This window comes from Fulvimarina thalattae, from assembly GCF_040239565.1.
Classification (GTDB): Bacteria; Pseudomonadota; Alphaproteobacteria; order Rhizobiales; family Rhizobiaceae; genus Fulvimarina.
Genome location: NZ_JBEHWS010000006.1, coordinates 170259 through 227929 on the forward strand (window position 1 = coordinate 170259; position 57671 = coordinate 227929).

The window sequence follows — 57671 nt, forward strand, 5'->3', positions numbered from 1 at the left end:
GCCCGGCTTGCCCTCGATATAGGCGAATGTCTTCTCGTCCGGCGCGAAGAGCCCAGCCCGCGCCCCGGCCTCGATCGACATGTTTGAGATCGTCATGCGGCCCTCCATAGAGAGAGCGCGCATCGCCTCGCCGGCATATTCGACGACGTGGCCGGTGCCGCCGGCCGTTCCGATCTTTCCGATCGTCGTCAGCATCAGATCCTTGGCCGTCACCCCGAAGGCCAGCTTGCCGGAAACGGAAATCCGCATGTTCTTGGAGCGCTTGGTGAGCAGCGTCTGGGTCGCCAGCACGTGCTCGACCTCGGACGTGCCAATACCGAAGGCGAGCGCTCCAAAAGCGCCGTGGGTCGCCGTATGGCTGTCGCCACAGACGATCGTCATGCCGGGCTGGGTTAGACCCTGCTCGGGTCCGATCACGTGGACGATGCCCTGCCGTCGGTCTGTCTGGTTGAAATAGGTGACGCCGAAGGCCTCGGTGTTTTTCGCCATCAGTCGCAGCTGCTCGCGGGAATCGGGCTCGGCGAGATCGTCGCGGCGGCCGGCGAAGGTCGGGACGTTGTGGTCCGCGACGCCAAGCGTCGCTTCGGTGCGGCGGACCGGGCGACCGGCATCGCGCAGGCCCTCGAATGCCTGCGGACTGGTGACCTCGATGACGAAATGCTGGTCGATATAAAGGATCGTCAGCCCGTTCGCCTGAGCGGCGACCACGTGACTGTCCCAGATCTTGTCGTAGAGGGTTTTTGCCATTTGCCGTTTCCATCCCGCATGTCTGCGCTGCCCGTGCGCGATTGCGGTTCTATCCCAAATTCGTACGATCAGTCATCCACGGGCTCTGTCCCGAGGATCCAGTCCAGAATCCGTTAGATAGGGATAATCGATCGCCGATTTCAGGCGAGATGTCTCCGGCAACTCTGGACCATCGGGACGGAGCCCGAGGATGACGGAAGGCGAAACCGCGAAGCCTCAGTAATACTGGCCGTGGCGGTAGTCCCAGCTGAGAAAGTGGTCCGAAAGCAGCGACATGATCTTGTCGTTGTCGAGGCCTTTTCGGATGACGATCGGCGCCGGAGAGACCATGCGCTCGCCCTTTTGCTCGGGAACGAGCGTCCCCTTCTCGTCGACCATCGAGACCATCACGCCCTGCTCGTAGCGCGAGCCCTCGTCCTTGTCCGGCTGGATCGAAGCGACGTAGTCGTTCGCCGAGATGATGAGATCGGCTTCCGCCTCGATGCGATCGCCTATGCCTTCGACGAGGCCGCGATTGCCCTTGCCGGACGGGTTGGCCGAGGAGGCGAAGGCGAGCTTGCCATGATCGCGCCAGAGCGCTTCGGCGAGCTGTTCCGAGGGCGTGCCGAAGCGGATGACGAAACAGCTGGTCTCACGACCGTCCATCACGAAGTCTCGGCTACCGTCGTCCGGAATCTTCGAGATCGCGTCCTTCTTCCACGGCAGGATGCAGCCGAGCAGGATATTGCGGTCCCAGTGGGCCTGATAGAAGGCCTCGATCTCCGGGTTCATCTCGGCGAGGCTCTTCAGCTCCTCCATGGAACCGCAGAGGACGACGCCCGGTTTGTTGCGCTTTCGCACCTTGGCGTCGAACTTGCGCTCGAGGCCGGCCTTGTCGGACACCATGATGATGTAGCCGACCTTGGTCGGCGAAACGATCATGCCACCGCCGCGGGTGAGGATGTCCAGCCCGTCTTTCTGCAGGTCTCCGGTCCAGGCGACGGTCTTTTCGTTGGCGGCCATGTCCACTCCATCAAAGGTCTCGTTGCGCGGGAAAACTCATACGCAGCGCCGGGCGGCGATGCGGCGGCTTCCCCTGCGAAAAATCGACAATGGAGGCCGCAATAGGCGGAGTGGCGCCTTTTTGAAAGAGAAAAAACGCCGAAACAAGATGTGGAGTCCTTCTGAGGTCGTCAGCTTTCGACGCGCGCGTAGATATCCTCATGCCGGACGATATCGTCCTCGCCCAGATAGGAGCCGGTCTGCACCTCGATCAGCTCCAGATCGATCTTGCCCGGATTCTCAAGCCGGTGGACGCTGCCAAGCGGAATATAGGTGCTCTCGTTCTCCGAAAGCTTGAACTGCTTCTCGTCGATCGTCACCAGCGCAAGGCCGCGCACCACGATCCAGTGCTCGGCGCGGTGGTGGTGATGCTGCAGTGACAGCCGGCCGCCCGGCTTCACGACGATCCGCTTCACCTGATGGCGATCGCCCTTGTCGAGAGAGCGATAATTGCCCCAGGGCCGGAAGCTCTGAAGATGCTCTTCCGTAAGCACCGGGCTCGCTCCCCTCACCTTCTCGACGAGGCTTTTCATCAGGTCGCCCTTCGAGCGATCGGCGACGAAGACAGCGTCCTCTGTCACCGCGACAACCAGATTTTCGACACCTGAAAGCGCCACGAAGGCGCCGCTCGACCAGACGACATTGTCTTTGGCACCCACCGAGACGCAGGTTCCGTGGACGGAATTGCCGTCGCCGTCCCGATCCAGGATTGGCGCGAGGGCATCCCAGTCGCCGATATCCGACCAGTCGAAGCCGGCGGTCGCGACCGCGATCGCCTTTGAGCGCTCCATGACGGCGTAGTCGATCGAGCGCTTGGCGGCCTGACGGAAGGCTTCGGGATCGAGGCGTACGAAATCGAGGTCCCGGACGGCCGCCTCAACCGAGCGGTGGACGGCCGAAACCGTTTCAGCATCGCTTGCCTCGTATTCAGAAATCAAGAGATCGGCCCGGCAGAGGAAATTGCCGGAATTCCAGAGATAGCCTTTTTCGAGATAGGTTTGGGCGGTCGCGAAATCCGGCTTTTCTACGAACCGCTTCGCCTTGCGCACCTCGACGTCGCCTGCCTCTGGCATTGCTTCGCCGGGCTCGATATAACCATAGCCGGTAGCCGGCTTTTCCGGCGCGATGCCGAAGGTCACAATATGGCTGTGACGTGCGACATCCGCCGCGCCCGCGACGGTATGCCGAAACCCTTCAACGTCATCGATCCTGTGATCGGCGGCAAGGGCCAGGATCAGTGCTTCCGGTGAAACCTCGTTCGCCACGAAGAGCGCGGCCGCCGCGAGCCCCGGCCCCGAATCGCGCGCCTCCGGTTCGAGCACGATCGTCACATCGATCCCGATATCCTCGGCCTGTTCGGCGGCGAGGAACCGATGATCGGTATTGGCGATCACCAACGGCTTGCCGAAGCCCTCGGCATTGACGCGAATCAGAGTCGCCTGAAAGGGAGAAAGTTCGCCGAAAAGCGGCAGAAACTGCTTCGGCCGTGTGCGCCTGGAGGCGGGCCAGAGCCGCGTTCCCGACCCGCCGCACAGAATGACGGGCACGATGGTTGCGTTCGGATCGCCTGCGGCCATGAGTGCCTCCTATCCGGACGCGGTGCGAGCATCCGCTCACAGAGGAGAAGTCCGCGCGTCCGGTCGACTATTATTTTCAAGCCCCATTACCACAGGAAAGGGTTTGGAACAGGTTACGGCGGTCACCCGCGCAAGCGCTCGCGATCCGCTGACGCTGCGATCGGCTCGTCAAAGCTTCGCCGCGGATCTGGAAGCGCGCCCTCTTTCATCGAAACACGCTGGTGAAGATGCACCATGAAAGAGGCGGCAAACAGCGGTGTCAGGATGTTGAGGATCGGCACGCTGAGGAAGGCGGCGATGACAAGACCGGCGAAGAACACGGTCGAACTGTTCCGCTGACGCAATTCGCGCGCATCCTCGCCGATCCGGTAACGCATCGCGGCAAATTCGAAATATTCCCGGCCTAGCAGATAGCCGTTGACCAGGAAGAACGCGACGAGATTGATTCCCGGCACGAGAAGCAGCGCCAAGGCGACAAGGTTCCCGAGGATGACGACGCCAAAGAACTTCACCGACAGGATCATGCCCGGGACAAGCGGCATCGCCCGCCCGTTCGGAGCACCCGGATAGGACTGTGTCTCTACCACCTCAGCGACATCGTCGAGGAAAAGACCGGCGATGATCGCGCTGATCGGCCCGATGAGGAAGGCGAGAAGAACCGCCAGCATAAGCCCGAGAAGCCACGAGGCGACCGTCCCGGCCTGATCGACCCAGTTCGGCAAATCGGGAAAGAGATCGACGAGAAGCGGCAGCGCGAAGCTCTCGAAGACGAGGCTGATCGCAAACCACAGCGCCACCAGGACCACGGCCGCGAGCCCCAGCATCTTCCAGAGCGCCGCGCGAAAGGGCTCTGAAAAGATGTCCGAAAAGGCGAGCCGAGCGCTCGTGAAGATCATTGTGGACCCTCCCACTGAATTTGAAGGATGATTACGCCGAGAGATACGGAATGAAACCCTTGTATTCGCCGCCAAAAGCGGCGCTCGTTCGGCGTATTGTTTCAGACATCAGCATAACGTCTTTTAGAAACGTAGAACGCTGGACATATCTGGAAACTCACAGCTCTGGCTTTGACCTGATGGAGCGAGGCAGAGACTTTCGGCGGTTTCGAATTTTAGTGTCAGCCGCGCCGTAGGACGCGCAGGCCGAACAAGCTCGCAGAAGCGATCTGCAACAATCCATAGCGATGAAAGCGATGGAAGAGCTTTTTAACGGCGTGTCGCTGACGGCACGAGCAGCGATCTCATGTCCGCATGTTCATCCTTCAAACTGATCTCACCGCTATGACCTGCCGACGGCGCTAAGATGGCTCTCCAAAAAACGGGTGGTTCACCGATCCCCACCGTGACTATCTCCTGGCCAGAGGAGATTCATGCCATGCTGGACACCATGAAACCTACCAAAGATATGCCGGCCAACGTGATGAAGACCGAGAGCGATCTCGGCGGAGGAAGCTTAGCTTCAGATTGCTCTATCGCCGCCCAAGGAGCGGACTACGACATCGTCAAACGCGCCATCGAACGGGTTTCGCTCGATTTCCGTGAGCAGCCGACGCTCTCCGAGCTCGCACGCCGGCTGGATGTCGATGAGACGCGGCTCTCCGCGACTTTCCGGCGTTGGTGCGGTCTCTCGCCGAAGGCCTTTTTGCAAGCGGTCACCCTCGATCATGCACGGCGTTTGCTGGGCGAGGGTTTACCGCTTCTCGATGCGGCCTATGAGGTCGGCCTGTCCGGTCCCTCCCGTCTTCACGATCTCTTCGTCAAACACGAGGCGCAGTCGCCCGGTGCCTACAAGACGAAGGGGGAAGGGCTCGAACTCTCGTACGGATACCACGGCACACCGTTCGGGACGTCCATTGTCGTTGCTACGGAACGCGGGCTTGCGGGCATCGGCTTTGCCGAGAAGAGCGCCGACGGGCGTGAGGAAGCGCTCGCCGATATGCGCAGACGTTGGCCCAAGGCGACGTTCTCCGAAATGCCAGAGCACACACGTGCCCTCGCGGATCGGGTGTTCAATCCCAATGCCTGGCGCTCGGACAAGCCGCTTCGCATCGTTCTGATCGGCACGGATTTCGAAGTGCGCGTCTGGGAGGCTTTGACGGAAATTCCATTCGGTCAGGCAACGACATATTCGAGCGTAGCCGAGCGGATCGGCGCGCCGAAAGCGGCGCGGGCAGTCGGCGCGGCCGTGGGGCGCAATCCGATCTCCTTCGTCGTCCCCTGCCACCGGGTGGTGGGCAAGAGCGGCGCACTCACCGGCTACCACTGGGGGATCACGCGCAAGCGGGCCATGCTGGGCTGGGAGAGCGGCGTGCTCGCGCGGGAATAGGCGAACAGAACCTGAGCTCTCAGCCGCGCCCGCGATAAGTCGGCACGCCCTGATCGGGCAAGAAGACGCCTTCCGGCGCCGGCCCGGTCTGCCAGAAGACATCGATCGGGATGCCGCCGCGCGGATACCAGTAGCCGCCGATCCGCAACCAACGCGGCTGGGTAGCCTCGACGATGCGTTTAGCCACCATCACCGTGCAGCTTTCGTGAAAGGCGCCATGGTTGCGGAAGCTCGTCAGGAACAGCTTCAGCGACTTCGATTCGACGAGGCGCTTCTCGGGCACGTAGTCGATCACGAGATGGGCGAAATCCGGCTGGCCTGTCACCGGACAGAGGGAGGTGAATTCCGGGCAGGTAAACCGAACGACCGTCGGTGTCGCGTCACCGGTGTCGAAGGGCACGGTCTCAAGGACAGCCTCCTCCGGCGTTTGCGGTGTATCCGTGTGGCGGCCGAGCTGGGAGAGGTCGCTGGTATCGGTCATCGCTTTGGATCGAACTTTCGGTTTTCCAGGCGGTAAATCTGATAGCTATTCCTACGTCCTGCCGTGGCTTTCAAGGAGCGATCTCCGCCTCACAGCCGGCTTCCGCTAGCATTGAGGCCGAGCATCGAGAGGCTGGAAACGGTCGAACGCCTTGCTTTCGCCGTTCGCCGACGATTAGTGCACAGACGACCGGCTTTCCGAATCTGGAGAAAAAGACCATGCGCGCAACTATGCTTGGCCTCACCGCAGCCCTGATGCTTTCAGCCTGTTCGACGCCTTCACCGGAGGTGCGGAGCGCGAACTGGGAGAACAACGCCTATCTCCTCAACGAGCCCGCGACGAACTACTGATACCACGCATATCTTTCGGCTTCAGTGCGCCGGTTCGGCCTTCTTGCCACGGATCGAATGATAGATCGGCGCGATGATCTTGCCGACGATCGGGATCAGGATGAGGCCGGCGACGAGGCCGATCAGGCCCGATCCGATGGCAAAGACGAGCCAGTGCAGGAAGCCTTCCAGCGCGCCCGTCCCATGAGCGAGCGATTCGGCAAGTCCCTCTATGAAATGTTCGGGGCCTGCGAAGCCGAAATCGGCCAGGCTGTGGACGAGAATTCCGCCGCCGACCCACACCATGGCAGCCGTGCCGACGACGCTGAGAAGCGTCATGAAGTACGGCATGGCGATCACGATACCGCGCCCGATTGACTGCACGATACTGCCGGCCTTCGATTTCGCCATGGCAAGTCCGATATCGTCCATCTTCACGATGATCGCGACGGCACCATAGACGGCGACCGTAACGCCGACCGCTACGATGGCAAGCACCGCCACGCGGGTCCAGAAGCCGCCGTCATCGGGAAGTCCGGCCAGCGTGATCGCCATGATCTCCGCCGACAGGATGAAGTCCGTGGAAATCGCGCTCTTGACCTTCTGGTCCTCCAGCTTCTGGGCGTCTTCTGGCTTTGCGCCGGTCTTCTTCTCGTGACCGTGCGCCTTGTGGGGCACGACCCATTCGAAAATCTTCTCCGCGCCCTCGTAGCAGAGGTAGAAGCCGCCCAGCATGAGGAGTGGCGTAATCGCCCAAGGCGCGAACTCGGCAAGAATCAGCGCGACTGGCAGAAGGAAGAGAAGCTTGTTCTTCAAAGAGCCGAGCGTGATGCGCCAGATAATAGGCAGCTCCCGCTCCGGTTTGAAACCGGTGACGTAACGCGGCGCGACGGCTGCATCGTCGATGACGACGCCGGCTGCCTTCGATCCGGCCTTGGCGGCCTGGGCGCCGACATCGTCGAGTGAGGAGGCTGCGACCTTGGCGATGGCCGAAACGTCGTCGAGAAGGGCGATCAGTCCGACACTCAAGGGGCGTCTCCGTTTATAGCTCTGTGCTCGCCGGCTTCATTAGTAACCGGCTTGGAATTGTTTGAAGGGTTTATAGGGGCGATGATCCGTTCGGCGAAGGATTGCCAACGATGAAGTGCGTCATCCCTCCAGATGTTCGGAAGCATGTCGATCCGCAATACCGAAAGAATATGGAAACAAAAACAGAACAAACTGGCTGCGTGGTGGATGAAACGACCCGTCATCGAAATCGCGCTTGATGTTGTTGCCGGGACGCGATTGAAACGAGCCGAACCTGCCGAGGAGGAAGCCCCATGCGCGAGATCGTGTTCGATACCGAAACGACCGGCCTCGACAACACGGTCGACCGAGTGATCGAGATCGGCGGCGTCGAGCTCTGGAATCATATTCCAACCGGCAAGACCTACCACCAGTACATCCGCCCGGCCGGCCGCAAGGTCGATCCGGCGGCGTTCGACGTCCACGGCATTTCGGACGAATTCCTGGTCGACAAGCCACTTTTCGAAGAGGTCGCCGACGAGTTCGTGGCGTTCTTCTCCGATGCCAAGCTGATCGCGCACAATGCGAATTTCGACATCGGCTTCCTGAACGCCGAACTCAAGCGTCTCGATCAGCCGCCGATCGAGCCCTCGCTCGTCATCGATACGCTGGCGATGGCGCGGCGCAAGTTTCCGATGGCGCCCGCAAGCCTCGACGCGCTCTGCTCGCGCTTTTCGGTCGACACGTCGAAGCGCGAGAAGCACGGCGCGCTGCTCGATTCGGAGCTGCTGGCCGACGTCTACATCGAGCTGATCGGCGGCCGCCAGTCTTCGCTCGGCCTGACGGTGGAGGCAGACGACACCTATGCCGGCGGCGAGTCGGGCGGTCCGATTGCTGTCAAAGCCCGTGAGACGCCACTCGCACCAAGGCTGAGTGAAGACGAGAGGGAGCGCCACACAGCCTTCGTCGAAAGCCTCGGCGAAGAGGCGCTCTGGTGGCGGTATCTGCCACGCGAGTCGACCACAAGCGCCGCGGCGGAATAGGCTCGACTAAGCTCGCCATATCCTTTCGGAGTGTGACAGGACCAAATGAGTGCCTCGAACCAAATGGCGCTTTGCTCAGGCTGCAACCGACGGAAATCGCAACCCCGATTTAGCGGGAAATGATTCGTCGCAACACACCAGTGACCGAGCCGTCCCTCAGTTTATCGAGGGTCAGCAAGCTCGTCAGTTCTGGACCCTCCACGTTAAGGAGGGACTTTTCGTCGAAGACGTCGATTGTTTCACAGGGCAAAACCCGGTCTGACCATGTGACAATCGCCTGCTGCTCTCGACAGCAAAGGGCGAACGGCCCTGGCGATGGAAAAGCCACGACGGCGAAGAAGCCCATGACCGGGTCAGCGAGTTTCTCAGAACGACCGGGATCAACGGCAGGGCTGACGCGCCCTGGCGCCAGCGCCCGCCCCTGCAGGAACGAGCACGGGCTTTGACACCCGCTTGCGCGCCATCTCCCGCGTCGTCACCGGAACGCCGCGATAGAGCTGCTTGACCGCGTCCACCACCACGACGCCGGCAAAGACCGGCCAGGCCCGGCGGCCGAAGCGTTCGAGTGGCAGGCTGGCGGAAAGCATGGAGCGCTTGCGGAAGGGTGGAAAGAAGAGCGCTTCGGAAAATGTCGCGGGCGTGAACATCGACGCGCGCAGCAGCCGCTGGAGCTGGCCCCGCGACCAGGGCCGGCCAGAGCCGAAGGGCGTATGCTCGAACCGCGCCCAGACGCCGCGCCGGTTCGGAGCGACGATGACGACCCGGCCTCCGGGCGCGAGGACCCGCCAGATTTCTTCGAGAAACGCCTCCGGGCTCTCGGCGAATTCCAGCGCATGGGTAACGAGGATGCGATCGATCGAGGCATCACCGAGCGGCAGGCTTTCAAGGCCGACCAGTGACGTCTGGGACGGACCTCCATGGGGCCAACACGCAGCGCCCTGCGGCGCGGGCATGAAGGCAAGCGCACGTTCGGCATCGCCGGCAAAGCGGTCGAGATAGGGCGTGCCGTAGCCGATCGAAACGAGGCGTTCATCCGAGATCGGCTGCCAGAGCGGCGTCAGGGCAAGACCGATCGCACGACTCGCCTGAAGCCCCAGGGGGCTGTGATAGAAGTCGCGCAGGTCGATGATGTCGGCGTTCGTCGTCAGACCTCGATGCCCTCCCGGCGCGTTGCAGCCCGCCATGCCTCCAACGATATAGGCCGGAGGCATGGCGGGCTGCAACGCGCCACTCATGAATTCGCTGGGGAGAGGCTCGAAGGCTTGGCGCCTCAGGTCTTTCGCTTATGTGGCCACTTACCACAGAAACAGACCGGGAGACGGGAAAGATGGCAGAGATCGAAATCCGCCAGTTCGGATGCCGGAGCGACAATTTCGGCGTTCTCGTCCGTCGCGGCGATACGACCATCGCGATCGACGCACCTGAAGAAAAGCCGATCCTCGACGCGCTTCAGGCCGAGGGATGGACACTCACTCATATTCTGACGACGCATCATCATACGGACCATGTCGCAGCAAACGAGGCTCTCAAGGAGAAGTTCGGCGCCACCATCATCGGACCGAAGGGCGAGGCTTCGAACATTCCCGGGATCGACGAGACGGCCGAGGGCGGCGACACACTCGATGTCGGTGGGATCGAGGCGCGGGTGATCTCCACGCCCGGCCATACGCTCGGCGAGATTTCCTATTACCTGCCCGAAGCGAAGGCCCTGTTTGCTGCCGATGCCCTCTTCTCCCTCGGTTGCGGGCGGCTCTTCGAGGGTGATCCGGCGATGATGTGGACGTCGCTCCAGCGTCTGCGCGAGTTGCCCGACGAGACGATGCTCTATTGCGGGCACGAATATACGGCGACGAACGCACGCTGCGCGCTGGCGCTCGATCCGGACAATCTTCTTCTCAAGGAGCGGGCAAGCGAGGTCGAGCATCTGCGGGCGGCCGGAAAACCGACAATTCCCGTCGAACTCGGCCGGGAAAAGAAGACCAACCCCTTCCTGCGGGCCGATGATCCGGATTTTCAGAGCGCCGTCGGCATGGCCGGCGCCGATCCGGTGGATGTCTTCGCCCATGCCCGCAAGACGCGCGACGGATACTGAGCGCCATGCACGCGGACGTTCAGGCGATTATCGAAACGCTCGGAATGGAGCGGCATCCCGAAGGTGGCTGGTTCCGGGAAACGTTCAGGGACGAAAATGTCGACGAGCACGGCCGCTCGCGCTCGACCGCGATCTACTATCTGCTGAAGGCAGGCGATACGTCCGAATGGCACCGCGTCACGGATGCGTCGGAAACCTGGCATTTCTACAGGGGCGCGCCGCTCGTTCTGACGGTGTCGCCGGACGGCCATGACGCCTCTGCCCACTATCTCGGCCCCGAGATCGAGCACGACCAGCGCCCGCAATTCGTGGTTCCGGCGAACTGGTGGCAGACGGCGACCAGTCTTGGCACCTATACGCTGGTCGGATGCACCGTCTCGCCGGCTTTCACCTTCGACAGTTTCGAGATGGCACCGAAGGATTGGCGGCCGACACCGCGCAAAGCATCTGGCCGATAGCTCCGATGAAAAGCGCGGATCGCATCAGCGAGCCCGCACTCTTTTTCCCAAGAAGTGCCGGCTGATCGTCAGGCCGGCGTGATCGGGAACGTCTCCTTGAAGACATTGCCTTCCGTATCGGTGGCCTTCACCTCGAAAGGCTTTTCCGTTTCGCCGGAATAGTTGAAGCGGAAATTCGGGTCTTCCGAAATCGAGATGCCACCGGTCATCGAGAACAGAGCCTCGCCGCCTCGTGTCACGTCGATCGTGTCGATGAAATGGGCCGGAATATAGAGAAGCGTCACCTGATCCTTCTGGAGGCCCGAATTGTTGGGATGGCGGATCTGGAGCTGGGCTTCGCGCTTGTCGGCCGAACCCTCGACTTCGCCGAAGGTGCGAAGCTTCATCTGACCCATCTGCCGGGCCGCGACTTCCGGGTCCTTGGCCGCCGGAGCCGCGCAGCCGCCCGCGGCCTTCACGAAGGCCTTGGTGACGAAAAGATTGCCCGCGCCGTCCTCCGCAACGACATGAACATCGGTATAGGCATTGACCCGTACCCGCGTGGAAAGCTCGGTAAGGCCGGCGCCTTCGGCAATGTCAAAGGTCGCAGCGACCGGCGATGGGTTCTCGTCGATGACGAGCGTCACCTTGCGGATATCCTTCTCCGGATCGAGGCTGATCGTCATCGGCACGACGGCCGGGTCTGCGGCGCGGCTCGGCGCATCGAGTGATACGACGTTCGTGTCGGCCTTCAGTTCCTTGTCACCGAAGAGATCGCTCTTCAGATAGCTCCAGGCCGAGTCGGCACTCTCGGCCGCCTGTTCGGGCGTCTGGGCGCTTTCCGCAAAGGCCTGAGCGGGAACTATGGCAAGCGTACCGGCGACGATCGCGGCCGTCGTCAGTTGAAGCAGATCGAGGTTTCTCGGAAGCATGCGGGTCTCCTCCCCTTCATGTTCAAGTGAACGCTCCGCGCTGGTCGGATCGTTTCGCCACGCAGAATATCATGCGTGATCATTTTCACTAATGTGACGCAGAGACGCTTCGCCAGCAAGGGTAAGGCCATCATACTACCGTGACCGACAACGACAGCAGAACGCCGCTTACTCCCATTCCAGTTCGGCGAACGCGGCCGTCGCGTTACGCCGGCGAAAACCCTCGGAGAGTTCGAAGGTCTCGGCCTCTTCCCGAGCAGCGGTTTCCGCGGTCTCCTGCAGTCGGTCGCCGTTTGCAATCGCCTCACGGACATCCTTCGCCAGAGCTTCGAGATAGACCGTCTGATGCTCCATCGCTTCCGGCCATGACGCATCAAGCGGGCCGTGCCCGGGAATAACGTGATCGGCTTCGATTTTTTGGAGGTCGGGAGTTTGCTCCATCCAGCCCCGAATGCTGCCATCGACGACCGGAATGTGATCCATGAAAACGAGATCGCCGGTAAAGAGCGTCTTTGTCTTTTTATCCCATACGGTCAGATCGTTATCCGTGTGAGCCGTCTTCCACGCGGTCAGAACGATCTCCCGATGACCGAGATCTATCGTCCGCGGTTCGCCGATCGCGACGCCTTCGTCCGGCCCGATGATCGTCAGCCTCTCGATTTCCTCCGCCCCAAGCTGTTCGGCCATCGAAGTCTTGTAGGAGTCCGCTCGGGCGGCAATCGCGGCACCGAGCTTCTCGTGCCCGAGAACTGTCGCGCCCGATTCGGCGAAAACCTGATTGCCGAAGACATGGTCGGGATGCATGTGGGTGTTGATCACGTAGCCGATTGGCTTGTCCGTGATGTCACGGATGGCAGCCAGCGCTCTCTCGCCGACGGCCACGCTGCCACTTGTATCGATCACGGCAACGGCCTCCTCCCCGACGATAAAGCCGAGATTGGCGATATCGCCCTGATTGTCCGGATCGGTTTCCGCAACTATGCCATGATGGGCATAAACCCCTGATGCGATTTCAGAATAGAACGCGCCTTCGTTCGGCTGCTGCGCCATGGCGATGGTAGACGCAGCGAAGAAGGCGAGCACCAGTGCAGCACGAGATGCGCGCTTGCAAAGCTGGACAAACCCGGCAGGAAAATGAATAGTGCGAGCGTCGACCATAGGAGGAATCTGGCCTGGTTTTGCATTTGGGCAATGTTCGACGCGAAAGCCCATGCATCTACGCAGTCGCAGGGCGTATGCGTCGTTTTGACCGCTCGGGCGTCTCGTTCGCACCTGCAAAAAACCGGCTCGTTTGAGCCTCTCCCTGCGCGCGTCTCTATTGACGAGGACTACGACTTAAGTCGCAGGCAATCGCCCCTCAGCCGCACGAATCCAACTATATTTCTGCTTGTTTATTGAGCAAAGCGGCGTTCTTCACAGAACAAGACTTGAACGAGATAGGCGCCATAAAGAACGGCTCACGGAGATTTGTCGAGACTGAACACAAGTCAGTCGATCGCTGCAGATCGACTGGTTAAAGAAGCGTTTAACTGCATCGCAACCGTATAATTGCTGCAGTGCAGCAGGAAAAAGTCCCGATTTCCGCTTGCATCGACGAATTTCCGCCTCTAGCATCGCGATCATGGTTTCCGGCTTCAAAAATTGCAGCGTGTTGGGAGCACAGCAATTTTTCGAAGGCCTCGGTAGGGCGAATGATCAACGGTGCCCACCAAGACCCCTAACGGCGGTCGTGACACGCTGCCGGAAACCGTCCCCATTCAACGCCGATATCGGCTTGGTTGACATCATCGGATCATTTTTCCGGTGAACGCGATCGGGCAGACCCGGCATTCTGTTCCTTTGGGAGGACAATTGATGCTCAAGACTTTCACAAAAGCTGCACTTGCTTCGGGCCTTATTCTGGCCGCCGGCGGTTATGCCAGCGCCAATGATGCTCTGCAGGAAGCGGCGAGCAACCCGGCGCAGTGGGCGATGCCGACCGGCGATTACGCCAACCAGCGCTATTCCGAACTCGACTCGATCAACAAAGAGAACGTCGGCGACATGGTTCCGGCCTGGTCGTTCTCGACCGGCGTTCTGCGCGGCCACGAGGGCAATCCGCTCGTCGTCGGCAACGTGATGTATGTTCACACGCCGTTCCCGAACATGGTCTACGCTCTCGACCTGAACGAAGACGGCCGCATCATGTGGAAGCATGAGCCCAAGCAGGACCCGAACGTCATTCCGGTGATGTGCTGCGACACGGTCAACCGTGGTGTTGCCTACGCACCCGCCGAAGGCGACAATCCGGCGATGGTGATCCTCCATCAGGCGGACACGAACGTCACGGCTCTCAATGCCGAGACCGGCGAGCAGATCTGGCAGACCCAGAACGGCGATCCTTCCAAGGGTGAGACCGGCACAGCCGCTCCGATGGTCTTCAAGGACAAGGTTCTCATCGGCATCTCCGGCGGCGAGTTCGGCGTGCGTGGTTCTGTCACGGCCTACAACCTGTCGGACGGCAGCCAGGCATGGCGCGCTTACTCGACCGGTCCCGACGACGAAATGTTGATGGACCCGCAGAACACGATGGCTCTCGGCGAGCCGGTGGGCGAGAATTCCTCGATCGACACGTGGGAAGGCGACCAGTGGCAGATCGGCGGCGGCACCACCTGGGGTTGGTTCTCCTACGATCCGGAACTGAACCTCATCTATTACGGCTCGGGCAACCCCTCGACCTGGAACCCGTCTCAGCGTCCGGGCGACAACAAGTGGTCGATGACCATCTTCGCACGTGATGCCGACAGCGGCATGGCGAAGTGGGTCTACCAGATGACGCCGCATGACGAGTGGGACTTCGATGGCGTCAACGAGATGATCCTCGCGGACATCCCGGTCGACGGCGAAGACCGCAAGGCTCTCGTCCACTTCGATCGTAACGGCTTCGCCTACACGATGGATCGTGAGACCGGTGAACTCCTGGTTGCCAAGAAGTATGATCCGGCCGTGAACTGGGCGACAGAAGTCGTGATGGACCCCGAGTCCGATCAGTATGGTCGTCCGCAGGTCGTTTCCGAGTACTCGACCGAGCAGAACGGCGAAGACGTGAACACCACCGGCATCTGCCCGGCGGCGCTTGGCACGAAGGATCAGCAGCCTGCGGCGTTCTCGCCGAAGACCGGTCTCTTCTACGTTCCGACCAACCACGTCTGCATGGACTACGAGCCGTTCCGCGTCGCCTACACGGCCGGTCAGCCTTACGTCGGTGCAACGCTGTCGATGTACCCGGCTCCGGACAGCCATGGCGGCATGGGCAACTTCATTGCCTGGGACGCAGGCAAGGGTGAGATCGTCTGGTCGGTTCCCGAGCAGTTCTCGGTCTGGTCCGGTGCGCTCGCAACGGCTGGCGACATCGTCTTCTACGGTACGCTCGAAGGCTACCTGAAGGCTGTTGACGTCGAGAGCGGCGAAGAGCTCTACAGCTACAAGACCCCGTCGGGCATCATCGGTAACGTGATGACCTACGAGAACGACGGCAAGCAGTATGTCGGCGTCCTGTCGGGCATTGGTGGCTGGGCCGGCATCGGTCTCGCGGCAGGCCTCACCGACCCGAACGCCGGTCTCGGCGCTGTCGGCGGCTACGCTGCATTGTCGAGCTACACGGCTCTCGGTGGTCAGCTGACGGTCTTCACGGTTCCGGATCAGACGGCTTCGGCTGCCTCTTCAGACAGCTCTTCCGAGGCTGAAGGCGAGCAGTCTTCCAACTAAGGTCCATCCGACCCGGATTTCCGACCCCTGCTCTGGCAGCCGGGGTCGGTTCTGTCCCGATGTCTTCGGAAAGGCCGCGTTCTTATCAGGGCGCGGCTTTTCGTCCAGACGGGCGGGAATTTCGTCCAGACGGGCGGGAATTTGTCCCGACTTACCGAAATAGCAGCGAGGCAGACTGTCCTCGAACAAAAACACAGTCCAAGTTCTCCCACACGACAACCAAGATCGATCGCGTTCGAGTATCGCGTAACAATCGAGGAAACGATGAACCACAATACGCTCGCCGGGCTCGCCGGCGCTCTTCTCCTGTCCACCGCGGGCTTCGCATTCGCGCAGGGTACGACGGTCTTGCCGGCGGGCCAGTCGGCTTCGAATATCCAGGTCGCTCAGAACGACGCCACCGGAACGACGCAGACCGAGGGCGGCGCAGCCGCAGCGGCGGCAACATCCGAAGACACCGAGCCGACGGCAGCAGAGGAGGCCGATTCGTCTGAAGACAGTGAAGCGGCAGCAGAGGAAGCGTCCGATTCCGCCGAAACCGAAGCAGCTCAGTCCAGTGACGGCGGAGAATCGTCCGGCGACGGCGAAGGGCAGATGCAGTCCGGCCTCGAAGTCGACGCGCATCCGTCGGCAGATACGGAAGCCGAAGGCAACGCGGTCTCCGAGACCAAGCCTGCCGATGCCGACCAGACGCCCGGACTCGCACTCGACTCTGCTGGAAACCCGGTCTACGCGCTCGCCGATGGCGGGGCGGACTGGTACACATGGCGCGGATACAAGAAATACGGCGCGAACTGCCTGCAGTGCCATGGTCCAGATGGCATGGGCTCGTCCTTCGCACCGAACCTCACCGAGTCGATCCAGGATCTGAGCTACTACGATTTCGCCGGCATTATCGTATCCGGCCAGCAGAATAAGTGGAGCTCCTCGGGCAACTCCATCATGCCGGCCTGGGGTGAGGATCCGAACGTGATGTGCTCGCTCGATGCGATCTATGTCTATCTGCGCGGCCGTACCGACGGCGTCGTCGGACGCGGCGAACCAAAGCGTCCGGAAAAGACCGACTTGACCAAGGCAGCTCAGGACCACGAATACAGCTGCCTGGGCTTCTGATCCATGGGCTTTCGCTCGACATTCAGAAAGGGTTGCGCGGGCGTCCTGACGCTCGCGCTCCCTATCCTCGTGCTTGGTGGTCTGGCCCAGGCGCAGGATCGCGAGTTTGGCGGCGAAATCGAACTCGTCGATCCGACTGTGCTGCGCGTCTGCGCCGACCCCGCCAACATGCCCTTCGCCAATGAGGCCGAAGAGGGCTTCGAGCAGGAGCTGGCCGAATTCCTGGCCGGCAAGCTCGGGCGCGAATCCGTCTCCTATACCTACTTCCCCCAAGCGACCGGCTTCGTCCGGATGACGCTCGGCTCCAATCTCTGCGACGTCATCATGAGCTATCCGCAGGGTGACGAGCTCGTTCAGAATACCAATGCCTACTACCGGACGGCATATTCGATCGTCGTTCCCGCCGATGGCGACCTCGCGGACATCCAGAAGCTGGAAGATCCCGAACTCCAAGACAAGCGGATCGGCATCGTCGCTGGAACGCCCCCGGCAACCTATCTCGCCAGAGCCGGCCTCATCGGTAAGGCAAAGCCCTATCAGCTGGTGGTCGATACCCGCGTCGAAAATTCGGCGAAATTGATGATGGAGGATCTCGATTCCGGCGAGATCGACGCTGCCGTTCTCTGGGGACCGATGGCGGGTTGGTATGCCAAACAGTCCGACAAAGATTACAACGTCGTGCCGCTCCTCAACGAAGGTCCGGGCCCGGCCATGGCCTTCCGGATCACCATGGGCGTCCGCGCGTCTGACCAGCAGTGGAAGCGTACGCTGAATGTCGCAATCCGCGACTATCAGGACGAAATCAACGAGATCCTGCTCTCCTACGGCGTGCCCCTGTTGACCGAGGACAATCAGCCCATCACCTCGGCCACGACGTCCAACGACACATCCGGTGCCGAGGAAGACGCCGCTAAACCCACCGGCACGAACTGAGCACAGCGAGATTTGAAGGGGCGATATCCGTGAGAAGAAGCCATCTTTTCTCGTTGATCGCCCCTTTTTTCGTCGCCGCGTGCCTGAGCAGTGTGGCGATGGCGGACCAGACCGCCGAGCAAGCCGGCAGCGAGGAGAGCTTCGAACTCTCCGTCGACACGGTTCCCGAACCGGACGGCTACAAGATGACGGAGTACCGCTCTCCCGTTCCCTCGACCCTTCAGGGCGGCACCGTCATCGACACGGCTGGGGCGAAGGCTCTTCACGACGAGGGCGTTCCCTTCATCGATGTTCTTCCTCGCCCGCCGAAGCCCAAAGGCCTGCCGGAAGGCACCTATTGGCGTCCGAAACCGCGCAACGACATTCCCGGCTCCGTCTGGCTGGTCGATACCGGCTACGGTGAACTCGCGCCGGTGATGAAGGCCTACCTCCTGGATGGGCTCGACGCCGCGGTCGGCGGCGACCGCTCCAAACCCATCGTCATCTATTGCGACCGCGACTGCTGGATGAGCTACAACGTGGCCAAGCGCGCGATCGAGAACGGGTTCACCGACGTCCACTGGTATCCCGACGGGATGCAGGGCTGGGCGGAAGCAGGCTATCCCTTGGAACGAACCGAGCCCAAAGACCGGCCGGACGAGTAGAACCGCCATTCCTCAGGTCAGGGCGCTTTTCCTCGCGCTCCCTTGCAAGGCCCGCCCAGAGAGGCGACGGACCAATCACACCAGATAGCGCAGCGCCACGAAGCCGCCGATCAGGAAGATCATGAACAGGGTGAAGAGCAGGCCCAGACGCTTCTCGATGAAGCTCTGGATCGGCGCGCCGTATTTGTGCAGCAACCAAGCGACGAGGAAGAACCGCGCGCCTCGGCCGACGATCGAGACAATGGTAAAGATCGCGATATTGAGGCCGGTGACGCCTGAAAAGATCGTCAGGACCTTATAGGGAAAGGGCGTCAGCGCTGCGAAGAGCACGGCCCAGCCTCCCCATTCGTTGTAGCGGACGGTTAGTTCTTCGAAGGAGCCCGCCTTTCCATAGAGTTCGAGGATCGGCCGCCCGATCACCTCGAAGAAGAAATAGCCGATCGCGTAACCGAGAAACGCGCCGAGCACGCTGGACACCGTGCAGATGAGCGCGATCCTCACCCATTTCGCGCGATTGGCGATGACCATTGGAATGAGCAGCGCATCGGGCGGGATCGGAAAGATCGAGCTCTCGATGAAGGAGACCGCCGCAAGAGCCCGCTCGGCATGTCGCGTCGCGGCAAGTGACATCACCCAGTCATAGAGGCGTCGCAGCATGTAAGTCGTCCTTGCGGGGGATGATCGTCATTTGGATTTCGGCCGGTTTGTAGGACCGAATGCTTTCCCGAGCACTACTGCTTTGGACGAGCGAGCGGAACCCGCATTGAAGGCCGGCGTCCCGATCGATCCGAAAGCGGCAGAGCACCCCGGCGCGGTTCGCCTATGCGACCGCCTTTCCGACTGTCGAATGTGGAAGTGCGCGCCCTAGCACCGACGCTCTCCGCCACGATGTTGACCCTCGCTACACCAGCGTTGTAGAAGCGGTTATCGGAGCGGCCCCGCCGTCCGTATTGCCCCTGTGGTGGAATTGGTAGACGCGCGCGACTCAAAATCGCGTTCCGAAAGGAGTGCTGGTTCGATCCCGGCCAGGGGCACCATTCCCGCTTTCAAGACACGATGCGACAGCCGAGCACGGCACGATGGCCTATGCCGTCGGGCTCACGCGAGATGCTGTCGACAATCATTCTGACCGACGGCATGCCACCGAATCTGCGATGGCGCCGTTGGCCTCACTGCCGCCCATCATGCAAGTCTCTTATGGCGTCTCCAGCAGCCGCTCCAGATAGCGGCGCTCTAGTTCGGGTGATAGCTGGTCGCCGAGGCGGTCGCGGATCTCCTCCAAAATTTCGCGGGCCCGCTGGGCGTCGATCTCGTCGGGCACGCCGACATCCTGGCCGAACTGAGGGCCCTGCGTCTGGCGCTGGCGGCCGAGCGGATCGCGGCCGGTCTGCTGCTGCTGTTGGCCCTGCATGCCGGGGCCGTTTTGCCCGCCGGGTCCCTCGCCGGGCTGCCCCTCGCCCTGCGCCTGCTGCATCTGGTTCATCATGTCCTGAGCGCCGCGGCGCATGGCCTCCATGGCGCGGCCCTGTTCGCCGACGGCCTTGCCGTCATTGCCCTCGCCCAGCGCACCTTCGGCGTCGCCCATGGCCTCACCGGCCTCACCGAGATCTTCGGAGGGTTCGAGCCCCTGCTGGCCAAGCTGTTCCTGAAGCTCGTCGAGCTGCTCCTGAAGCGCGCCCTGGCGCTTCTGCAGCTCCTCCATCATCTCGGCGAACTCTTCCGGGCTCAGCTCCTCGCCCTGCTGCTGTTCGCCGCCCTGCTGCGGCTGGCCGTTATCGCGCGGCTCGCCCGGCATGCGCTGCTGGTTCTGCTGCTGTTGCTGGCGGTACTGCCGACGGCCGAGATCGTAGGTCTCGTCCATCAGCCGCTGCTGCTCCTGCAACAGCTCACCCATACGATTCATCTGCTCCTGCATCTGACTCTGGCCTTGGCTCTGCTGCTGCTGGCCGGGGCGCATCGCCTGGAGCGAGTCCATCATCTGCTGGAGTTCGGAAAGAAGCTGCTGGGCCGCATCCTTGGAGCCCGACTTCGCCAGATCCTCGATCTGGTCGAGCATGCGGTCCAGATCCTGCTGGCGCAGCTCCTGCATTTCGCCCATTTGCTGCTGGTTTTGCGGCGGCTGGTTCTGCATGGCGCGGGCATATTCCTGCAGATATTCCTGCATGGCCTCGCGCAACTCCTGCATCAGCCGGTCGATCTCCTCGTCGGAGGCCCCGTTCTCCAATGCCTCGGACAGCTGCTCGCGGGCGTCACGCAGGCGCTGTTCGGCAAGCGAGAGATTGCCGTCCTCGATACCGAGAGCGATCTCCCAGAGGAAGTCCACCGCGCTGATCAGGCCCTCGTCGTCATAGGAAGCCGCGATGCGCGAGCGCGCGGCCTTAAGTGCCAGATAATCCGCCTTGTTCTCGATGAAGGTGTCGCCATGAAGCGTGATCGCATCGAGCATCTCCAGAACGCGGGGAACGGAGTTGGCATCGAGCGCAAGAATGCGCCGCTGCTCGACGACTGCCCGTGCGAGAGGATTGGAAAAGCGTCGTTCGGGCAGCGTCATCGCGGCGGCCTCGGACCGGCCGGTCTGCCCAGCCGCATCGGTCGCGGTCAGTGTCAATTCGACATCCGCGCCCGCATACGGGCTTTCAAGAAGATTGGCGGACGTACGGGCTTCGGAACCGTTCTGGCTGCGGCGCGGCAAAGCGAGCCGGATTTCGGGCGGCGCGACGAGCGGACGCGCATCGCTCGATATCTGATTGTCGACGACTGCGATCTCAGCCTTGGCGGACTTCACACCGTAATCGTCCTCGACCCGGTAGGCGAGTTCGAGTCCGCCGCCGCGATCGGCTTCCGAGGGCGGCGCGGTGAATTCAATCACCGGGTCCTCGTCGGGCGTCACTTCGATCGCCCAATCGCCGTAGCTCAGAAGCGTCGAGGATAAGCTCGCAGTACCGCTCTCCGTCAGGGCAAGTTCGTAAGACGCGGGGCCGGAGGGCTCGGTGTTGTTGGAGGCGCTGTTGGTCGCAGTGTTCGAAGCCTCTCCCTGTTTGGGCTGCTGAGGTCCTCCCTTCTCACTCGGCAGGACACGCATGACCTCCGATTCGTCCCGCGTAGGCGAGAACGAGAATTCGATACCGCTTGCATCGGATACGCGGACCGAGAGCGCCGAGCCCTCCGGCACGGTGATCGAGCCTTCGACCGGCTCACCCTCGACGCTCGGGCCGGCAAGGAAGATCGGAGCCCGTCCGGTATAGGCCGGCGGCGTCACCCAGGCGTCGACACGGCGCTCGGCTAGCTGGATCGTGTCGCGCGGAATGACGAAGGCATCGCCGATCCGCCCACCACCCGGGCCGAACGAATAGGCAAACCCCGTGACGAAGAGCAGGAGAACGATCGCACGCAGGCCATAAGGGTCGAGACGCTCCGTCTGGGTTCGCACCGACCCGCCGGAAAGATGGCGAAGCTTTTCCGCCATCCGCTTCTTGTGCTCGCGCCAAAGCGCAACAGCGAAGGGATCGGCGTCGGCCGACAAGCGATCGCCCTGCGCCCGCAGCGGCTGATGGGAAAGCCTGCTCGACGCCTCGATCCGGGCATCGGTTTCCCCGCTCGTCGGCCAGTGGATCGCGCGATTGCGATAGATCGCGTAGCCGGCTGCCATGAGGAACGCGAGAAGAACGACGGCGCGCAGCACGAACGGCATTGCCGCGAAGGCGCCAAACCAAGACAGAACGAGAAACAGCGCCAGAATACAGCTGAGGTACAGGACCAGCGGCCAGGCACGCTCCACCAACAGCGCGGCTTTGGCCAGCCTCCGTGTCGTCGCGATCTTGCCTGCCCAGCCCCCTGGGCGCTCGCGCCTGTTATCGGTCATGATGCCTCGAACCTGATCAAGCTCCCTTTTTATCAGCTTTTGAACAGGATGCGAGGCGTTTGACGGGACTGTGAAGCCATTTGAGAGACAAGGTTCTGCCCCCTCCCCGGCTACGCAAGAGCGCAAAGCGTTGTCTGCGCGATAGCGAGGCGCGACGATTAGCCCTCAAGCCATTCCGGCATGTGGTCGAGCCCAATGAGCTCGTCGATCGTCTGGCGCTCGCGAATGACGGCGTATTCATCGCCCTTCACCAGCGTTTCGGCGATGAGCGGACGCGAATTGTAGGTCGAGGACTGAACCGCACCGTAGGCTCCGGCCGAAGACAGGAAGACGAGATCTCCCTCCTCGACCTCCGGAATCTCCCGATCCTTGCCGAGGAAATCGCCGCTCTCGCAGATCGGGCCGACGATGTCGGCGGTGATGGTCTTCGCATTCGCTGACTGCTTGACCGGCTGGATCTCGTGCCAGGCATCGTAGAGTGTCGGGCGGATCAGATCGTTCATCGCGGCGTCGACGATGACGAAGGTCTTGCCCTCGTCCTTCTTCACATAGAGCACGCGAGCGACGAGAATGCCCGCATTGGCAACGATCATGCGGCCCGGCTCGAAGACGATCTTCGCATCGAGATCGCGCACATGCCGCTTGACGATCTCGGCATAGGCATGCGGCTCGGGCGGGGTCGCGTCAGCGTTCTTGTAGGGAACGCCCAGCCCGCCGCCGAGATCGATATGGCTGATCTCGTGGCCGGCCGCACGCAGCCGATGGACGAGCGCCGCCAGTCTGTCGAAGGCCTCGTCGAACGGCTTCAGATCGATGATTTGCGAGCCGATATGCATGTCGATGCCGGTGACCTTGATACCCGGCAGATCGCGGGCGCGGGCATAGATCGCCTCGGCACGGTCGTAGGCGATTCCGAACTTGTCGGACTTGCGGCCCGTGGAAATCTTGGCGTGGGTCTTGGCGTCGACATCCGGATTGATGCGGAAGGAGACATGTGCGGTCATCTCGGCATCCACCGCGCGGGCCGAGATCAGGTCGAGTTCGTTTTCCGATTCGATGTTGAAGCAGAAGATTCCGAGGGCGATCGCCATGTCGATTTCGGCGATTGTCTTGCCGACACCGGAAAACATGATCTTCTTCGGATCGATGCCCACCCGCATCGCACGCAGCAGCTCGCCGGCGGAAACGACGTCGGCCCCGGCGCCCCGGTCGGCGAGCGTCTTCAGCACTGCCTGGTTCGAATTCGCCTTCATCGCGTAGCAGACCAACGCGTCGATATCGGAAAACGCGCTGGAAAAGACGTCGTAGTGCCGAACGAGCGTCGCCGTCGAATAGCAGTAGAACGGCGTGCCGATATCGTTGGCGATACGCGTGACCGGAACACCCTCCGCATGGAGGAGCCCGTCCTTGAATTCGAAATGGTTCATGGGTTCAGGAACGCGATTGGCCCGGTCGTAAAGGGCTTGGTGGCAATCAGTGCGGTGCGAGCAGGCCGAACCGCTCGGATCAGTTCAGAAGGGGGTCGAGGAAGAAATTTTCGCCAGCGCCCGGCGTACGCGAGACCTCGGCCGCGCCGATCTGGTCGTCGTCGTCCATTCCGCTCGTTGCGATGCGCGGGCCCGACAACACGTCGACCTCGCGGTTACCACCGAGAATATCGGTATCGCCGCCGCGCTCCGGCTGCACAAAGCCTGCCGGCGCACCATCCGTGCCGGGCGCCTGCGGCAGGTTCTTGACGCCGCAGCCGGCGAGAAGCAAGGCGGTCATCGGCGCCGCGACAATCAGCGTCCGAATAAATCCGTTGCTCATCAAAATCTCCCAATCTCGTGCCCGGCGGGACCGGTATCCGGCATAATCAAGCTCTTCTTAACCGGAGCCGTACTGAAAATCATCGGGTTCCGGGCAACACTCGCGGCGCGAATGTCTTAGCCTGTACCTAATTCGAAAGGCTCAGCCTCTCGCGCCAGGCCGCGATAGCCGCGCGGACATTGTCCGGCGCCGTGCCGCCATAGCTCGTGCGGCTTGCGACGGAGGCTTCGACGGTGAGAACCGAATAGACGCCCTCCGTGATTGCGGCGTTGAGCCCCTTGAGATCGTCGAGCGGCAGATCGGCGAGACCGATCCCGCGCTCCTCGGCCATGGCAACGGCACGGCCCGTCACGTGATGAGCCTCGCGGAAGGGCAGGCCCGCCTCACGCACCAGCCAGTCGGCGAGATCGGTGGCAGTCGAGAAACCGTGGCCGGCGGCGGCGCGCATCGCTTGCGCGTCGACGACGAGATCGCGGATCATGCCGGTCGAGGCGGCAAGAGCCAGATGCAGCGAATCGATCGCGTCGAAGACCTGCTCCTTGTCCTCCTGCATGTCCTTGGAATAGGTCAGCGGCAGGCCCTTCATCACCGTCAGCAGCGAGATCAGCGCGCCGTTGATACGGCCGGGCTTGGCGCGGACCAGCTCCGCGGCATCCGGGTTCTTCTTCTGAGGCATGATGGAAGAGCCGGTGGAGAAAGCGTCCGACAGCTTGACGAAGCCGAATTGCGGCGTCGACCAGATGACGATCTCCTCGGCAAGCCGCGACAGGTGCGTCGCGCAGATCGCGGCGAAGGAGAGAAATTCCAGCGCGAAGTCGCGATCCGAGACCGTATCGAGGGAATTGCGCGTCGGCTCGCGGAAACCGAGCGCTTTTGCCGTCTGGTGGCGATCGATCGGAAATCCCGTGCCGGCAAGCGCGGCCGCACCCAGTGGACACTCGTCCATCCGTTCGATCGCGTCGCGGCAGCGCGAGAGATCGCGCGCGGCCATTTCGGCATAGGCGAGACAGTGATGGCCGTATGTGACCGGCTGGGCGACCTGGAGATGGGTAAAGCCCGGCATCACCGTGTCGGCATGCTCTTCGGCCTTGTCGAGAAGTGCTGCGATGAAATCCTTGAGACCCACCTCGAAGCGCTGAAGCGCCGACTTGACATGCAGCCGGAAATCGAGCGCGACCTGATCGTTGCGCGAGCGGGCTGTGTGCAGGCGTCCCGCGGCCGAACCGATCAGTTCGGCAAGGCGCGCCTCGATGTTCATGTGAATGTCTTCGCGCTGGCGCGAGAAGGTGAACTCGCCGGCGGCGATCTCGGCGCCGATCTTGTCCAGCCCCTCGGCGATCGCATCGCGATCTTCCGCGGTGATCACGCCCTTGTCAGCGAGCATCGTCGCATGGGCTTTCGATCCCGCGATATCCTCCTCATATAGACGCTTGTCGAAATCGATGGAGGCGTTGATCTCCTCCATGATGGCATCGGGACCGGAGGCGAAGCGTCCGCCCCACATTTCGTTGCTGGTCGTCTGGCTCATCGCATGCGCTTGGGAGTTCGAGGAAAGACAATGGCGGAAAAGCAACCGGGCTTGGGCAAGTCGGTCGGCCTCGCAATCGGAGGCGCCCTAGCGGCAGGCCTGATCGCTGGCGTCGGCGTCCTATACGTGACGGGCGGATACGAAAGCAATGCGCAGGTTGCTTCCACCTGTCAGGCGAATGAGAGCCTTGCGAACGCAATCGACGAAGCCGCGCAGGGCGAAGTCGCCGCAGTACAGCCAGTCGACACCCCGTTCGACGTGAAGACCATCGCCTTCAAGGATGCCGATGGTGCAGAGCGCAGCCTCGCCGATTTTTCCGGACAGGCCCTTCTCGTCAATCTCTGGGCGACATGGTGTGCGCCGTGCCGCGCCGAAATGCCGGCACTCGACGAACTGGAGCGACAGCGCGGCGGCGAGGACTTCGCGGTTATCCCCATCAATGTCGATACCGGCGATGAAGCCAAACCGAAGGGCTTTTACGAGGAGACCGGTCTGACCGACCTGCCGTATTTCCGCGACGAGACGATGGGCGTCTTCCAGAACCTGAAGAGCCAGGGCACCGCGTTCGGCCTGCCGGTCACGCTTCTCGTCGACGAAGAGGGTTGTGCCCGCGCCGCGGTCAACGGTCCGGCAGAATGGGCGAGCCCGGACGCCATTCGCCTGATCGACGCCATTCGTCAGCCGGACGCGATCTGATACTTGAGCAGAATACCTCATCGAAAGGCGCCGAGCCGTTCGGCTGACACGGATCACAGGCAAAGCTCTCCCGTCGAGAGCCCTGAGTGATCTCGATGGCTTCGTGTGGAGTCTGTCATCCGATTGGCACCGCTAACCCGGTTGACGTTCCTCGGCATGACCTGAGACACGGGGCGCGAATTCGCGCCCGGTCGGATGAGACCCTTTCCTGATCATGCATCGCGCGGGGGATGGCAACGCGCGCGGCATCGCCCGTGGCGCCGCTGGTCAGCGGCGGAGTTCAAAGGCCCTATCGAGGCCAGACATGCTGATTTTCGGGGTGCTGAAATAACAAGAGAGCCGCACGGCCTGGAGGGGGATACGCCGTTGCGACTCTCTTGCATTTTCTAACGAGCGCGGGTCCTGGAGAGGGGGAAGAGGACCGTTGCACTCTGAAGTATCGGCGGTAAAGCGGGGGACATGCTTTAGGGCCGAACCGACGTATCAGCGTCGTTGTGATAAAGATGCTACGGGAGACGCCTAAAATCAAGCGCGGTGCGCAATCCGATGCGTCACATCCGCGTGAGTTACAGGTACGCCCTACAGACCACGGAAAATATCCTTACACAAGCCCCTAAATTTAATAGGAATTCTTTTTGTATACAGACAACGGCCCGGATTCGGGATGGGTCGTTAGCCCGATAATATCCTCAAAATCAATCGAGGATCAGCGGCTTTTGGCAGTTATCCCCATCGCCGTAACGTTCGATAATAGCCGAGGACATGAGGAAAACCTCCGAAGGCGAGATATTCGCCATACCGAACGTATCGAACTGGTTCTTGTCGAGATCGACACGCGTGATCAGAACGACGCCGGAATGACGCTTGTCTTTTCGGATCGTCTTAAAGAGTTCGTCGACGGTTTCGCCCTCTCCCTCCAGGATCTGCGTGATGATGCGTCCGTCATAAGCGATCACGCCACGCACGCCGCGCTTCTCGTTGCGCCGGCTCGCATCCGCGACGAGTTCGCGGAAGGCATCCTTGCTGAGATCGTTGGCAATGCTGCTATATGTGATGTGACGCATCGATCGTCAAAAATCCGTTGCTTGCTGCGTGGGAAAACCGGTTCGGGTCGAAAGAGCGCCGGCAGGGTTCCAGTCTACAGAAGTTTGCCGCAGATCGTCAAAAAGCGCCTCTAAACCTTCCGGCACTCGCCCCGGTCCGTATCCTTGCCTAACTTCCCGTTCCTGAACGTCCGATTGACAGGACGGATATGCTGGTCGATTGCCGGAGGAGCATGAGTTGATGACAAGGGCACCACACATGACCGAAATGACGAAGGTGAACGACCTTGAGGTCGCCACGAACCTGAAAACATTCATCGACGAGGAGGCGCTTGCCGACACGGGCATCGCGCCCGATAAGTTCTGGTCGTCCTTCTCCTCCCTGCTGAACGATCTCGCGCCGAAGAACCGCGAACTGCTGCAAATCCGCGAGGACATGCAAGCCAAGATCGACGAATGGCATCGCGCCCAGCGTGGCAAGCAGATCGATGCAGACGAATACCAGGCCTTCCTGCGCGAGATCGGCTACATCGTGCCCGAGGGCAGCGACTTCGAGATCCAGACCGGAAATGTCGATCCAGAAATCGCCGTCGTACCGGGTCCGCAGCTCGTCGTTCCGATCATGAATGCCCGCTACCTATTAAACGCGGCCAATGCCCGCTGGGGCTCGCTCTACGACGCCCTCTACGGCACCGACGCCATGGGCGACGAACCCGAAGGCAAAGGCTACGACCGAGCCCGCGGCGCTCGCGTCGTCACATGGGCGAAGAGCTTTCTCGACGGCGTCGCGCCGCTCGACCGCATCTCCCATATCGACGTCGAGCAATACACCGTCTCCGACGGCACGCTGATCGCGAAATTCGGCGGCGACAAGTCCGCGCGGCTGAAGAACCCGCTCGCCTTTGTCGGCTATTCCGGCGATGCTGAAAAGCCATCCGCCATCATCCTCAAGCACAACGGCCTGCATGTGGAGATCAAGGTCGACGCCAAGCATACGGTCGGGAAGAACGACCGCGGGCATGTAGCCGACGTGCTCCTGGAATCGGCCGTCACGGCGATCTGCGACTGCGAAGATTCCGTCGCCGCCGTCGATGCCGAGGACAAGACGCTCGTCTACCGCAACTGGCTTGGCCTGATGAAGGGCAATCTTACCGAGAGCTTCGACAAGGGCGGCAAGACGGTCACCCGCGCGCTCAACCCGGATCGCCAGTATACCGCGCCGGATGGATCGACCATCACCGTGCCGGGCCGGGCGCTTCTGCTTGTCCGCAATGTCGGTCACCTGATGACCAATCCCGCCATCCGCCTCAAGGACGGCTCGGAGGCACCCGAAGGTCTGATGGACGCGATGATCACATCGTTGATCGCCATCCATGACCTTAAAAAGATGGGCGGCATGCGCAATTCGCGCTCCCGCTCGGTCTATATCGTCAAGCCGAAGATGCACGGGCCCGACGAGGTCGCCTTCACCGACGAGATCTTCACCCGCGTCGAGCAGGCTCTCGGTCTCGACCCGAATACGGTCAAGATCGGCATCATGGACGAGGAGCGCCGCACCACCGTCAACCTCAAGGAGTGCATCCGCGCCGCCCGTCACCGGGTGTTCTTCATCAATACCGGCTTCCTCGACCGCACCGGCGACGAAATCCATACCTCGATGGAAGCGGGCCCCATGGTCCGCAAGACCGTGATGAAGGATCGCACCTGGATCAAGGCCTACGAGGACTGGAACGTGGATGTGGGTCTTGCCTGCGGTTTCCGCGGCAAGGCGCAGATCGGCAAGGGCATGTGGGCGGCGCCCGCCAAGATGAACGACATGCTGAACCAGAAGGTCGGCCATCCCCAGGCCGGCGCAAACTGCGCCTGGGTGCCCTCCCCGACCGCGGCGACGCTCCATGCGACCCACTATCACAGGGTGGACGTTCTCGCCTGGCAGGAGTCGATCGCCGCCAAGGGCCGCCGTGCGATCCTCTACGACCTCCTCACGATCCCGCTCGCCAACCGCGCCAACTGGCCGGATCAGCAGATCAAGGACGAGGTCCGCAACAACGCGCAAGGGATACTCGGCTATGTCGTGCGCTGGATCGATCAGGGCGTCGGCTGCTCCACGGTGCCGGACATCAACGATGTCGGTCTGATGGAGGACCGTGCTACCTGCCGCATCTCCTCCCAGCACATCGCCAACTGGCTGCACAACGGCGTCGTCTCGGAAGACGAGGTGATGGCTGCGATGAAGGAAATGGCGAAAAAGGTCGACGAGCAGAACGCCGGCGATCCGGCATACGAGAAGATGGACGGCCGCTTCGAGGAATCGATCGCCTTCAAGGCAGCCTGCGACCTCGTCCTCAAGGGCCGCGTCCAGCCGTCCGGCTACACCGAGCCGATCCTCCATGCCCGCCGGCTGGAGAAGAAGGCCGAAAAGGCGGCCTGAGGTCGCCTGCATTTCGAAATCGTTGCGGCGTCGGCACCTCTTGGTCCGGCGCCGTTTTCACGAGATCGGCGACTTGGCGTCTCAATGGGCCCGGCCACCACCGGTCATTTTACCGAGACGGTCCTCGTCTTCGTCTCCACCACCTTGCCGTCCCGCTTCAGGTCGATCTCGAGCGTCCACTCTCCCGGTTCGGGCGACCGGCCTCGACCGACGAACTGCATGTAGGCGGCCTTGCGATGGGAAAGCGGCGGTGTCTCGGTCTCGGTATAGGTCGTTCCGTCAGGTGCGGTGATCTTGAAATGCAGGCGGTCGGCTTGCGAAAGATTCAGGAACCAGCCCCAGCCGACGGTCGCCCGGTCTCGCGAGGTCAGGTCTGCCGGCGGGCCCTTCAGCATCAAGCTCTCGTATTTCGGCGGGCTCCCCGTCATGCCAAGCCCCATCACATGAACGTTTGCCTTATCGAGGAAGTCGAGGGCGGCTTGCGACCAGAGCGGCTCCGCCGCCTCATGCGAACAGCCGCTGCCGATCAGCTTGCCGGTGAACGGATCCACGTCCTTTCCGTCTCGCCGGACCGTCAAGTGGAGATGGGGAAACGCCGCCATTCCCGATGAGCCGACCGCCCCGATCATCTGACCTTTCTTGACTTCGTCTCCGCCCGCGACTGCCAGCGAACCTTTGCGCATGTGGCAATACTGGGTTTCCAACCCATTCGCATGGTCAATGATCGCGCCATTGCCGCAATCCCTGCCCTTGAAGCGGGGCCATTCGGATTTGTCGCGGATCGGGCGATCCTCTTCACCGTCCCGGATCGCGCGCACGGTGCCGTCCGCGAGCGCAAGGACAGGCACATCGCGCACGATATCGGTCATGGAGGGAACGCGGATGTCGGTCCCGCTATGGCCGTCATAGGAGGCCTCCCCGCAAAACGGGTCTTCCACCTTCGGCCCCTCGTCCATGTCGGGATATTGCTGCAGAAAGCAGGTCTCGCCGGGCTTGCAATCGAGCGGAACGCCTAGCGCCGTCCCCTCCTCAGCCGAGGCCGGCCAGGCAAGACAGGCGGACGAGAGAGCGGCAAGAGCCATTGCCTTGAGGCGATGCAAATTCTAATCCTCCCGGCTGAACGACCTTCAAGAATCGTGTTTCATTCGACAGGGCACACCGTCTCGGGAGGCTCGTCCAGGGCGGTGAGGCTTCATTCCGCGGCGAATTGAAGCATTTCAGGAAATGAGATTCCAGCCCGGTTCACAATCGGAACGGACAAAAAACGGGGAAAATCAATGGCCACTCGCAAGCTCCTCCTCCTGCCGGGCGACGGCATCGGTCCTGAGATCGCGAAGGAAGCGGACAGGCTGATCGGCGTGTTGAACGAGGTCTCCTCCGCTGATTTCGAAACTGAGAGCGCCCTTGTCGGGGGTTCGGCCTATGACGATTGCGGCGAGGCCATCAGCGAGGCCACGATGGAGCTCGCCCTATCGGCGGATGCGATCCTCTTCGGCGCGGTCGGTGGCCCGAAGTGGGATGGCGTTCCCTACGACAAGCGCCCGGAAGCCGGCCTCCTTCGTCTCCGCAAGGACCTGGGACTCTTCGCCAATCTGAGACCCGCGATCTGCTATCCGGCGCTCGCCGACGCGTCTTCGCTGAAGCGGCACATCATCGAGGGCCTTGATATCCTGATCCTGCGCGAACTCACCGGCGGGGTCTATTTCGGCGAACCGAAGGAAATCATCGATCTCGGCAACGGGCAGAAGCGTGCAATCGATACGCAGGTCTACGAGACCTACGAAATCGAGCGCATCGCGCGCGCCGCCTTCGAACTTGCACGCACCCGCCGGGGCAAGGTCACCTCGATGGAAAAGCGCAACGTGATGAAGTCTGGCGTCTTCTGGAAGGAAGTCGTCACGCGCATCCATCGCGAGGAATTCCCGGACCTCACATTGGAGCATGAACTCGCCGATGCCGGCGGTATGAAGCTCGTGCGTGAGCCCAAGCAGTTCGACGTCATCGTCACGGACAACCTCTTCGGCGACATGCTCTCCGATATCGCGGCGATGCTGACCGGCTCGCTGGGAATGCTGCCCTCGGCTTCCCTCGGCAAGCCCGACGAAGCGACCGGCCGGCGCAAGGCGCTCTACGAGCCGGTGCACGGTTCGGCGCCGGACATCGCGGGCCAGGGCCTTGCCAATCCGATCGCCATGATCGCCTCGCTGGCCATGTGCCTGCGCTATTCCTTCGAGATGAACAGGGAAGCGGACGCGCTTGAAGCTGCGATCGCCGACACGCTCAACGACGGCATCCGCACCGGCGACATCATGGCGGAAGGGTGCCGGAAGGTTGGCACGAGCGATATGGGCGATGCGATCGCCGAGCGGTTCCGCACAAAGCTCGCCAGCTGAAAAGCCTGATATCCCAACGAAAGAAGGCCCGGCGCCATCAGGCTGCCGGGCCTTTCTGTTTCGGTAGCCGATGCGCCGGTCAGCTTTTTGCCGACGCCACCGCGCGCTTGGTGACGACCTTGACGAGATTGGCGCGATAGCTGGCAGAGCCGTGCATGTCGCCCATCATCTTGTCGGCCGAGATCGAGAGGCTGTCGAGCGCCGAGCCGTCGAAGTTGCGGCCGAGCGCGCTTTCGGCCTCGCTCCAGCGGAAAACGCCGTCATTGCCTGCTCCGGTCACGCCGACGCCGACCGAACCATCGGCACGCTTGGCGACGAAGACGCCGGCCATGGCATAGCGCGAGGCGGGATTGCGGAATTTCTCCCAGCCGGCCGCCTGCGGCGGTTCGAAGGAGACCGCCGTCACGATCTCGTTTTCTTCGAGCGCCGTCTCGAACATGCCGGTGAAGAAGTCGTCGGCCGACATCTCGCGGGTGTTGGTGTGGATCGTCGCGCCCATGGCGAGGAGCGCCGCCGGATAGTCCGCCGCCGGGTCGTGATTGGCGACCGAGCCGCCGATCGTGCCCATGTGGCGCACGGCCGGATCGCCGATCAGGCCGGCGAGATAGGAGAATGTCGGCGCGTGCTGCTTGACCGTCTCGTTCGCCTTGATCTCGGCATGGGTCGTGCCGCCGCCGATCTTCAGACGTCCGTTCTCGAAGCTGATGCCTTTGAGCTCGGAGACATGGCGCAGATCGATCAGCGAGGTCGGCATGGCGAGCCGCGCCTTCATGGTCGGGATCAGCGTCATGCCGCCCGACATCAGCTTGCCTTCGCCGTCGCTCTCGCCGAGCAGCTTGACCGCCTCGTCGACGCTCGTCGGGCGTTGATAGGATGTTTCGTACATTGAATGAGACCTCCCTTGGTGTTCCGGCCGGCTGCGCCGCTGCTTGTGGCGGCGATGGAGCTCTCGGCGCGGAACGCTGGTTCAAAACCGAAGCATGATCACGGCGGGCGTTTCAGCCCGCCGCTCGTCCATCATCAGTTGACGGCGTTGATCGCGTTCCAGACCTTTTCCGGGGTCGCCGGCATGGTCAGGTCGTTGTTGCCGATCGCATCGGTGATCGCGTTGATCACCGCCGGCGGCGCACCGATCGCACCGGCCTCGCCGCAGCCCTTGAGGCCGAGCGGATTGGTGGTGCAGGGCGTGACCAGAGTCTCGACCTTGAACATCGGCAGGTCCCAGGCGCGCGGCATGGCGTAGTCCATGTACGACGCCGTCACCAGCTGGCCGGTCTCGTCGTAGTTGACGCCTTCCAGAAGCGCCTGGCCGATGCCCTGCGCGAGACCGCCGTGCACCTGACCTTCGACGATCATCGGATTGATGACATTGCCGAAGTCGTCGGCCGCGACGAACTGGACGATCTCGGTTACGCCCGTCTCCGGGTCCACCTCGACCTCGCAGATGTAGCAGCCGGCCGGGAAGGTGAAGTTCTGCGGATCGTAGAACGCGCCTTCCTTGAGGCCGGGCTCCATGCCGTCCGGCAGGTTGTGGCCGGTATAGGCGCCGAGGCAAACCTCGTGCCATGCGAGCTTCTTGTCGGTGCCCGCCACCTTCACCTCGCCGTTCTCGATGACGATGTCGCCCTCGTCGGCCTCGAGCAGGTGGGCGCCGATCTTCTTGGCCTTGGCCTCGACCTTGTCGAGCGCCTTGGAGATCGCAGAGCAGCCGACCGCGCCGGAACGCGAGCCGTAGGTGCCCATTCCGAACTGCACCTTGTCCGTGTCGCCATGCACGATCTGGATGTTCTCGACGGGTACACCGAAACGCTGGGAAACCACCTGCGCGAACGTGGTCTCGTGGCCCTGTCCGTGGCTGTGCGAACCGGTGAGGATCTCGATCGTGCCGACCGGATTGACCCGGACCTCGGCCGATTCCCACAGGCCGACGCCGGCACCGAGCGAACCGACCGCCTTGGACGGTGCGATGCCGCAGGCCTCGATATAGCAGCTCATCCCGAGGCCGCGCAGCTTGCCGCGAGACTTGGCTTCCTGGCGCCGCGCCTCGAAGCCGGCAACGTCCGCCGTCTTCATGCCCGCTTCGAGGCAGGCCTCGAAGTCGCCGGTGTCGTAGTTCATGATGACAGGCGTCTGGTGCGGGAATTCGCGGATGAAGTTGATCCGGCGGAATTCGGCCGGCGACATGCCGAGCTCGCGGGCCGCCGTCTCCATCGTGCGCTCGATGAGATAGGTCGCTTCCGGACGGCCTGCGCCGCGATAGGCGTCGACGGGCGCAGTGTTCGTATAGACGCCCTTCACGTTCGCGTAGATCGCCGGGATGTTGTACTGGCCCGACAGCAGCGTCGCGTAGAGATAGGTGGGCGTCGCCGAGGAGAAGAGCGACATGTAGGCGCCGAGATTGGCGACCGTGTTGACCCTCAGGCCGAGGATCTTGTTGTCGCCGTCGAGAGCCATCTCGACGTCAGAGACGTGATCACGGCCGTGCGCGTCGGTGAGGAAGGCCTCGGTGCGGTCGGAGGTCCACTTCACCGGTACTTCGGTGCGCTTGGAAGCCCAGAGACAGACGATCTCTTCCGGATAGATGTAGATCTTCGCGCCGAAGCCGCCGCCCACATCCGGCGCGATGACGCGCAGCTTATGCTCGGGCGCGACGTTGTAGAACGCGCTCATGACGAGGCGGGCCACATGCGGGTTCTGCGAGGTGGTGTAGCAGGTGTAATGGTCTTCGGCCGGATTATAATGGCCGAGCGCGGCACGCGGCTCGATCGGGTTCGGCGACAGACGGTTGTTGATGATGTCGAGCTTGATGACCTTGGCCGGGCTTTCGAAGGCCTTGGCTGTCGCGTCGGCATCGCCGAGCTCCCAGTCGAAGCAGATATTGTTTTCCGCTTCAGGGTGAAGCTGCGGCGCCCCGTCCTTGATGGCGTCCGGGCCTTTGACGACCACGGGCAGCTCTTCATACTCGATCATTACGCCTTCCGCAGCGTCCCGGGCCTGAGCCTGGGTCTCGGCTATGACGATGCCGATCGGCTGGCCGACATAGCGCACGATGCCGTCGGCGAGCGCCGGATAGGCGCCCATCTTCATCGGCGAACCATCCTTGGAGGTCACCGCCCAGCCGCAGATGATATTGCCGATGCCGTCCGCCTTCAGCTGCTGGCCGTCGAGAAATTCGATGAAGCCGGGCATTTCCCTGGCCGCCGATGCGTCGATCGAAGAGATCTTCGCGTGGGCGTGCGGCGAGCGCACGAATGCGGCGTACTTCATGCCGGGAACCGACATGTCGTCGGTGTAGCGGCCCTTGCCGGTGATGAACCGGCGATCTTCCTTGCGCAGAACCTTTGCGCCGATACCTTCGACACCCATTGGTGTATCTCCCTAAGATCCGAAGCAGGAAAGCCGCGACGTTCTCGGAACGCGGCATTCGACTGAATGAGTTATGAAAACCACATCGCCGGACCCGGCGATGCCGGCCGATTACTCAGCCGCGACCTGCTGGGTCGCGCCCATCTTGGATGCGGCGTCGAGCGCGGCCTTGACGATGTTGTGATAGCCGGTGCAGCGGCAGATATTGCCGTCGAGTTCCTCGCGCACGGTCGCCTCGTCGAGGCTGGAGCCGTGCCGGTTGATCATGTCGGTGATGGTCATGATCATGCCGGGCGTGCAGAAGCCGCACTGGAGACCATGATGCTCCTTGAAAGCGGTCTGAACCGGGCTGAGGTCCTGACCTTTCGCGATGCCCTCGATCGTCGTCACCTCGGAGCCCGAAGCCTGAACGGCGAGCATCGTGCAGGACTTCACCGCCTTGCCGTCGAGATGGATCACGCAGGCACCGCATTGCGACGTATCGCAGCCCACATGCGTGCCAGTCAGGTGAAGATTGTCGCGAAGGAAATGCACCAGCAGCGTGCGGTCCTCGCACTCGCCGGACACCTTGCGCCCGTTCACCGTCATTGAAACTTGGCTCACTTATTCCTCCCATCGAAAATCGCTGGCGGGCCTCTCCCCGCCTCATTTCATCCCATCGCCGCCGCGATACCGGCGAGGCTGTCCGAGCGCGAGCGTGCCGTCTTTCTTAGAATCATGCAAGACAAGCCAATCGACCCGCGCAAAAGGCCCGATCGCGCGGCATCCTGCTTGGGGAACGGTGAGTTGGGTATTGGACCTTCGTGCAGCATGGAACCGTTCCAGCTTTCGACCGAAACGCTAAGCGACCCGGAGCCCCCATCGAAAAGTGGAGCGACCTCGGAAGACTGTCCTGTGACAGGTTCGGCACAAGTCTCGGGGGAAGCGGAGGCAACCGGGTCGAATCGCCGCAAGTTGATCCGGTCACCGGTTGTTATCTTTAACCAAATCGTTCTTTTTACCGGCCAGTATTGGACTCTGCCGGGACGGTAGCGACGAAGGTCGAAGCCGTTCGTATGACACATTATCGCCGTGGGGATACGGCTGATAATCGGCGGCCTGCGTTATGAGAGCGCTGAGGGGGTAATCGGGTTTTGGGGATTTGGCGTCGCCAGATCAGTCTTATGCTTGTCGCGACGATGGTTGCCGGTGCAATGGCGCCCAACGAAGCGAGGGCGTTCGAGCTGTTCGGCTTCAAGTTCTTCGAGAGTGAGGACGACAGCGAGTTCGACGTCATCAATCCGCTCGAATACTCGGTCCGCATCGAAGTGACCCCGACGCCGGATGGCGATCCGGACATTGCGAGCGTGATCGAGGACGCCTCGGTGCTCGCCGCAGACGAGGGCGAGCCGGTGGCCGGTTCGCTCGGCCTCATCGCCAAGGCCCGGACCGATCGCAAGCGTCTCGTAGCGGCTCTCTTCGAGAATGCACGCTACGACGGGCTCGTCTATATCTTCCTGAACGGTCAAAACATCTCCGACATCGAACCGGACACCAAGTTCAACGGGCCCGTTCCCGTGCTGATCCGCGTCCTGCCGGGGCCGAAATACCAGCTCGGCCAAGTGTCCGTGAACACCAACGGCGTTCCCGTCGATCCATCCGAATACGGGCTGGAGACAGGCGGCTCGGCTTCCTCGGTCGCCGTTCTCGAAGCCGAGTCGAATATCTACCGTGAGCTCAGGGAAGACGGCCGGCCTTTCGTCGCCGTTACCCGGCGCGACATCCTGGCGGACGCGGCGACCGATACGCTCGATTATCTGACCGATATCTCGCCCGGCCCGCGCGTTCCCTTCGGCGAGACCTGGGTCTCGGGGCCCGAAGAGGTCGATCCCGGCTTCGTCGCCTACATGTCCGGCATCTATGCCGGCGACGTGTTCTCGCCGGAAGAGCTTGAACAGGCCCGCCAACGCCTCGTCGATCTCGGCGTCTTCTCGTCCGTGGTCGTGAAGGAAGCCAAGGGGCAGGCGCTGGACGGCAGCCTGCCTGTACAGGTGACCGTCGCGGAACGCCAGAGTTTCGGCTTCTACGGCCTCGGAGCAACCTATTCGAACACACAAGGCGCCGGTTTCTCCGGCTATGTCGGCCACCGCAACCTCTTCGGCAGAGCCGAGAACATCCGCCTCGACGCCTCTATCTCGCGCATCGGCGCGACAGCCGTCTCGGGAACGGCGCGCGACCTCGACGGCGTCGACTTCGACACCTCGCTCGTCTTCAAGAAGCCCGGCGTCCTTGGTCCGGACTCGGTCTATATCGGTTCGATCGCGGCCGGGCGCGAACAGCCGCTCGCCTATGACCGGCTCTTTCTCAACGCCACCAGCGGCGTCGAATACGAAATCGACGACAATCAGAAGCTCAGTGTCAGCGTGAAGGGCGAATACGAGGAGATCACCGACTTCCTCGGCACGCGCGAATATCTGATCGGTTCGGTTCCGGCGATCTACACGTTCGACAATCGCGACAACGAGCTCAATCCGACGGAAGGCTTCTTTGCCCAGGCGCGGCTCGAACCCTCCTACGGCTTCAACACCTCGACCTTCTTCCTGAACTCGCGACTCGACGGCCGGACCTATTATTCGCCACTCGAAAGCGATCGCCTGGTGCTCGCCGGAAGGCTCGGCTACGGCACGGTCTTCGGCGCTGATCTTGAGGATGTGCCGAACGACCGTCGCTTCTATGCGGGCGGTGGTGGCTCGGTGCGCGGCTATGAGTTCCAGTCGATCAGCCCCTATTATCCGGCAAATGCCGGCCCCGGCCAGAACGCGATCTTCGAGGACACACCCAAAGGTGGGCTTTCGCTGTTCGAGGGATCGGCGGAAGCGCGCATCGGCGTCACCGAGAACATCCAGGTCGTGCCCTTCGTCGATTTCGGCGTCGCTTCGAAAGACCTCGTTCCGGACTTCGGCGACGTGAAGCTCGGCACCGGCGTCGGCGCCCGCTATCTCACGAATTTCGGTCCGATCCGCGTCGACGTCGCCGTGCCACTCGATCCGGGCCCGCGCGATGCGGACTTCCAGTTCTACGCAGGCATCGGACAGGCTTTCTAGGACATGACCGTTTTCGCCCGCTTCCTCTCGATCGCCGCCGGCCTTCTGGTCGCGGCCGCACTCCTCGCGCCGCGCCCGGCCGCAGCGCAGGACTTTCTCGCGGGCCAGATCGAGGGTCTCATCAATTCCGACACGATGAATGTCGAGATCGAGGGGCTGTCGGGCGCGCTTTCGGGCAATATCCGCATCGAAAGCGTCACCGTCTCCGACCCTGAAGGCGTGTTCCTGACGGCGAGCGATCTCGCAATGGACTGGTCGCCATTCTCGCTGGTGCGCTCCAACGTCAATATCGAGAACCTCACTGCGGGCCAGATCGTGCTTGAACGGCTGCCGGTCGGCCAACCGGCCGCGGCGGAGGACGAGGAGTCGGGTGGCTTCTCGCTGCCCTCGATCACCGCCGATATCGGCAATTTCGCCATTGAGGAATTCGTTCTCGGCGAGGCAATCGCGGGAACGCGTGCAAGGCTTTCGGCGAACGCCTCCCTGTCGCTTTCGGACGATCCGGTGAACCTTGCGGTCGAGGCTAATATCCAGCGGCTCGACCAGCCGGGCCAGATCGTCCTCAATCTCGGCTTTGCTCCCGACGAGAACCAGCTGACCGTCGATATCCAGGCGAACGAACCTCAGGGCGGTCTCGTCGCCAATCTGCTCGATATTCCCGATCGGCCCGCGGTCGAACTCAACGTCAACGGCTCGGGTCCGCTGTCGGACTTCATGGCCAACGGCGCGCTCAATGTCGGCGACGAACAGGCCGCTTCCCTGACGGCGCGAGTCAATGAGATCGACACCGGACGGCGTGTGAACGTCTCGCTCTCCGTCGCGGCGGCGCGGTTCGTGCCGGAAGAGTATGCCCGCTATGTCGAGGGCGGCGCGAATATCGACGCGCAGGTCGTCCTCAACAGTGACGGCACCTACCTCATCGATCAGGCGCAGGTCGCCTCCGATGTGATTCAGCTGAACGCTCAGGGCGCGGTCGATCCGGCAGGCGACGGCAACGATCTCGACGTCAGCCTTCAGTCCGCGGGACAGGGCGCGCTGGAGCTTAGTTTCGGCGACACCAATTTGACCATCGCCGAATTGAACGCGGCGATCGAGGGCGCGCTTTCCAATGCCCGGCTCGACGTCTCGGCCTCACTGCCTGACGGCGGTTATGGGGATTATCAGGGCAGAGGCGTCGAGGCGACGCTGCAAAGCCCCGGCTTCAACCTCACCGGACTTCAAGGCCCGGTCCAGATCGTTGCCACAGCCGAGGAGTTTGCCGCGCCCGAGGGTATTCAGGACCGCGTGCTGACCGCGCCGGTGCGCATTGAAGCAAACGGCGCGCTCACCGAAAACGGCCTGCGCTTCGATCCCTCGACGGCGACCACCGAGACGGCGCAATTGAATGTCCAGGGCAATGCCGCCCTCAACTTCTCGACCTTCGACCTGACGCTCGACTCCACATTCCGCACCTCGGCGATCTCCGCCGCACTGGTGCCGATCGCCGGCGAGGAGCTCGGGATCGACGGCAATGTCGTGCGGACCGACCGGGGCGGCTTCCGCATTTCGAACCTTGCCGTCGAGTCGACCGGACTGTCAGTCAACGGCAACGCCTCGCTCGACAGCGAGATGGTGTCCGCTGAAATCACCGGCCGCCTGAGCGAAGCCTCCAACGTCAATCCCGCTTTGGGCGGCACGGCAGAATTCGCGCTCGAAGCCGGCGGGCCGATCGACCTGCCCAATGTCGATCTGACGGTGGACGGCAACCAGCTCTCGATCAACGGGCAGGAGCTCGCCGATCTCGAAGTCCGCGCCCGCGCGACCCTCGCCCTCGACGCGCCCACGGGCACGGTTGAGATTTCCGGCACGCTCGATGGCTCACCGCTCGAAGGCCGCGCCGAACTGCGAACGCTGGAAAACGGCGAGCGCGAAATCGTCGATCTTCTCATTCGCCAGGGTGAGAATCGCGTTACCGGCGATCTCCGCCTCACGGAGAATTTCGCGCCGGTCGGCGCAATCGACGTCGCGATCGAGGATATCGGCCCGCTCGCGGCGCTGGGTGGTCTCACAGCTGCCGGTGACGTCAACGGTACGATCGGCCTCGATCTGGATGCCGATCAAACCCCGGTTGCGCGGCCGGATATCACCGCGACCAGCATCACGATCGCCGGCACGACGCTTCAGGGCGCCGATATCGACCTGGATGTCCTTGACTATCTCGGCACGCCCTTCGCAACGGGCTCCGTTACCGCCAATACGATCGACACCGGCGCAATCGCTGTCACCAATCTCGACGTTGCCCTCAGCCGCGAAGGCGAGTTCAACGCGCTTGCGGCAACAGCCGAGGCCAACGGCGTCCCGATCGATCTCGGCGCCCGCGCTCGCTTCGCACCGGAAGAGACATCCCTCGCGATCAACCGATTGATCGCGGACATTCCGGAAGCCCGCGTCGAACTCGAAGACACCGCCAGCGTCACCATCGCAGACGGCATCACCAGTCTCGACGGCTTCACGCTCACCGTCGGCGCTGGCTCCCTCAGTCTTCGCGGCAATGCCGGCGAAACCCTCGATCTTGACTTCGCCATGAGCGCCGTTCCGGCCGCGGTGGCAGCGCCCTTCGTCGAGGGCGTCGATCCGTCCGGTACGATATCCGGCACGGCGCAGGTGACGGGCGCATCCTCCAATCCGACCGCCAGCTTCGATCTTCTGGCAAGCGACCTGACAACGCAGCAACTCATCGCAACCGACGTTCCGCCGGTCGATCTGCGCGTCAGCGGCCGCTACGAAGACGCAACCTTGAGCCTATCGCAGGCGAACGCGACCTTCGGCGAGGGCTCGCTCAATGCCTCCGGCTCGATCGGAGAGACCTATGATCTGACGGTCAATCTCGACTCGCTCCCGGTCGGTCTCGCCAACGGCTTCGTCGAGGGTCTGAACGCCAGCGGCGATATCTCCGGCAACGCCCGCGTCACTGGCCCGCGCGACGATCCGAACGCCGGCTTCAATCTCACTGGCACCGGCATCACGACGCCGGAGATCGCGCGCGCCGATATCCAGCCGCTGACACTCGACGTCGCCGGCGAATATGCCGAGGGCACAGCCACAATCGAACGGGCCGAAGTCGCCGCCGGCCCGGCATCCCTCTTCGCTTCGGGCACCGTCGGAGAAACGCTCGATCTCGAAGCCCGGCTCGACCAGTTCCCGGTCGGCATCGCCAACGCCTTCGTCGAGAACCTCAGTGCCACCGGCACCCTGTCCGGCACGGCGGAAGCGAGCGGCCCGCTGGGTGACCCCAGCGCGACCTTCGACATCCAGGGCTCAGGGATAACGACCCGCGAGATCGTCCAGTCCGGCATCCAGCCGCTCAGCCTGCGTCTTGCCGGCTCTTATGACGAAGGAACCGCGACGATCCAGACCGGTGTCGTCAATGTCGGCGACGGCTCGCTCAACCTGTCGGGCACGGTCGGCCAGGACCTCGACGTCGATCTCGTCATCAACCGCCTGCCGGTGGGCCTCGCCAACGGCTTCGTTCAGGATCTTGATGCCTCGGGCACGATTTCCGGCCAGGCGAGCGCATCGGGCTCGATCTCCGATCCAACGGCGGAATTTTCGCTCGAGGGCCGCCAGATCACCACGGCTGCTCTTCAGGAAGGCGGCATCGACCCGCTGACCCTCGACGTCGCCGGCTCCTACACGAACCAGACCCTCCAGCTGACACAGGCCCAGCTTGATGTCGGCTCCGGCTCGCTCACGGCTTCGGGCACGGTGGGCGAGACCCTCGATCTCGATCTTGCGCTCAATCAGCTTCCGGTCGGGCTCGCCAACGGCTTCGTCGACGGTCTCGGTGCTGAAGGGACGATTTCCGGAACGGGAACGGCGACCGGCTCACTGTCCGATCCGAGTGCCGAGTTTTCTCTTGAAGGTAGCGGCATCACGACGGCCGATATCGCCCGCTCGGGTATCGACCCGCTGACGCTCGATGCAGCCGGTTCCTATGCGAACGACACGCTGACGCTTGAAACCGCCGAACTCAATGTCGGCACGGGCTCGCTAACGGCCTCCGGCACGGTCGGCGAAAACCTCGATATCGATGTCGACATCAACCAGTTGCCCGTTGGCCTTGCCAACGGTTTCGTGGAGGGCCTCGGCGCCGAAGGAACGATTTCCGGCTCGGCCTCGGCCACAGGCTCACTCTCCGATCCGAATGCAGAGTTCGATCTCTCCGGCTCCGGCATCACGACGCGGCAGCTGCGCGACGGCAATGTGGCGCCGCTCACGCTCAATGCTTCCGGTGGCTATGCCGGCGGCACGCTGAACCTTGCCAACGCTCAGCTCGACATCGGCTCCGGCTCACTGACTGCGTCGGGCACCGTCGGAGAAACGCTCGATATCTCGGCCGAACTCAACGCACTCCCCGTGGGTCTTGCCAACGGCTTTGTCGACGGTCTCGGTGCCCAGGGCACGATCTCGGGTACGGCACAGGCGACAGGCCCCGTCTCCGATCCCAACGCAACATTCGACCTCGCAGGCTCGGGGATCACGACGACCCAGATCGCGCGATCCGGAACAGCGCCGCTCTCCTTCGACGCGGCAGGCTCCTATGCCGGCGGAACGGTCCAAATCGAAACCGCGCAGGTGGATGTCGGCTCCGGTTCGCTCACCGCGTCCGGTACGGTGGGTCAGACTCTCGATGTCTCGGTCGATATCACTCGCCTTCCGGTCGGCCTCGCGAACGGCTTCGTCGACGGGCTGGGCGCTCAGGGCACGGTCTCCGGCTCGGCACAGGCGACGGGCTCGGTGTCCAACCCCAACGCTGATTTCGACATCACGCTCGACAATGTCTCGGTCGCCCAAAGCCGCTCGGCCGGGGCGCCGCCGATCGATGCGGATATCGCGGGCAGCTACGCCAATCAGGCAGTCGATCTCAGCCAGGCTGTCTTCAATGTCGGCTCGGGGCGTATCACAGTCGCGGGTTCGGCCAGCGCCGGCAATCTCGATCTCGACGTCGACATCTCGAACCTGCCCGCTTCCATAGCGAGCGCTGCAGCGGCGGGCGTCGACCCGCAGGGCACGATCAATGGTTCGGTCGCGGTCGCAGGCTCCCCGAGCAATCCGTCGGTCCAGTACGACATCAGCGCAAGCGGCGTGTCGGTCGCCCAGACCCGCAGCGCCGGCGTCGGTGCGCTCGCCATCGATACCAGCGGCAGCTTCGCCAACAACACGGTGACGACGGATACCAACGTCTCCGGCTCTGGCATCGCGCTCACGGCCAGCGGCACGGTAAATCTTTCCGGCGGACCGTCGCTTAACCTTGCGATAAACGGCACGGCCCCGCTCGAACTCGCCAACCGTACACTCGCCGAAGGCGGCCGTTCGATCACGGGCACGGCGACGATCGACACGAATGTGACGGGCCCTGCCTCGCAGCCCAACGTCACCGGCACGATCTCCACATCCGGCGCGCGCTTCGTCGACGCGACAGCCAATCTCATCGTCCAGAACATCACGACTACGATCAGCCTCAACGGACAGACGGCGACGATCAGCGCCTTCTCGGCAAGCCTCGGTCAGGGCGGCACCATCCAGGTCGGCGGCACTGTGGGCCTCACCCCGCCGTTCAACGCCGATATTTCGGTCGTCCTCAACCAGGGCCGCTACACGGACGGCGAGATCGTCACCGCCAGCCTTTCGGCCGATCTTTCGATCACCGGCCCGCTGACGGCCGGACCGACGATTGCGGGCGAGGTGACGGCCGAGGAGATCAACATCCTCGTGCCAGAGAACCTGCCAAGTTCGCTCGCCCGGATCGATGTCACCCATGTCAACGCGCAGCCGGCGGTGTACCAGCAGCAGCGCGAGATCAATCCGGAATCGGCCGGCGGCTCCTCGGGCAGCGGCGGCGTCAATCTCGACATCACCTTCAGCGCCCCGAACCAGGTCTTCGTGCGCGGCCGCGGCCTTGATCTCGAACTCGGCGGAACGATCCAGATCACGGGCAATTCGGCCGATCCGCAGATCACCGGCGGCTTCGATCTGATCCGCGGTCGGTTCGGCATTCTCGGCCGCCGTCTCGACTTCCAGGAGGGCACGCTCACCTTCACCGGCAATCTTGTACCGACACTCGACCTTCTCGCTCGCTCCGACGCCGGGGAAGTAACGGTATTCATCGCGGTCACCGGCCCCGCCGACGATCCGAGCTTCACCTTTTCCTCCAACCCGACGCTGCCGCAGGACGAAGTGCTGGCGCGCCTCATCTTCCAGCAGGGCACCAGTGATCTTTCGCCGCTGCAAATCGCCCAGCTCGCCGAGGCTGCTGCTTCGCTGGCCGGCGTCGGTGGATCGACCGGGCTTCTGGAGAACCTGCGCTCGCAGCTCGGCGTCGACGATCTCGACATTACCACGACCGCGGATGGCGAGACTGCGGTGGGTGCGGGCAAATATATCAACGACAACATCTATCTCGGCGTCGACTCCACGGGCCGCGTATCGGTCGATCTCGATCTCGGCTCTGGCCTCAAGGCCCGTGGCTCGGTCGATGCGGAAGGAGAAGGAGAAGTCGGCGTCTTCTACGAAGGGGAGTTCTGAGCCCAAAGGCCGCGGCTTCGATAGGGTCAGAGGATCGCATCCTGGGCTGAGCGAGTGCGTATCTATGGTATGATGCTACACTGCGGTTCGCCGCGAAGGCCCGTTGCTTTCGACGAACCCTGACGGAGTGCGACGAGACATGCCCCAGCGCGATCTCAACCGCCGCCTCTTCACGGCGGGCCTCGTCACCGCCATCGCGGCACCTTATACCGTGCGGCAGGCCCGCGCAGACAACATCTATCTCGCCCAGACGCCTGCCTGCGGCGGCGACACGCAGACGCCGGTGCAAACGCAAGGCCCTTTCTTCTCATCGGGCTCGCCTCGCAAGACGGACATGACGCGCGATACGGCAGGCGGACAGCCAATCCTTCTTTACGGTCAGGTTCTCGGCCAGGATTGTCAGCCGGTCTCGGGCGCGAAGCTCGACTTCTGGCAGGCCGACGCCAACGGCAATTACGACAATTCCGGCTTTCGCCTGCGCGGCCACCAGTTCTCCGATGGGAACGGGCGCTGGCGGCTGGAGACGATCCTGCCCGGTCTCTATCCCGGCCGTACGCGGCACATTCATGTGCGCGTCCAACCGCGCGGTGGCCGCATCCTGACGACTCAACTCTATTTCCCGCGCGTCCCGCAGAACCCGCGGGACGGCATCTTCCGCAGCGATCTCCTCGTCGCGTTCGATGCGAGCGCCGGGCGCGGCAGCTTCGACTTCATCGTCTGACGTCCCCGCGCCTCCCGTTTTCGAAGAATGCTCGATGCGATCGGTCCTGCCTCTTTCGGCAGGGATCCGTTGGCCGGCTTTCGTCACCGCTACGAACCCTTTCCCGCTCCTTCGCGTTGAGTCTTCAGACAAAGACAGCCCGTGCGGTTCAGCCGCGCGGCGAGATAAGAAGGAGCGCTCCCGATGAGCGAGACCATCCGTTTCGAACACCCGGATCACGGCACCTATGGCAGCCCTGCTGCGGTCGCGGCCGACGCGAACCTTTCCGTCGCCGAGAAAAAGACCATTCTCCACGAATGGAAGCAGTCGCTCGAACAGGTCCTGAAGGACGACCCCCATGCAGAGGGCGCGAAGGATACCCGCGCCCAGATCGACGCTGCGGAAGGCACCTTCGTATAAACCGGATGGACTTTCGAGACCGGACCGCTTCCGAGAGCATTGACCCGGATCGGCCCGGCCGGTCCTCAAACAAAAAAAGTTCGAACGAGGCGCGCCATGCCGACCAGTATCAATCCCGCAACGGGCGAGATCATTGAAGAATATGCCGAGCATTCCGATGCCGATATCGATCGGGCCATTGCCAATGCCGATCTCTGCTATCGCGACTGGCGCACTTCCAGCCTCGATGATCGCTCTTCCCTTCTGAACAGCATCGCCGACGAGTTGGAGTCCCGAAAGGAGGAACTCGGCAAGATCGCGACCCAGGAAATGGGCAAGCGCTACAAGGAAGCGGTCGCCGAAGTCGAAAAATGCGCCCTCGCCTGCCGCTATTACGCCGAGCACGGCCCGGCGATGATCGCGAACGAGGACCGCCCCGGTGGCCCGGCCTCGGAGAACTTCGTCGCCTATCTGCCGATCGGGCCGATCCTCGCGATCATGCCGTGGAATTTTCCCTATTGGCAGTGCCTGCGCTTTGCGGCTCCGGCCATCATGGCCGGCAATGTCGGCCTGTTGAAGCACGCCTCAAACGTTTCGCGCTGTGCACTGGAGATAGAGCGCGTGATCCTCGATGCTGGCGGACCGCAGGGTCTCTTCCAGACGCTCCTCATCTCGTCGAAGAAGGTAGACGGCATCCTGAAGGATCGCCGCATCCGCGCCGCGACGCTCACCGGGTCCGAGGGCGCGGGCTCGGCCGTCGCCGCCACCAGCGGCGCCGAGATCAAGACGACCGTCCTCGAGCTTGGCGGCTCCGACCCCTTCATTGTCATGCCATCCGCCGATATCGACAAGGCGATCGATGTCGGTATCACCGCCCGCATGCAGAACAATGGTCAGAGCTGCATCGCGGCCAAGCGCTTCATCGTCCACGAGGATGTCTACGACCGCTATCTCGAAGGCTACAAGGCCAAGGTCGATGCGATGAAGCTCGGCGATCCCATGGATGCCAGCACCGATATGGGGCCGCTCGCCCAGAAGCAGGGCGTGGAAGACCTCAAATCTCAGATCGACCAATCGGTCGCGGCAGGCGCAAAGCTGGTCACTGGAGGAAAGGCACCGGAGGGACCGGGCTTTTTCTTTAAGCCCTCGATCATCGCGGACGTGCCTGAAAATGCGCCTGCCTATCGCGACGAGCTGTTCGGCCCCTGCGCCATCATGTTCAAGATTGGCTCGATCGACGAAGCGATCGAACTCGCCAATGATTCGGATTTCGGCCTCGGTGGTTCCGTCTTTACCCAAGACAAGAGCGAGCAGGAGCGCTTCATCCGCGAGCTCGACACGGGCGGCACGCATATCAATCGGATGACGGCCTCCCATCCCGCTCTCCCCTTCGGCGGCGTGAAGCGGTCTGGGTACGGTCGCGAACTATCGCATGAGGGCATACGGGCCTTCATGAATGCCAAGACCGTCACGCGGGACTGAGAGGCAAGGTGGGCAATTGCGTAAATGTTGTGACTGGCTGAAACGCCGCACGCTGACTGATAAGCTGCTGAACTGAAAAGCACTATCCGGCTCGCGCCTTCGAGAAAGAGGCGCGGGCCATCCGAAAGTCCGGCGAAATTTGCCGAAAAAAGCGGCACGGCTCGCTTGTGATCGCCTCGACGTCAGGCAGGTTCCCGTTCTAAAGAGGATCGTAGCCGTCGGTCCTGGAACCCCGCCATTTCGCGAACTGTCTGGCGATCGGGTAGGATTGGGGCATCGCGCGTGGTACTTCGTCGGAGCATGACGCGCAGCCAGACGAGGGAGTGAGCCTTGTATTCCGACGCGATCGCGACCGCCGCAGCCCGAGCCGAAAAAGCGGGCATTCAATCCCTGTTCAAGGACGATCCGAAGCGGTTCGAGGCGATGTCCTTCCGCCAGGACGACCTTCTGCTTGACCTGTCGAAGACCGCGATAGACGCAGACGCGCTCACCGCGCTACTCGACTTCGCCGCCGAGAAAGAGGTCGAAGCCAAGCGTGACGCGATGTTCGCCGGCGCGAAGATCAACGAAACCGAAGGCCGGAGCGTCCTCCATGTCGCACTCCGCGCCAAGCCGGGTGACGGCTTCAAGTCGGACGGCGAGCCGGTGGGCGATGCCGTGCAGGCGGTTCGGTGGGAGATGACGCTCTTCGCCGATGCCGTGCGCAGCGGCGAGGCCCATGGCGCGACCGGCAAGGCGATCACCGACGTCGTCAATATCGGCATCGGCGGCTCCGATCTCGGCCCAGCGATGGCGACTCTGGCGCTTGCCCCCTATCACGACGGCCCAAACCTCCATTACGTTTCAAATGTCGACGGCGCGCACATCGCCGATACAATCGCAGGCCTCGATCCTGAAACGACCCTCTTCATCGTCGCCTCGAAGACCTTCACGACGATCGAAACGATGACCAACGCGCAGACCGCGCGCGACTGGATCGTCGCGAAACTCGGCGAGGATGCGGTCGAGACCCATTTCGCGGCGGTTTCGACGGCGCTCGATAAGGTCGAGGACTTCGGCATTCCGGAAGATCGCACTTTCGGCTTCTGGGACTGGGTTGGCGGGCGCTATTCCATCTGGTCGGCGATCGGCCTGCCGCTGATGATCGCGATAGGCCCGGAGAAATTCCGTGAATTCCTGGCGGGCGCTCACGAGATGGACGAGCATTTCCGCTCTGCCCCCCTCGGCGAGAACCTCCCAGTTCTCCTCGGCCTCGCCGGCTGGTGGCACCGGGTGGCGATGGACTGCCCCACCCGCGCGATCATTCCATACGATCAGCGCCTGTCCCGCTTTCCGGCCTATCTCCAGCAGCTCGACATGGAATCGAACGGCAAGCGAGTGGGTCTCAACGGCGAGCCCGTTGAGATTTCAGGACCGGTCGCCTGGGGTGAGCCCGGCACCAACGGCCAGCACGCTTTCTTCCAGCTGATCCATCAGGGCACGGATGTCATTCCGGTCGAATTCCTCGTCGCGGCGAATGCGCACGAGAGCGAGAAGATGAAAGTCCATCAGGACCTCCTACTCGCCAATTGCATCGCCCAGTCCGAAGCTCTCATGATCGGACGAACGCTCGAAGAGGCGCGGCGCCAGCTTCTCGACGGCGGTGCCTCGCCCGACGAAGCCCATCGGATCGCGCCGCACCGGGTATTCCCCGGCGAGCGGCCCTCGATCACCATCCTTTACGCGCAGCTCGACCCCCGCACGCTCGGGAGGCTGATCGCGCTCTACGAACATCGCGTTTTCGTCGAAGCCCAGCTCTTCGGCATCAACGCATTCGACCAATGGGGCGTCGAACTCGGCAAGGAGCTTGCCAAGAACCTCGTTCCGGTCGTGACGGGTGAACAGGACGCCGGGAGCCGTGACGGCTCGACGCGCGGCCTCGTCGCGGCGATCCAGACCATGAGAAGGACGTAACACCCCCATGTCAGCGACGAAAGAAATCGAAGCTCCGGTCCACGAGCCACGCTCCAACGATACCGAGGAACTTGCCCGGCAGATCCTCGAAAAGATGACCTACTCGATCGGCAAGCATCCCGATCAGGCGCGCAAATACGATTGGCTGCGGGCAACGACGCTCGTCGTGCGCGACCGGATCATCGACCGCTGGTTCGCTTCGGGCAATCGCATCGAGGAGACAGGCGGCAAGGAAGTCTGCTACCTATCGATGGAGTTTCTCATCGGGCGTCTTCTGCGCGATGCGATCAACAATCTCCAGCTGACCCAGCCGATCACCGACGCGCTTGCCAAATACGGCGTCGAGCTGGACATGGTCGAGCTTCTGGAGCCGGACGCCGCCCTCGGCAATGGCGGTCTCGGCCGTCTCGCCGCCTGCTTCATGGAGTCCATGGCCTCCACCGGCGTCCCCGGTTACGGCTACGGCATCCGTTATGTGCACGGCTTCTTCCGGCAGGAAATTTCGGAAGGCGCGCAGGTGGAGCTGCCCGAGACCTGGCTCATGCACGGCAATCCGTGGGAGTTCGAGCGACGCGACGCCTCCTACGAGATCGGCTTCGGCGGAACGGTCAACACGATCCACGAGACCGGCAAGCCGCCGCGCCAGGTCTGGCGGCCGGGCGAACGCGTTCTCGCCGTCGCCTTCGATACGCCAATGGTCGGCTGGCGCGGCGAACAGATCAACACGCTGCGCCTGTGGAGCGCGCAGGCGGTCGACCCGATCCTGCTCGATGCCTTCAACCAGGGCGACCATATCGGCGCGCTGGTGGAATCGAACAAGGCCGAGGCGATCACCCGCGTCCTCTATCCCGCCGATTCACACCAAGCCGGCCAGGAACTGCGGCTGCGGCAGGAATACTTCTTCTCCTCCGCCTCGCTTCAAGACGTGATCAAGCGGCATCTGAAGCGCCACGGCACGATCGAGACCCTCGCAGACAAAGTCGCTGTCCAGCTGAACGACACTCATCCGGCGGTGTCGATCGCCGAGCTGATGCGCCTCCTCGTCGACGTTCACGGCGTGCCATGGGCGAAGGCCTGGGAAATCACCCGCGCCACCTGCGGCTACACCAACCACACGCTTCTGCCCGAAGCGCTGGAGCACTGGCCGATCCATCTCTTCGAGCGCCTGCTGCCGCGCCAGATGCAGATCATCTACACCATCAACGCCGAAGTGATCCGTCACGCCGCGCAGGAAAAGGGCTTCGAGGGCCCGGAAATCTCCGCGATCTCGCTGATCGACGAGGGCAATGGACGCCGCGTGCGCATGGGCCAGCTCGCCTTCGTCGGCTCACATGCCGTCAATGGCGTCTCGGCGCTCCACACCGACCTGATGAAGGAAACGGTCTTCCACAGCCTGCACAAGCTCTACCCCGACCGCATTCAGAACAAGACCAACGGCGTGGCGCCCCGGCGCTGGCTGATGGAGTGCAATCCGGAGCTCACCGAGCTGATCACCGATGCGATCGGACCCGGATTCCTCGATGATATCGACAAGATCCGCGATATTGACGCCCTCGCCGACGATGCCGCCTTCGTCGAGAAGTTCGGCGCTGTGAAGCGCCAGAAGAAGGCGCAGCTCGCGCACCTCATCTCCGAGCGGATGGCCCTGCAGGTCGATCCGGACGCGATCTTCGACATTCAAGTGAAGCGCATCCACGAATACAAGCGCCAGCTTCTGAACATCATCGAGGCGGTCGCACTCTACGACCAGATCAGGTCGCATCCCGAACGCAACTGGACCCCGCGCGTGAAGATCTTCGCCGGCAAGGCCGCGCCGAGCTACGCTCAGGCGAAGGAGATCATCCATCTCGCCAACGACGTCGCGCGGCTGATCAATTCCGATCCGGTGGTGCGCGACCTCCTGAAGGTTGTCTTCATTCCGAACTACAACGTCTCGCTCGCCGAGATCATCATGCCGGCGGCGGACCTGTCGGAACAGATCTCGACGGCCGGTCTCGAAGCCTCCGGTACGGGCAACATGAAGTTCGCCCTCAACGGCGCGCTCACCATCGGCACGCTCGACGGCGCGAATGTCGAGATGAAGGACCATATCGGCGACGAAAACATCTTCATCTTCGGCCTGACCGCGCCCGAGGTGGCCGAGCGCCGGGCACAGACCCATTCGGGCCGCTCGATCATCGAGGAAACGCCGATCCTGCGCGAGGCGCTGCATGCGATCTCGTCCGGCCTCTTTTCGCCGGAAGAGCCGGCCCGCTATCACGGCCTCGTCTCCAACCTTTACAACAACGACTGGTGGATGATCTGCGCCGACTTCCAGGCCTATTGGGACATGCAGCGCCATCTCGACAGCCTCTATCGCCGGCCGAAGGAGTGGCAGGCGAAAACCGTCCACAACACGGCCCGCATGAGCTGGTTCTCCTCGGACCGCTCGATCCGCGAATACGCCAAGGATATCTGGCAGGCAGGACCGGGGGCGGTTTGACCCTCATCCGACAATAATCAGCCGAGCGGGCGATAGCGCTCGCTCGGCGTTGCGACCAATATGGACGCAGCACTGAGAGCTCACGCGGTGAAGCGGGAAGGCGTAACGGCGCGGACAACCTCCTGTCGTCGCCAGCACAGATCCGAAGCGCAACCCCGGACTGTGGCCTTTACGAGTGAGCTATCGATACAGCTTAAGCAGGCGACGCTTATGTCCGTTCGAGGCGCCGCTTCGTCGAGCCCCTCAAAAATCACGCTCGATTTCGGCAAACGCAGCGCGGAGTGAAACTCCTCGCAAGAGCGTCTTGGGCGGCCCTTCCAAATACCGAAGTGCAGATTCCCGCTCCGTCGTTACCGCTTCCTATCGCTTGCGCGCGTTTTCGCGCTACCATCCCTTTCATACCAAGGCGGACGGCGCACGAAGGCGTCGGGTCAGGTTCCGGGGGGATCGAGCGGAACGTGACGCGGCATTCGGCTCTGGCCAGCAAAACAGGGAGGAAATCATTCAATGACGGACCAGAGGCGACCCGCTCCGCTCTCGCGTGACACCATGGCCTATGTGTTGGCCGGCGGAAGAGGCTCCCGACTGAAGGAACTCACCGATACCCGTGCCAAGCCCGCAGTCTATTTCGGCGGCAAGACGCGAATCATCGATTTTGCCCTGTCGAACGCCATCAATTCAGGTATCCGCCGCATCGGGGTCGCCACCCAGTACAAGGCGCACAGCCTGATCCGTCACCTCCAGAACGGGTGGAATTTCTTGAGGCCCGGCCGCAACGAAAGCTTCGACATCCTGCCCGCTTCCCAGCGAGTCTCGGAGACCCAGTGGTATGCCGGCACCGCCGACGCGGTTTATCAGAACATCGAGATCATTGAGGACCATGCGCCGAAATACATGGTGATTCTCGCCGGTGACCACATCTACAAGATGGACTATGAGATCATGCTCCAGAGCCATGTAGACTCAGGGGCCGACGTGACGGTCGGCTGCCTGGAGGTGCCGCGCATGGAGGCGACGGGCTTCGGCGTCATGCATGTCGACGAGAGCTTCAAGATCACCGATTTCGTGGAAAAGCCGAAGGACCCGCCGGCAATGCCCGGCCGGCCGGATACCGCGCTCGCCTCCATGGGCATTTATGTCTTCGAGACGAAGTTTTTGATGGACGCTCTGCGCGAGGATGCCAACGATCCGAACTCCTCACGCGATTTCGGTAAGGACATCGTCCCGAAGATCGTCAAGAAGGGCGGTGCCTACGCCCATCGCTACAATCGCTCCGTCGTGCGCTCTGAAAATGAACCGACCAACGAAGCCTACTGGCGCGACGTCGGAACGATCGACGCCTACTGGCAGGCCAATATCGATCTCACCGACGTCGTCCCGCCTCTCGACATTTACGATCGCGACTGGCCGATCTGGACCTATGCCGAGATCGTGCCGCCTGCGAAATTCGTGCATGATATCGACGGCCGGCGTGGCATCGCGACCTCGTCGCTGGTTTCGGGCGACTGCATCATCTCGGGCGGATCTCTCAACCGCTCGCTGCTCTTCACGGGCGTGCGCCAGCGCTCCTATTCGCAGCTCGACCACGCGGTCGTGCTCCCGAAATGCCGGATCGGTAGACACGCCCGCATCAAGAACGCGATCCTGGACCGCGGCGTCCAAATTCCGGACGGTCTCGTCATCGGCGAAGATCCGGAGCTGGACGCGAAGCGGTTCCGGCGCACGGACAACGGCATTTGCCTCGTCACCAAGCCGATGATCGATAAACTTGGACTTGAACACTAGACGCCTGGTTGGAAAAAGAGCGCGCCGGACGCATCTCTCACATCTGGTCGGCGCTCCAACTCCGCCACTGGGCGTGCTGACAAATCTGAAAGTCATTGGCCATGAGCCTTCAAGTCCTGTCCGTGGCCTCCGAGGTCTATCCGATCATCAAGACCGGTGGTCTCGCGGATGTCGCCGGTGCCCTGCCCGGCGCACTCAAAGCCGCTGACGTGTCGATGAAGACCCTGATGCCAGGTTATCCGTCCGTCCTGAAGCATGTCGGCCGGGGCAAGACCGTCGCAAGGTTCGATGACCTTCTCGGCATCAAAGCCGAGATCAGGGCGGTCGAGATCGACGGGCTCGATCTCTTGGTCCTCTTCGCCCCGCCGCTCTACGACCGCGAAGGGGGACCCTACCTCACCGCCTTCGGATACGATCACGAGGACAACTGGCACCGGTTCGCGGCGTTCTCGCTCGCCGCCGCAAGGATCGCCGAGGGCGCGATCAAGGGCTACAAGCCGGATATCCTGCATGCGCACGACTGGCAGGCCGCGCTCGCGCCGGTCTATCTGGCCTTTGCCGAGAACCGGTCGGTCAAGACCGTGCTGACGATCCACAATCTCGCTTTCCAAGGCAATTTCCCACCGACGATCTTCGATAAGCTCGGCCTTCCCAAGGATGCCTTTTCGATCGACGGCGTCGAGTTCTACGGCAATGTGAGCTACCTGAAGGGCGGCATCTTCGCCGCGGACCGCGTGACGACAGTGAGCCCGACCTACGCGCGGGAAATCCTGACCGACGAAGGGGGAATGGGTCTCGGCGGGTTGCTGCGCCAGCGCGGAAACGCCGTCTCCGGCATCGTCAACGGCATCGATACCACGGCCTGGGATCCCCGGAACGACGAACGCGTCGCCCGGAATTTCGGGCGTGACAAGCTCGAAGGGCGTTCTGCCAATCGCGATGCGCTCATCTCGGAAATGGGTCTCGAACCCACAGAAGGTCCCGTCATCTCCATAGTCAGCCGGCTTACCTGGCAAAAGGGGCTCGACGTCGTTGCCGAGGTCGCCGAGGCTATCGTCGAAAAGGGCGCAAGCCTCGTCGTCGTGGGCACCGGCGATGCACAGATCGAGGGCGCCTTCCAGAAGCTCTCGGTGAGCCATCGCAAGAAGATCGGCGTGCGCATCGCCTATGACGAGGGCCTGTCCCATCGCGTGCAGGCCGGTGCCGACGCCATCCTCATTCCCTCGCGTTTCGAGCCCTGCGGCCTCACCCAGCTCTACGGTCTCAGATACGGCTGCATTCCGATGGTTTCGCGTGTCGGCGGTCTCGCCGATACGGTGATCGACGCCAATTATGCGGCACGCCACACCGGCTGCGCCAACGGGATCATTTTCGACGACGCGAGTCCCGATTCCATACTGACAGCTGTGGACCGGCTGATCGAGATCTACCAGAACGCAGACGAATGGCGCGGAATGCAGGAGGCGGCGATGGCGAACGACGTATCTTGGACGACGAGTGCGAAGCTTTACGCCGATCTCTATCGCGATGTGATGAAGGATGACGCCCGATGATCGAGAGGATCGCCACCAAACCCTATGACGACCAGAAGCCGGGCACGTCGGGACTCAGGAAGAAGGTGCCGCATTTCAAGCAGGAAAATTACGTCCAGAACTTCCTGCAAGCGATCTTCGACACCGTCGGCAAGGGCGATCTGGAAACGCTGGTGATCGGCGGCGACGGCCGTTTCTTCAACCACGACGTGGTGGCGATCGCGATCCGCATGGCGGCGGCGAACGGTTATGGCCGGGTGATCGTCGGCCGGGGCGGTATCCTGTCGACACCGGCGGCATCGAACCTCATCCGCAAGCGTGGCGCGGCCGGCGGTATCGTCCTCTCGGCGAGCCACAATCCCGGCGGGCCGAAGGGCGATTTCGGCATAAAGTACAATATCGAGAACGGCGGACCGGCTCCCGAGCGCATCACCTCGGCGATCTACGAAAAGACCCGGACGATCAAGGAATACCGCATCTACTCCGCGCCGGCTCCGGAATTCGACACCATCGGCGAGCGCTCCCTCGGCGATATGGTGGTGGAGGTGATCGATCCGGTCGCCGATTATGCCGATCTGATGGAAGAACTCTTCGATTTCGGCAAGATCCGCGATCTGTTCGCATCGGGCTTCTGGCTCCGCTTCGACGCCATGCACGCCGTCACAGGCCCTTACGCGACCGAAATCCTCGAAAACCGCCTTGGCGCGGCGAAGGGGAGCGTCATCAACGGCGAGCCGAAGGAAGATTTCGGCGGCGGCCATCCCGACCCGAACGCAGTCTACGCCGCCGATCTCATCGAAGACCTGATGAAGGAAGACGGGCCTGACTTCGGCGCGGCCTCCGACGGCGACGGCGACCGCAATCTCATCGTCGGCCGCGGCATTGTGGTGACGCCGTCGGACTCCCTCGCCGTCCTCGCGGCGAACGCCCATCTCGCACCGGCCTATAAAAAGGGCATCGCCGGCGTCGCGCGCTCCATGCCGACGAGCCAGGCGGTGGACCGCGTCGCCAAGAAGCTCGGTATCGGGGCCTATGAGACGCCGACCGGCTGGAAATATTTCGGTAATTTGCTCGACGCCGGCAAGGTGACGATCTGCGGCGAGGAATCGGCTGGCACCGGCTCGGATCATGTGCGTGAAAAGGACGGCGTCTGGGCTGTTCTTCTCTGGCTCAACATCCTCGCCGAGCGCCGCGAGAGCGTGAAGGCGATCGTCGAGAGCCACTGGTCGGAATTCGGCCGCACCTTCTATCAGCGTCACGATTTCGAGGAGATCGACAAGGACAAGGCCGAGGGCCTGATGGAGTCCCTGCGCGACCGCCTCGCCTCCATGGCCGGCCAGCGCTTCGGGTCTCTGGTGGTCTCCGAGGCCGACGACTTTTCCTACAAGGATCCGGTCGACGGCTCGGTCGCGACGGGACAAGGCGTGCGGATCGTCTTTTCGGGCGGCGCGAGGATCGTCTTCCGCCTTTCCGGCACGGGCACGGCGGGCGCGACCCTTCGCGTCTACATCGAGCGTTACGAGGGCAACCCGGACAAGCATGGCCAGGACCCCGGCGAGGCTCTGTCGGAGCTGATCTCGATTGCCGACTCCGTGGGCGAGATCAGGAAGAGGACGGGCCGGACCGAGCCGGACGTGATCACCTGACAAGCCGGCACCGGATCATCCTAACATGGCAAGCATGAGCAAGCGGCGCGTCCTCGGCGTCGATCTTCGGTCGTGGTTCGTGGTCCTCGTCATCCTCGCGGCGACCGCGGCGACGCTTCTTGCCATGGGCCGCGTGCCGATCTGCGAGTGCGGCTATATTTCCCTCTGGTACGGAAACGCCTACGGGCCAGGCAATTCCCAGCACCTTTCGGACTGGTACACGCCCTCGCACATCATTCATGGCTTCCTGTTTTACGGGTTCTTCCACGTCGTCGCGCGCAGATGGCCTCTCGGGGCGCGGTTGATCGCCTCCACGCTTCTCGAATGCGCCTGGGAAATCGCGGAGAACACGAACGCGGTGATCCAACGCTACCGCGAGGCCACGATCTCGCTCGACTATTTCGGCGACAGCGTTCTGAACTCCATGTCAGACGCCAGCTTCATGATCGTCGGCTTTCTTCTGGCAGC

The 57671-nt window shown here is 62.5% G+C and carries 42 protein-coding genes and 1 tRNA gene (2 of these 43 cut by a window edge); 24 read left to right on the top strand and 19 right to left on the bottom strand.

What is annotated here, in order from left to right; translation table 11 throughout:
* The 4 genes from leuC to ABRA89_RS10240 all read right to left on the bottom strand — a co-directional run.
* On the bottom strand, positions 1–747 hold the 5' portion of the coding sequence (gene leuC, locus ABRA89_RS10225; RefSeq protein ID WP_349941359.1) for a 3-isopropylmalate dehydratase large subunit. The gene continues 669 nt to the left of window position 1, outside the view; the window shows 747 of its 1416 coding nt (coding positions 1–747); it begins with the start codon at positions 745–747; its stop codon lies off the left edge, out of view.
* A 216-nt stretch (positions 748–963) separates the two neighbouring features.
* Positions 964–1749 carry an L-threonylcarbamoyladenylate synthase gene (locus tag ABRA89_RS10230; RefSeq protein ID WP_349941360.1) on the bottom strand — a complete coding sequence of 262 codons (786 nt, stop codon included), beginning with the start codon at positions 1747–1749 and terminating at the stop codon, positions 964–966.
* Positions 1750–1919: 170 nt separating this feature from the next.
* Positions 1920–3365, bottom strand: coding sequence for a mannose-1-phosphate guanylyltransferase/mannose-6-phosphate isomerase (locus ABRA89_RS10235; protein ID WP_349941361.1), 1446 nt, complete (start codon positions 3363–3365; stop codon positions 1920–1922).
* 122 nt (positions 3366–3487) lie between these two features.
* Positions 3488–4261 carry a sulfate transporter family protein gene (locus tag ABRA89_RS10240; protein WP_349941362.1) on the bottom strand — a complete coding sequence of 258 codons (774 nt, stop codon included), beginning with the start codon at positions 4259–4261 and terminating at the stop codon, positions 3488–3490.
* Between the two features lie 523 nt (positions 4262–4784).
* Between ABRA89_RS10240 and ABRA89_RS10245 the strand changes: the two genes are divergently transcribed.
* Complete coding sequence (locus tag ABRA89_RS10245; RefSeq protein WP_349941455.1) at positions 4785–5690, top strand: bifunctional helix-turn-helix domain-containing protein/methylated-DNA--[protein]-cysteine S-methyltransferase; 906 nt, start codon at positions 4785–4787, stop codon at positions 5688–5690.
* Positions 5691–5709: 19 nt separating this feature from the next.
* On the opposite strand, the gene queF is transcribed toward ABRA89_RS10245, so the two are convergent.
* On the bottom strand, positions 5710–6171 hold the full coding sequence (gene queF, locus ABRA89_RS10250; RefSeq protein ID WP_349941363.1) for a preQ(1) synthase: 462 nt from the start codon (positions 6169–6171) through the stop codon (positions 5710–5712).
* Positions 6172–6389: 218 nt separating this feature from the next.
* On the opposite strand from queF, the gene ABRA89_RS10255 reads away from it, so the two are divergent.
* Complete coding sequence (locus ABRA89_RS10255) at positions 6390–6521, top strand: hypothetical protein (protein ID WP_349941364.1); 132 nt, start codon at positions 6390–6392, stop codon at positions 6519–6521.
* A 21-nt stretch (positions 6522–6542) separates the two neighbouring features.
* Here the strand turns inward: ABRA89_RS10255 and ABRA89_RS10260 are convergent, their stop codons facing one another.
* Positions 6543–7529, bottom strand: coding sequence for a DUF808 domain-containing protein (locus tag ABRA89_RS10260; RefSeq protein ID WP_349941365.1), 987 nt, complete (start codon positions 7527–7529; stop codon positions 6543–6545).
* A 293-nt stretch (positions 7530–7822) separates the two neighbouring features.
* Here ABRA89_RS10260 and dnaQ point away from each other — a divergent pair, with 293 nt between their 5' ends.
* The gene (gene dnaQ / locus ABRA89_RS10265) at positions 7823–8551 is read left to right on the top strand and encodes a DNA polymerase III subunit epsilon (protein WP_349941366.1); all 729 of its coding nucleotides are present in this window, start codon (positions 7823–7825) and stop codon (positions 8549–8551) included.
* Between the two features lie 380 nt (positions 8552–8931).
* On the opposite strand, the gene ABRA89_RS10270 is transcribed toward dnaQ, so the two are convergent.
* Positions 8932–9735, bottom strand: coding sequence for a class I SAM-dependent methyltransferase (locus ABRA89_RS10270; RefSeq protein ID WP_349941456.1), 804 nt, complete (start codon positions 9733–9735; stop codon positions 8932–8934).
* Positions 9736–9878: 143 nt separating this feature from the next.
* Here ABRA89_RS10270 and gloB point away from each other — a divergent pair, with 143 nt between their 5' ends.
* Together gloB and ABRA89_RS10280 are read left to right on the top strand one after the other, a co-directional pair.
* Positions 9879–10643, top strand: coding sequence for a hydroxyacylglutathione hydrolase (gene gloB, locus ABRA89_RS10275; RefSeq protein ID WP_349941367.1), 765 nt, complete (start codon positions 9879–9881; stop codon positions 10641–10643).
* A gap of 5 nt (positions 10644–10648) precedes the next feature.
* Positions 10649–11101, top strand: coding sequence for a cupin domain-containing protein (locus ABRA89_RS10280; RefSeq protein WP_349941368.1), 453 nt, complete (start codon positions 10649–10651; stop codon positions 11099–11101).
* A 68-nt stretch (positions 11102–11169) separates the two neighbouring features.
* Here ABRA89_RS10280 and ABRA89_RS10285 read toward each other — a convergent pair whose 3' ends face one another.
* Both ABRA89_RS10285 and ABRA89_RS10290 read right to left on the bottom strand, forming a co-directional pair.
* Positions 11170–12012, bottom strand: a complete 843-nt coding sequence (locus ABRA89_RS10285; RefSeq protein WP_349941369.1) for a quinoprotein dehydrogenase-associated SoxYZ-like carrier — start codon at positions 12010–12012, stop codon at positions 11170–11172.
* Between the two features lie 168 nt (positions 12013–12180).
* Complete coding sequence (locus tag ABRA89_RS10290; RefSeq protein WP_349941370.1) at positions 12181–13170, bottom strand: quinoprotein relay system zinc metallohydrolase 2; 990 nt, start codon at positions 13168–13170, stop codon at positions 12181–12183.
* A 696-nt stretch (positions 13171–13866) separates the two neighbouring features.
* Here ABRA89_RS10290 and ABRA89_RS10295 point away from each other — a divergent pair.
* The 4 genes from ABRA89_RS10295 to ABRA89_RS10310 all read left to right on the top strand — a co-directional run bounded on the left by ABRA89_RS10295 (position 13867) and on the right by ABRA89_RS10310 (position 18449).
* The gene (locus ABRA89_RS10295) at positions 13867–15759 is read left to right on the top strand and encodes a methanol/ethanol family PQQ-dependent dehydrogenase (protein ID WP_349941371.1); all 1893 of its coding nucleotides are present in this window, start codon (positions 13867–13869) and stop codon (positions 15757–15759) included.
* A 264-nt stretch (positions 15760–16023) separates the two neighbouring features.
* The gene (locus ABRA89_RS10300) at positions 16024–16872 is read left to right on the top strand and encodes a c-type cytochrome (RefSeq protein WP_349941372.1); all 849 of its coding nucleotides are present in this window, start codon (positions 16024–16026) and stop codon (positions 16870–16872) included.
* 3 nt (positions 16873–16875) lie between these two features.
* Positions 16876–17805, top strand: a complete 930-nt coding sequence (locus tag ABRA89_RS10305; protein WP_349941374.1) for a substrate-binding domain-containing protein — start codon at positions 16876–16878, stop codon at positions 17803–17805.
* Positions 17806–17903: 98 nt separating this feature from the next.
* Complete coding sequence (locus ABRA89_RS10310) at positions 17904–18449, top strand: PQQ-dependent catabolism-associated CXXCW motif protein (RefSeq protein WP_349941375.1); 546 nt, start codon at positions 17904–17906, stop codon at positions 18447–18449.
* Positions 18450–18524: 75 nt separating this feature from the next.
* Here the strand turns inward: ABRA89_RS10310 and ABRA89_RS10315 are convergent, their stop codons facing one another.
* On the bottom strand, positions 18525–19106 hold the full coding sequence (locus ABRA89_RS10315) for a YqaA family protein (protein ID WP_349941376.1): 582 nt from the start codon (positions 19104–19106) through the stop codon (positions 18525–18527).
* Between the two features lie 295 nt (positions 19107–19401).
* Here ABRA89_RS10315 and ABRA89_RS10320 point away from each other — a divergent pair.
* Positions 19402–19486 (top strand) — tRNA-Leu (locus ABRA89_RS10320).
* A gap of 158 nt (positions 19487–19644) precedes the next feature.
* On the opposite strand, the gene ABRA89_RS10325 is transcribed toward ABRA89_RS10320, so the two are convergent.
* The 4 genes from ABRA89_RS10325 to argH all read right to left on the bottom strand — a co-directional run bounded on the left by ABRA89_RS10325 (position 19645) and on the right by argH (position 25648).
* The gene (locus ABRA89_RS10325) at positions 19645–22311 is read right to left on the bottom strand and encodes a TIGR02302 family protein (protein ID WP_349941377.1); all 2667 of its coding nucleotides are present in this window, start codon (positions 22309–22311) and stop codon (positions 19645–19647) included.
* 158 nt (positions 22312–22469) lie between these two features.
* Complete coding sequence (gene lysA / locus ABRA89_RS10330; protein ID WP_349941378.1) at positions 22470–23738, bottom strand: diaminopimelate decarboxylase; 1269 nt, start codon at positions 23736–23738, stop codon at positions 22470–22472.
* Positions 23739–23817: 79 nt separating this feature from the next.
* A complete protein-coding gene (locus ABRA89_RS10335; protein ID WP_349941379.1) occupies positions 23818–24120 on the bottom strand; it encodes a hypothetical protein in 303 nt (100 codons plus the stop codon).
* A 127-nt stretch (positions 24121–24247) separates the two neighbouring features.
* The gene (gene argH, locus ABRA89_RS10340) at positions 24248–25648 is read right to left on the bottom strand and encodes an argininosuccinate lyase (RefSeq protein WP_349941380.1); all 1401 of its coding nucleotides are present in this window, start codon (positions 25646–25648) and stop codon (positions 24248–24250) included.
* Positions 25649–25678: 30 nt separating this feature from the next.
* On the opposite strand from argH, the gene tlpA reads away from it, so the two are divergent.
* Positions 25679–26344 carry a thiol:disulfide interchange protein TlpA gene (gene tlpA / locus ABRA89_RS10345; RefSeq protein WP_349941381.1) on the top strand — a complete coding sequence of 222 codons (666 nt, stop codon included), beginning with the start codon at positions 25679–25681 and terminating at the stop codon, positions 26342–26344.
* A gap of 695 nt (positions 26345–27039) precedes the next feature.
* Here tlpA and ABRA89_RS10350 read toward each other — a convergent pair.
* Positions 27040–27408, bottom strand: a complete 369-nt coding sequence (locus ABRA89_RS10350; protein ID WP_349941382.1) for a BLUF domain-containing protein — start codon at positions 27406–27408, stop codon at positions 27040–27042.
* A 238-nt stretch (positions 27409–27646) separates the two neighbouring features.
* On the opposite strand from ABRA89_RS10350, the gene ABRA89_RS10355 reads away from it, so the two are divergent.
* Complete coding sequence (locus tag ABRA89_RS10355) at positions 27647–29818, top strand: malate synthase G (protein WP_349941383.1); 2172 nt, start codon at positions 27647–27649, stop codon at positions 29816–29818.
* Positions 29819–29922: 104 nt separating this feature from the next.
* Here ABRA89_RS10355 and ABRA89_RS10360 read toward each other — a convergent pair whose 3' ends face one another.
* The gene (locus tag ABRA89_RS10360; RefSeq protein ID WP_349941384.1) at positions 29923–30918 is read right to left on the bottom strand and encodes a M23 family metallopeptidase; all 996 of its coding nucleotides are present in this window, start codon (positions 30916–30918) and stop codon (positions 29923–29925) included.
* A gap of 177 nt (positions 30919–31095) precedes the next feature.
* On the opposite strand from ABRA89_RS10360, the gene leuB reads away from it, so the two are divergent.
* A complete protein-coding gene (gene leuB / locus ABRA89_RS10365; protein WP_349941385.1) occupies positions 31096–32211 on the top strand; it encodes a 3-isopropylmalate dehydrogenase in 1116 nt (371 codons plus the stop codon).
* Positions 32212–32290: 79 nt separating this feature from the next.
* Here leuB and ABRA89_RS10370 read toward each other — a convergent pair whose 3' ends face one another.
* From ABRA89_RS10370 to ABRA89_RS10380, 3 genes are all read right to left on the bottom strand, one after another.
* A complete protein-coding gene (locus ABRA89_RS10370; protein WP_349941386.1) occupies positions 32291–33097 on the bottom strand; it encodes an FAD binding domain-containing protein in 807 nt (268 codons plus the stop codon).
* Positions 33098–33231: 134 nt separating this feature from the next.
* Positions 33232–35577, bottom strand: a complete 2346-nt coding sequence (locus ABRA89_RS10375) for a xanthine dehydrogenase family protein molybdopterin-binding subunit (RefSeq protein ID WP_349941387.1) — start codon at positions 35575–35577, stop codon at positions 33232–33234.
* A 111-nt stretch (positions 35578–35688) separates the two neighbouring features.
* Positions 35689–36180, bottom strand: coding sequence for a (2Fe-2S)-binding protein (locus ABRA89_RS10380; protein ID WP_349941388.1), 492 nt, complete (start codon positions 36178–36180; stop codon positions 35689–35691).
* A gap of 590 nt (positions 36181–36770) precedes the next feature.
* Between ABRA89_RS10380 and ABRA89_RS10385 the strand changes: the two genes are divergently transcribed.
* The 11 genes from ABRA89_RS10385 to ABRA89_RS10435 form a co-directional block, all read left to right on the top strand.
* A complete protein-coding gene (locus tag ABRA89_RS10385; RefSeq protein ID WP_349941389.1) occupies positions 36771–38660 on the top strand; it encodes an autotransporter assembly complex protein TamA in 1890 nt (629 codons plus the stop codon).
* 3 nt (positions 38661–38663) lie between these two features.
* The gene (locus tag ABRA89_RS10390) at positions 38664–45224 is read left to right on the top strand and encodes a translocation/assembly module TamB domain-containing protein (RefSeq protein ID WP_349941390.1); all 6561 of its coding nucleotides are present in this window, start codon (positions 38664–38666) and stop codon (positions 45222–45224) included.
* Between the two features lie 139 nt (positions 45225–45363).
* Positions 45364–45945 carry a dioxygenase family protein gene (locus ABRA89_RS10395; protein ID WP_349941391.1) on the top strand — a complete coding sequence of 194 codons (582 nt, stop codon included), beginning with the start codon at positions 45364–45366 and terminating at the stop codon, positions 45943–45945.
* Between the two features lie 183 nt (positions 45946–46128).
* Complete coding sequence (locus ABRA89_RS10400; protein WP_349941392.1) at positions 46129–46344, top strand: hypothetical protein; 216 nt, start codon at positions 46129–46131, stop codon at positions 46342–46344.
* A 96-nt stretch (positions 46345–46440) separates the two neighbouring features.
* Positions 46441–47805, top strand: a complete 1365-nt coding sequence (locus tag ABRA89_RS10405; RefSeq protein ID WP_349941393.1) for an NAD-dependent succinate-semialdehyde dehydrogenase — start codon at positions 46441–46443, stop codon at positions 47803–47805.
* A gap of 330 nt (positions 47806–48135) precedes the next feature.
* On the top strand, positions 48136–49758 hold the full coding sequence (gene pgi / locus ABRA89_RS10410; protein WP_463671275.1) for a glucose-6-phosphate isomerase: 1623 nt from the start codon (positions 48136–48138) through the stop codon (positions 49756–49758).
* Positions 49759–49765: 7 nt separating this feature from the next.
* A complete protein-coding gene (locus ABRA89_RS10415) occupies positions 49766–52240 on the top strand; it encodes a glycogen/starch/alpha-glucan phosphorylase (RefSeq protein WP_349941394.1) in 2475 nt (824 codons plus the stop codon).
* 507 nt (positions 52241–52747) lie between these two features.
* Positions 52748–54025 carry a glucose-1-phosphate adenylyltransferase gene (gene glgC / locus ABRA89_RS10420; RefSeq protein WP_349941395.1) on the top strand — a complete coding sequence of 426 codons (1278 nt, stop codon included), beginning with the start codon at positions 52748–52750 and terminating at the stop codon, positions 54023–54025.
* Positions 54026–54126: 101 nt separating this feature from the next.
* The gene (gene glgA / locus ABRA89_RS10425; RefSeq protein ID WP_349941396.1) at positions 54127–55578 is read left to right on the top strand and encodes a glycogen synthase GlgA; all 1452 of its coding nucleotides are present in this window, start codon (positions 54127–54129) and stop codon (positions 55576–55578) included.
* Positions 55575–57203 carry an alpha-D-glucose phosphate-specific phosphoglucomutase gene (locus ABRA89_RS10430; RefSeq protein WP_349941397.1) on the top strand — a complete coding sequence of 543 codons (1629 nt, stop codon included), beginning with the start codon at positions 55575–55577 and terminating at the stop codon, positions 57201–57203. Before glgA ends, ABRA89_RS10430 begins: the two co-directional genes overlap by 4 nt.
* A gap of 34 nt (positions 57204–57237) precedes the next feature.
* Positions 57238–57671 carry the 5' portion of a DUF2585 domain-containing protein gene (locus ABRA89_RS10435; RefSeq protein WP_463671277.1) on the top strand. It continues 142 nt past the right edge of the window, so only the first 434 of its 576 coding nucleotides appear in the window; the start codon lies at positions 57238–57240; its stop codon lies off the right edge, out of view.

Coding starts and splice junctions, on each gene's coding strand:
- ABRA89_RS10415 (WP_349941394.1), top strand. CDS start 49,766: ATGTCAGCGACGAAAGAAATCGAAGCTCCGGTCCACGAGCCACGCTCC.
- ABRA89_RS10290 (WP_349941370.1), bottom strand. CDS start 13,170: ATGGTCGACGCTCGCACTATTCATTTTCCTGCCGGGTTTGTCCAGCTT.
- ABRA89_RS10255 (WP_349941364.1), top strand. CDS start 6,390: ATGCGCGCAACTATGCTTGGCCTCACCGCAGCCCTGATGCTTTCAGCC.
- gloB (WP_349941367.1), top strand. CDS start 9,879: ATGGCAGAGATCGAAATCCGCCAGTTCGGATGCCGGAGCGACAATTTC.
- ABRA89_RS10405 (WP_349941393.1), top strand. CDS start 46,441: ATGCCGACCAGTATCAATCCCGCAACGGGCGAGATCATTGAAGAATAT.
- ABRA89_RS10370 (WP_349941386.1), bottom strand. CDS start 33,097: ATGTACGAAACATCCTATCAACGCCCGACGAGCGTCGACGAGGCGGTC.
- ABRA89_RS10355 (WP_349941383.1), top strand. CDS start 27,647: ATGACCGAAATGACGAAGGTGAACGACCTTGAGGTCGCCACGAACCTG.
- glgC (WP_349941395.1), top strand. CDS start 52,748: ATGACGGACCAGAGGCGACCCGCTCCGCTCTCGCGTGACACCATGGCC.
- ABRA89_RS10245 (WP_349941455.1), top strand. CDS start 4,785: ATGAAGACCGAGAGCGATCTCGGCGGAGGAAGCTTAGCTTCAGATTGC.
- ABRA89_RS10285 (WP_349941369.1), bottom strand. CDS start 12,012: ATGCTTCCGAGAAACCTCGATCTGCTTCAACTGACGACGGCCGCGATC.
- ABRA89_RS10400 (WP_349941392.1), top strand. CDS start 46,129: ATGAGCGAGACCATCCGTTTCGAACACCCGGATCACGGCACCTATGGC.
- ABRA89_RS10335 (WP_349941379.1), bottom strand. CDS start 24,120: ATGAGCAACGGATTTATTCGGACGCTGATTGTCGCGGCGCCGATGACC.
- ABRA89_RS10230 (WP_349941360.1), bottom strand. CDS start 1,749: ATGGCCGCCAACGAAAAGACCGTCGCCTGGACCGGAGACCTGCAGAAA.
- ABRA89_RS10315 (WP_349941376.1), bottom strand. CDS start 19,106: ATGCTGCGACGCCTCTATGACTGGGTGATGTCACTTGCCGCGACGCGA.
- ABRA89_RS10350 (WP_349941382.1), bottom strand. CDS start 27,408: ATGCGTCACATCACATATAGCAGCATTGCCAACGATCTCAGCAAGGAT.
- ABRA89_RS10300 (WP_349941372.1), top strand. CDS start 16,024: ATGAACCACAATACGCTCGCCGGGCTCGCCGGCGCTCTTCTCCTGTCC.
- ABRA89_RS10240 (WP_349941362.1), bottom strand. CDS start 4,261: ATGATCTTCACGAGCGCTCGGCTCGCCTTTTCGGACATCTTTTCAGAG.
- ABRA89_RS10390 (WP_349941390.1), top strand. CDS start 38,664: ATGACCGTTTTCGCCCGCTTCCTCTCGATCGCCGCCGGCCTTCTGGTC.
- queF (WP_349941363.1), bottom strand. CDS start 6,171: ATGACCGATACCAGCGACCTCTCCCAGCTCGGCCGCCACACGGATACA.
- ABRA89_RS10270 (WP_349941456.1), bottom strand. CDS start 9,735: ATGGCGGGCTGCAACGCGCCGGGAGGGCATCGAGGTCTGACGACGAAC.
- ABRA89_RS10395 (WP_349941391.1), top strand. CDS start 45,364: ATGCCCCAGCGCGATCTCAACCGCCGCCTCTTCACGGCGGGCCTCGTC.
- ABRA89_RS10280 (WP_349941368.1), top strand. CDS start 10,649: ATGCACGCGGACGTTCAGGCGATTATCGAAACGCTCGGAATGGAGCGG.
- ABRA89_RS10305 (WP_349941374.1), top strand. CDS start 16,876: ATGGGCTTTCGCTCGACATTCAGAAAGGGTTGCGCGGGCGTCCTGACG.
- argH (WP_349941380.1), bottom strand. CDS start 25,648: ATGAGCCAGACGACCAGCAACGAAATGTGGGGCGGACGCTTCGCCTCC.
- leuB (WP_349941385.1), top strand. CDS start 31,096: ATGGCCACTCGCAAGCTCCTCCTCCTGCCGGGCGACGGCATCGGTCCT.
- ABRA89_RS10295 (WP_349941371.1), top strand. CDS start 13,867: ATGCTCAAGACTTTCACAAAAGCTGCACTTGCTTCGGGCCTTATTCTG.
- lysA (WP_349941378.1), bottom strand. CDS start 23,738: ATGAACCATTTCGAATTCAAGGACGGGCTCCTCCATGCGGAGGGTGTT.
- ABRA89_RS10310 (WP_349941375.1), top strand. CDS start 17,904: ATGGCGGACCAGACCGCCGAGCAAGCCGGCAGCGAGGAGAGCTTCGAA.
- glgA (WP_349941396.1), top strand. CDS start 54,127: ATGAGCCTTCAAGTCCTGTCCGTGGCCTCCGAGGTCTATCCGATCATC.
- ABRA89_RS10325 (WP_349941377.1), bottom strand. CDS start 22,311: ATGACCGATAACAGGCGCGAGCGCCCAGGGGGCTGGGCAGGCAAGATC.
- ABRA89_RS10375 (WP_349941387.1), bottom strand. CDS start 35,577: ATGGGTGTCGAAGGTATCGGCGCAAAGGTTCTGCGCAAGGAAGATCGC.
- ABRA89_RS10385 (WP_349941389.1), top strand. CDS start 36,771: ATGGCGCCCAACGAAGCGAGGGCGTTCGAGCTGTTCGGCTTCAAGTTC.
- tlpA (WP_349941381.1), top strand. CDS start 25,679: ATGGCGGAAAAGCAACCGGGCTTGGGCAAGTCGGTCGGCCTCGCAATC.
- ABRA89_RS10235 (WP_349941361.1), bottom strand. CDS start 3,365: ATGGCCGCAGGCGATCCGAACGCAACCATCGTGCCCGTCATTCTGTGC.
- ABRA89_RS10430 (WP_349941397.1), top strand. CDS start 55,575: ATGATCGAGAGGATCGCCACCAAACCCTATGACGACCAGAAGCCGGGC.
- dnaQ (WP_349941366.1), top strand. CDS start 7,823: ATGCGCGAGATCGTGTTCGATACCGAAACGACCGGCCTCGACAACACG.